General features: G+C 62.4%; 52 protein-coding genes, 1 pseudogene and 1 riboswitch (2 of these 54 only partly in view). Of the genes and pseudogenes, 40 read left to right on the top strand and 13 right to left on the bottom strand.

The window, feature by feature from the left end:
- The 14 genes from HWX44_RS03550 to ffh form a co-directional block, all read left to right on the top strand.
- Positions 1–791: the 3' portion of an alanine/glycine:cation symporter family protein gene (locus tag HWX44_RS03550; protein ID WP_046648018.1), read on the top strand. The gene continues 736 nt to the left of window position 1, outside the view; only the last 791 of its 1,527 coding nucleotides appear in the window; its start codon lies off the left edge, out of view; the stop codon is at positions 789–791.
- A complete protein-coding gene (locus tag HWX44_RS03545) occupies positions 792–1,097 on the top strand; it encodes an acylphosphatase (RefSeq protein WP_046648019.1) in 306 nt (101 codons plus the stop codon). It begins immediately after the preceding gene.
- Between the two features lie 10 nt (positions 1,098–1,107).
- Positions 1,108–4,611 (top strand): chromosome segregation protein SMC, encoded by a 3,504-nt coding sequence (smc, locus tag HWX44_RS03540; protein ID WP_175973202.1) that lies wholly within the window; start codon positions 1,108–1,110, stop codon positions 4,609–4,611.
- A 74-nt stretch (positions 4,612–4,685) separates the two neighbouring features.
- Positions 4,686–6,575, top strand: coding sequence for a signal recognition particle-docking protein FtsY (gene ftsY, locus HWX44_RS03535; protein ID WP_175973199.1), 1,890 nt, complete (start codon positions 4,686–4,688; stop codon positions 6,573–6,575).
- Between the two features lie 188 nt (positions 6,576–6,763).
- A complete protein-coding gene (locus tag HWX44_RS03530) occupies positions 6,764–9,745 on the top strand; it encodes a DUF4040 family protein (protein WP_175973197.1) in 2,982 nt (993 codons plus the stop codon).
- On the top strand, positions 9,742–10,179 hold the full coding sequence (locus HWX44_RS03525) for a cation:proton antiporter subunit C (RefSeq protein ID WP_010190439.1): 438 nt from the start codon (positions 9,742–9,744) through the stop codon (positions 10,177–10,179). The genes HWX44_RS03530 and HWX44_RS03525 overlap by 4 nt, the downstream gene beginning before the upstream one ends.
- The gene (locus HWX44_RS03520; RefSeq protein ID WP_175973196.1) at positions 10,180–11,721 is read left to right on the top strand and encodes a monovalent cation/H+ antiporter subunit D family protein; all 1,542 of its coding nucleotides are present in this window, start codon (positions 10,180–10,182) and stop codon (positions 11,719–11,721) included.
- Positions 11,722–12,276, top strand: a complete 555-nt coding sequence (locus HWX44_RS03515) for a monovalent cation/H+ antiporter subunit E (protein ID WP_046648023.1) — start codon at positions 11,722–11,724, stop codon at positions 12,274–12,276.
- Positions 12,273–12,563 carry a cation:proton antiporter gene (locus HWX44_RS03510; RefSeq protein WP_046648024.1) on the top strand — a complete coding sequence of 97 codons (291 nt, stop codon included), beginning with the start codon at positions 12,273–12,275 and terminating at the stop codon, positions 12,561–12,563. Before HWX44_RS03515 ends, HWX44_RS03510 begins: the two co-directional genes overlap by 4 nt.
- Before the next feature lie 4 nt (positions 12,564–12,567).
- Positions 12,568–12,936: a Na+/H+ antiporter subunit G gene (locus HWX44_RS03505; RefSeq protein ID WP_046648025.1), complete on the top strand. Its 369-nt coding sequence runs from the start codon at positions 12,568–12,570 to the stop codon at positions 12,934–12,936.
- Between the two features lie 157 nt (positions 12,937–13,093).
- On the top strand, positions 13,094–14,479 hold the full coding sequence (locus tag HWX44_RS03500) for an ammonium transporter (RefSeq protein ID WP_175973194.1): 1,386 nt from the start codon (positions 13,094–13,096) through the stop codon (positions 14,477–14,479).
- 3 nt (positions 14,480–14,482) lie between these two features.
- Positions 14,483–14,821: a P-II family nitrogen regulator gene (locus HWX44_RS03495; RefSeq protein ID WP_046648027.1), complete on the top strand. Its 339-nt coding sequence runs from the start codon at positions 14,483–14,485 to the stop codon at positions 14,819–14,821.
- Between the two features lie 3 nt (positions 14,822–14,824).
- The gene (locus HWX44_RS03490) at positions 14,825–16,924 is read left to right on the top strand and encodes a [protein-PII] uridylyltransferase (RefSeq protein ID WP_070545751.1); all 2,100 of its coding nucleotides are present in this window, start codon (positions 14,825–14,827) and stop codon (positions 16,922–16,924) included.
- Between the two features lie 49 nt (positions 16,925–16,973).
- Positions 16,974–18,569 carry a signal recognition particle protein gene (gene ffh, locus HWX44_RS03485; protein WP_175973192.1) on the top strand — a complete coding sequence of 532 codons (1,596 nt, stop codon included), beginning with the start codon at positions 16,974–16,976 and terminating at the stop codon, positions 18,567–18,569.
- Positions 18,570–18,638: 69 nt separating this feature from the next.
- Here the strand turns inward: ffh and HWX44_RS03480 are convergent, their stop codons facing one another.
- Positions 18,639–20,891, bottom strand: a complete 2,253-nt coding sequence (locus HWX44_RS03480) for an acyltransferase family protein (RefSeq protein WP_175973190.1) — start codon at positions 20,889–20,891, stop codon at positions 18,639–18,641.
- 294 nt (positions 20,892–21,185) lie between these two features.
- On the opposite strand from HWX44_RS03480, the gene rpsP reads away from it, so the two are divergent.
- The gene (rpsP, locus tag HWX44_RS03475) at positions 21,186–21,710 is read left to right on the top strand and encodes a 30S ribosomal protein S16 (protein ID WP_046648030.1); all 525 of its coding nucleotides are present in this window, start codon (positions 21,186–21,188) and stop codon (positions 21,708–21,710) included.
- Between the two features lie 53 nt (positions 21,711–21,763).
- Here the strand turns inward: rpsP and HWX44_RS03470 are convergent, their stop codons facing one another.
- Complete coding sequence (locus HWX44_RS03470) at positions 21,764–22,399, bottom strand: TetR/AcrR family transcriptional regulator (protein WP_254868095.1); 636 nt, start codon at positions 22,397–22,399, stop codon at positions 21,764–21,766.
- A gap of 56 nt (positions 22,400–22,455) precedes the next feature.
- Entirely contained in the window at positions 22,456–22,854 is a 399-nt protein-coding gene (locus HWX44_RS03465; protein ID WP_070515676.1) for a cupin domain-containing protein, read from the bottom strand.
- 33 nt (positions 22,855–22,887) lie between these two features.
- Here HWX44_RS03465 and rimM point away from each other — a divergent pair, with 33 nt between their 5' ends.
- The 4 genes from rimM to HWX44_RS03445 are packed head-to-tail and all read left to right on the top strand — an operon-like array spanning position 22,888 to position 26,941.
- Positions 22,888–23,388 (top strand): ribosome maturation factor RimM, encoded by a 501-nt coding sequence (gene rimM / locus HWX44_RS03460; protein WP_070512602.1) that lies wholly within the window; start codon positions 22,888–22,890, stop codon positions 23,386–23,388.
- The gene (gene trmD / locus HWX44_RS03455) at positions 23,385–24,227 is read left to right on the top strand and encodes a tRNA (guanosine(37)-N1)-methyltransferase TrmD (RefSeq protein ID WP_158396133.1); all 843 of its coding nucleotides are present in this window, start codon (positions 23,385–23,387) and stop codon (positions 24,225–24,227) included. The genes rimM and trmD overlap by 4 nt, the downstream gene beginning before the upstream one ends.
- A 31-nt stretch (positions 24,228–24,258) precedes the next feature.
- Entirely contained in the window at positions 24,259–24,597 is a 339-nt protein-coding gene (locus tag HWX44_RS03450; RefSeq protein WP_232751664.1) for a hypothetical protein, read from the top strand.
- 40 nt (positions 24,598–24,637) lie between these two features.
- A complete protein-coding gene (locus HWX44_RS03445; RefSeq protein ID WP_175973186.1) occupies positions 24,638–26,941 on the top strand; it encodes a Tex family protein in 2,304 nt (767 codons plus the stop codon).
- A 217-nt stretch (positions 26,942–27,158) separates the two neighbouring features.
- On the opposite strand, the gene HWX44_RS03440 is transcribed toward HWX44_RS03445, so the two are convergent.
- Positions 27,159–28,268, bottom strand: coding sequence for an HNH endonuclease signature motif containing protein (locus HWX44_RS03440; RefSeq protein WP_175973184.1), 1,110 nt, complete (start codon positions 28,266–28,268; stop codon positions 27,159–27,161).
- Positions 28,269–28,587: 319 nt separating this feature from the next.
- Here HWX44_RS03440 and HWX44_RS03435 point away from each other — a divergent pair, with 319 nt between their 5' ends.
- A complete protein-coding gene (locus HWX44_RS03435) occupies positions 28,588–30,753 on the top strand; it encodes a YhgE/Pip domain-containing protein (RefSeq protein ID WP_175973182.1) in 2,166 nt (721 codons plus the stop codon).
- On the opposite strand, the gene HWX44_RS03430 is transcribed toward HWX44_RS03435, so the two are convergent.
- The 6 genes from HWX44_RS03430 to thiC form a co-directional block, all read right to left on the bottom strand.
- On the bottom strand, positions 30,750–31,808 hold the full coding sequence (locus tag HWX44_RS03430) for a ThiF family adenylyltransferase (protein WP_175973180.1): 1,059 nt from the start codon (positions 31,806–31,808) through the stop codon (positions 30,750–30,752). The two genes, HWX44_RS03435 and HWX44_RS03430, sit on opposite strands and share 4 nt — an antisense overlap.
- 25 nt (positions 31,809–31,833) lie before the next feature.
- Entirely contained in the window at positions 31,834–32,613 is a 780-nt protein-coding gene (locus HWX44_RS03425) for a thiazole synthase (protein ID WP_046648040.1), read from the bottom strand.
- A 7-nt stretch (positions 32,614–32,620) separates the two neighbouring features.
- Positions 32,621–32,818, bottom strand: a complete 198-nt coding sequence (thiS, locus tag HWX44_RS03420; protein WP_046648041.1) for a sulfur carrier protein ThiS — start codon at positions 32,816–32,818, stop codon at positions 32,621–32,623.
- Complete coding sequence (thiO, locus tag HWX44_RS03415; protein ID WP_175973178.1) at positions 32,815–33,960, bottom strand: glycine oxidase ThiO; 1,146 nt, start codon at positions 33,958–33,960, stop codon at positions 32,815–32,817. The genes thiS and thiO overlap by 4 nt, the downstream gene beginning before the upstream one ends.
- Positions 33,957–34,607, bottom strand: a complete 651-nt coding sequence (locus tag HWX44_RS03410; protein ID WP_049155381.1) for a thiamine phosphate synthase — start codon at positions 34,605–34,607, stop codon at positions 33,957–33,959. The genes thiO and HWX44_RS03410 overlap by 4 nt, the downstream gene beginning before the upstream one ends.
- Positions 34,600–36,402, bottom strand: a complete 1,803-nt coding sequence (thiC, locus tag HWX44_RS03405) for a phosphomethylpyrimidine synthase ThiC (protein WP_046648043.1) — start codon at positions 36,400–36,402, stop codon at positions 34,600–34,602. The genes HWX44_RS03410 and thiC overlap by 8 nt, the downstream gene beginning before the upstream one ends.
- Positions 36,398–36,512: riboswitch (TPP riboswitch) on the bottom strand. Its footprint overlaps the gene before it by 5 nt.
- Before the next feature lie 173 nt (positions 36,513–36,685).
- On the opposite strand from thiC, the gene rplS reads away from it, so the two are divergent.
- The 9 genes and pseudogenes from rplS (at position 36,686) to HWX44_RS03360 (ending at position 43,860) form a co-directional block, all read left to right on the top strand.
- Positions 36,686–37,030 carry a 50S ribosomal protein L19 gene (rplS, locus tag HWX44_RS03400; RefSeq protein ID WP_046648044.1) on the top strand — a complete coding sequence of 115 codons (345 nt, stop codon included), beginning with the start codon at positions 36,686–36,688 and terminating at the stop codon, positions 37,028–37,030.
- A gap of 236 nt (positions 37,031–37,266) precedes the next feature.
- On the top strand, positions 37,267–37,962 hold the full coding sequence (gene lepB / locus HWX44_RS03395) for a signal peptidase I (protein WP_158396197.1): 696 nt from the start codon (positions 37,267–37,269) through the stop codon (positions 37,960–37,962).
- Positions 37,940–38,641, top strand: a complete 702-nt coding sequence (gene lepB, locus HWX44_RS03390) for a signal peptidase I (RefSeq protein WP_046648046.1) — start codon at positions 37,940–37,942, stop codon at positions 38,639–38,641. The genes lepB (HWX44_RS03395) and lepB (HWX44_RS03390) overlap by 23 nt, the downstream gene beginning before the upstream one ends.
- Positions 38,642–38,646: 5 nt before the next feature.
- Positions 38,647–39,288, top strand: coding sequence for a ribonuclease HII (locus tag HWX44_RS03385; RefSeq protein WP_175973176.1), 642 nt, complete (start codon positions 38,647–38,649; stop codon positions 39,286–39,288).
- An 87-nt stretch (positions 39,289–39,375) separates the two neighbouring features.
- Positions 39,376–39,681 carry a DUF2469 domain-containing protein gene (locus tag HWX44_RS03380; RefSeq protein WP_005528899.1) on the top strand — a complete coding sequence of 102 codons (306 nt, stop codon included), beginning with the start codon at positions 39,376–39,378 and terminating at the stop codon, positions 39,679–39,681.
- 207 nt (positions 39,682–39,888) lie between these two features.
- Entirely contained in the window at positions 39,889–40,326 is a 438-nt protein-coding gene (locus HWX44_RS03375) for a YraN family protein (RefSeq protein ID WP_049155384.1), read from the top strand.
- The gene (locus HWX44_RS03370; protein WP_049155386.1) at positions 40,313–41,836 is read left to right on the top strand and encodes a YifB family Mg chelatase-like AAA ATPase; all 1,524 of its coding nucleotides are present in this window, start codon (positions 40,313–40,315) and stop codon (positions 41,834–41,836) included. The genes HWX44_RS03375 and HWX44_RS03370 overlap by 14 nt, the downstream gene beginning before the upstream one ends.
- Positions 41,833–42,933: pseudogene (locus tag HWX44_RS03365) on the top strand (DNA-processing protein DprA). The gene HWX44_RS03370 and the pseudogene HWX44_RS03365 overlap by 4 nt, the downstream one beginning before the upstream one ends.
- Before the next feature lie 15 nt (positions 42,934–42,948).
- A complete protein-coding gene (locus HWX44_RS03360; RefSeq protein WP_049155390.1) occupies positions 42,949–43,860 on the top strand; it encodes a tyrosine recombinase XerC in 912 nt (303 codons plus the stop codon).
- Here the strand turns inward: HWX44_RS03360 and HWX44_RS03355 are convergent.
- Positions 43,823–44,329 carry a M23 family metallopeptidase gene (locus HWX44_RS03355; protein WP_049155391.1) on the bottom strand — a complete coding sequence of 169 codons (507 nt, stop codon included), beginning with the start codon at positions 44,327–44,329 and terminating at the stop codon, positions 43,823–43,825. The two genes, HWX44_RS03360 and HWX44_RS03355, sit on opposite strands and share 38 nt — an antisense overlap.
- A 394-nt stretch (positions 44,330–44,723) precedes the next feature.
- Here HWX44_RS03355 and rpsB point away from each other — a divergent pair, with 394 nt between their 5' ends.
- From rpsB to HWX44_RS03330, 5 genes are all read left to right on the top strand, one after another.
- Positions 44,724–45,545 carry a 30S ribosomal protein S2 gene (gene rpsB, locus HWX44_RS03350; protein WP_175973175.1) on the top strand — a complete coding sequence of 274 codons (822 nt, stop codon included), beginning with the start codon at positions 44,724–44,726 and terminating at the stop codon, positions 45,543–45,545.
- Between the two features lie 247 nt (positions 45,546–45,792).
- Entirely contained in the window at positions 45,793–46,605 is an 813-nt protein-coding gene (gene tsf, locus HWX44_RS03345) for a translation elongation factor Ts (protein ID WP_046648053.1), read from the top strand.
- Positions 46,606–46,853: 248 nt separating this feature from the next.
- Complete coding sequence (pyrH, locus tag HWX44_RS03340; RefSeq protein WP_175973264.1) at positions 46,854–47,591, top strand: UMP kinase; 738 nt, start codon at positions 46,854–46,856, stop codon at positions 47,589–47,591.
- A gap of 70 nt (positions 47,592–47,661) precedes the next feature.
- The gene (gene frr, locus HWX44_RS03335) at positions 47,662–48,219 is read left to right on the top strand and encodes a ribosome recycling factor (RefSeq protein WP_046648055.1); all 558 of its coding nucleotides are present in this window, start codon (positions 47,662–47,664) and stop codon (positions 48,217–48,219) included.
- A gap of 132 nt (positions 48,220–48,351) precedes the next feature.
- Positions 48,352–49,206: a phosphatidate cytidylyltransferase gene (locus tag HWX44_RS03330; RefSeq protein WP_175973262.1), complete on the top strand. Its 855-nt coding sequence runs from the start codon at positions 48,352–48,354 to the stop codon at positions 49,204–49,206.
- A gap of 3 nt (positions 49,207–49,209) precedes the next feature.
- Here HWX44_RS03330 and HWX44_RS03325 read toward each other — a convergent pair whose 3' ends face one another.
- The gene (locus HWX44_RS03325) at positions 49,210–49,614 is read right to left on the bottom strand and encodes a LapA family protein (protein ID WP_175973173.1); all 405 of its coding nucleotides are present in this window, start codon (positions 49,612–49,614) and stop codon (positions 49,210–49,212) included.
- Positions 49,615–49,707: 93 nt separating this feature from the next.
- On the opposite strand from HWX44_RS03325, the gene rlmN reads away from it, so the two are divergent.
- From rlmN to HWX44_RS03310, 3 genes are all read left to right on the top strand, one after another.
- Entirely contained in the window at positions 49,708–50,814 is a 1,107-nt protein-coding gene (gene rlmN, locus HWX44_RS03320; RefSeq protein ID WP_254868093.1) for a 23S rRNA (adenine(2503)-C(2))-methyltransferase RlmN, read from the top strand.
- 70 nt (positions 50,815–50,884) lie between these two features.
- On the top strand, positions 50,885–51,706 hold the full coding sequence (locus HWX44_RS03315) for an ABC transporter ATP-binding protein (protein WP_102234605.1): 822 nt from the start codon (positions 50,885–50,887) through the stop codon (positions 51,704–51,706).
- On the top strand, positions 51,703–53,292 hold the full coding sequence (locus tag HWX44_RS03310; RefSeq protein ID WP_175973169.1) for an ABC transporter permease: 1,590 nt from the start codon (positions 51,703–51,705) through the stop codon (positions 53,290–53,292). The genes HWX44_RS03315 and HWX44_RS03310 overlap by 4 nt, the downstream gene beginning before the upstream one ends.
- An 84-nt stretch (positions 53,293–53,376) precedes the next feature.
- Here the strand turns inward: HWX44_RS03310 and HWX44_RS03305 are convergent, their stop codons facing one another.
- On the bottom strand, positions 53,377–53,826 hold the full coding sequence (locus HWX44_RS03305; protein WP_046648059.1) for a DUF2631 domain-containing protein: 450 nt from the start codon (positions 53,824–53,826) through the stop codon (positions 53,377–53,379).
- A gap of 154 nt (positions 53,827–53,980) precedes the next feature.
- Between HWX44_RS03305 and dxr the strand changes: the two genes are divergently transcribed.
- The 3 genes from dxr to ispG all read left to right on the top strand — a co-directional run.
- Positions 53,981–55,171, top strand: coding sequence for a 1-deoxy-D-xylulose-5-phosphate reductoisomerase (gene dxr, locus HWX44_RS03300; RefSeq protein ID WP_175973167.1), 1,191 nt, complete (start codon positions 53,981–53,983; stop codon positions 55,169–55,171).
- A gap of 15 nt (positions 55,172–55,186) precedes the next feature.
- A complete protein-coding gene (locus HWX44_RS03295) occupies positions 55,187–56,395 on the top strand; it encodes a M50 family metallopeptidase (protein ID WP_175973165.1) in 1,209 nt (402 codons plus the stop codon).
- Between the two features lie 64 nt (positions 56,396–56,459).
- Positions 56,460–57,529 carry the 5' portion of a flavodoxin-dependent (E)-4-hydroxy-3-methylbut-2-enyl-diphosphate synthase gene (gene ispG / locus HWX44_RS03290; RefSeq protein ID WP_070445607.1) on the top strand. Its footprint extends 94 nt past the window's final position, so only the first 1,070 of its 1,164 coding nucleotides appear in the window; its start codon is at positions 56,460–56,462; its stop codon lies beyond the right edge, outside the window.

The raw sequence follows: 57,529 nt of genomic DNA, 5'->3' as shown, positions 1-57,529 counted from the left end.
ACATGCTTGCCTCCATCATTGGCTCTGCGTTCGGCTTCCGCGAAGCTGCCGGCGCGACCGTGGGCATGGCGATGCTCAAGGGCATCCAGCGAGGCTTGTTCTCCAACGAAGCGGGTGAAGGTTCTGCACCGAACGCAGCAGCTACCGCGACGGTGTCCCACCCAGTCAAGCAGGGCCTCGTGCAGACCCTCGGCGTGTACTTCGACACCCTGGTGGTGTGTACGATTACCGCCTTCATCATCCTGCTGGGTACTGATTTCGAGCGTTTCGGTTCCGATGCGATTGAGGGCGTAACCCTGACCCAGAATGCGCTCTCCGGTGTGGTGGGCGAGTGGGGCATCCACTTCGTCACCTTCATCCTCTTCTTCCTCGCCTTCTCCTCGATTCTGGGCAACTACTACCTTGCCGAGTCCAACGTGGAGTACCTCTCTGAGAAGAAGTCGGTGCTGTGGATCTTCCGTCTCATCGTTCTGGCCTTCGTCTTCTACGGCGCGGTGGCCCCGCTGGGCACGGTGTTCGACCTGGCCGATACCGGCGCTGCCATCATGGTTCTGCTCAACGTGTGCGCCATCGTGCCGCTGTCGGGCGTGGCCATCAAGCTGTTGAAGAACTACAACGAGCAGCGCCGCAAGGGCCTGGATCCGGTCTTCCACCGTGATATGCTGCCGGAACTGCAGAACGTCGAGTGCTGGGATGGCACGGATCCGGTAACCCGCCGCAGCGCGGAGGACCGCCGCCGTCTCAAGCACGAGCACGACTTGGGTGACCGCACGAACTTGAGGGAGTACTAGATGACGCAGCAGGCAGCGGCCACAGGGAATGAGCGGCTCACGGCTTTCGTCCATGGCCACGTCCAAGGCGTGGGCTTTCGCTGGTGGACGCGTTCCCGGGCACTCGAACTAGGGCTGGCAGGACACGCGACGAACCTGCAGGATGGCCGCGTCCAGGTGGTTGCTGAAGGGCCGCGTGCTGATTGCGAGAAGCTGCTGGCCTTGCTGCGTGAAGAACCGTCGACCACCCACCGCCCAGGCGTAGTGAACGCCGTGGTGGAGCAGTGGGCCGCACCGCGCGGTGAGTCGGGCTTCATCGAGCGCTAAACTAAACCGAATGCACCTCAAATCGCTCACGCTCAAAGGATTCAAGTCCTTCGCGTCCGCGACGAACCTGAAATTCGAGCCCGGCATCTGCGCCGTGGTGGGCCCAAACGGCTCGGGTAAATCGAACGTCGTCGATGCGCTCGCGTGGGTCATGGGTGAAGGCAGCGCCAAGACGCTGCGCGGCGGCAAGATGCAGGACGTCATCTTTGCCGGCGCCGGGGACCGCAAGGCCCTCGGCCGCGCCGAGGTTACGCTGACGATTGACAATTCCGATGGCGCCTTGCCCATCGAGTATTCGGAGGTCTCCGTCACCCGCCGCATGTTCCGGGATGGCGCGAGCGAATATGAGATCAATGGGGCGAAGGCGCGCCTCATGGATATTCAAGAGCTGCTGTCTGATTCCGGCATTGGCCGCGAGATGCACATCATCGTCGGCCAGGGAAAGCTGGCAGAGATTCTGGAATCCCGCCCGGAGGATCGCCGCGCCTATATCGAAGAAGCCGCGGGCGTGCTGAAACACCGCCGCCGCAAGGAAAAAGCGCAGCGCAAGCTGACCGGCATGCAGGCCAACCTGGATCGCCTGCAGGACTTGACCGATGAGCTGGGCAAACAACTCAAGCCCTTGGCGCGCCAAGCGGAGGCCGCCCAGCGCGCAGCAACCGTGCAGGCGGATTTGCGGGATGCCCGCCTGCGTCTTGCCGGCGACCGCGTGGTGCGGTTGCGCGCGACATTCGACGACGCTGAAAAGCGAGCGGCGGTGCTCGCCGAGCAGGTCGAGGAAGTGACAGCCCAGCTGGAAGAAGCGACCGAAATCCAGCTCGAGGTAGAAGCCGAGCTGGGGGATGTCACTCCGCGCGCGGAGGCCGCGCAGAAGCTGTGGTTTGAGCTCTCGACGCTGTCGGAGCGTATCTCCGCTACGCAGCGCATCGCGGCCGAGCGCGCCAGCAACGTTGGCTCACAGGTCGCCTACGCGGGCCAGGATCCGGATGAGTTGGAGGCACGCGCCCAGCGGGCCGACGAGGAGCATGATGAGTTGCTGGCCGCGGCCGAGGAGGCGGCGGAGCGTCTGGAATCGATCCGGGAGGAAGTGGCTGAGCGTCGGGAAGCCTTCGAGGCCGCCGATAAGGAACACATGGCGCAGCTGCGCGCCATTGCGGATCGCCGCGAAGGCGTGGTTCGCCTCATCGCCGCTGAGGAGAACTTAGCCGGTCAAGTAAGTTCCGCGGAGTCCGAGTTGGCGCGGCAGGAAGAGACGCTGGCGAACACGAAAGCCCGTACCAGGGGAGCGCAAGCGGAAGCTGACGAGGTGGCGGACAAGCTGGAGCACCTGGCCGCCGAGCGTGAGCCACTGGAGGAAGCGCATGTGCGCGCGGCCAGCGAATCCGCAGCGGCCGATAAACGCTTGGAACAGCTGCGTGACGCACAGCGGCAACACGAGCGCAGCGTGTACAGTTTGCGCGCTCGGATCGATACCCTGGGCCAGACCGTTCCAGAAGCACTGGATCTCGGTGAGGGCTTTAAACCTCTCGCGGAGTTCATCTCCACGCGTTATGAGACGGCCGTTGCGGCAGCACTCGGCTCCTTCGCCGAAGCCCAAGCCGGCGCGGTGAGCGGGGGCATCGTGCGCGATCTCGCTGCGGCGAGCCGCACGCCGCTGATCGACGTCGCCGCGGAGCCCACCGGTTCAGCCTGGCGCCTTGACGCGGATTTGCCTTCCGGTGCTCGCTGGCTGCTGGACCAGATGGTCTTGGTCCCAGAAGTCTCAGCGGCGGTGACGCGCTTGCTCTCCGACGTGGTCCTCGTCGATGACTATGCCGCAGCCCGCGAGCTCATCGCGGAGGATCCGCGCCTGCGAGCTGTGACCCCTGAGGGCCTGCTCGTCGGCGAAGGTTGGGTAGAGGCCGGAACTGGAGCTGCCTCGACGGTGGAGGTGAGCGGCCAGATTACGGAGGCCGAGCAACAGCTGGAGACCGCCACCCATGAGCTGGAAGAACTATCCGGCACGCTGGAAGGCGCGAAGCTGGCGGCGGACGATGCGCGCGTGGGCGCGGCGAGCGCCAAGGCCGCGCTACGGGAACACGATCACGAGTTAGAGGCGTGGAAGCGCGATCACCAGCGCTTGCTCAAGCAGTACGAAGCAAACAAGGCTGAGCACGAGAAGGCCGCCGCCCGCGCCACGGATATCGAGGTGCAGTTGGCCCGCCTGCGCGAGGAGCTGGCGGAGGCGCGTGACCGCTTGTCGCGCGTGGACGCTGAAGAGCAGGCTGATGAACCCTCCTCGGTGGAACGCGATGCTGCCTCGACGGCCCTCGAACAGGTCAAGGCCATGGAGGTGGAGGCCCAGCTGGCGGCCCGCAGCGCCGAAGAGAAGGTCGGCCAGGCAGCGGGTAGGGGAGAGGCCCTTCGGCGCCAAGCCCAGCACGAGCGCCAGGCCAAAGCTCGCCACGATCAGGCCATGGCCCGCCGGCAAGCGCAGGCGAGGTTGGCGGGGGCCGTCGACAAGCATGCCCAAGATTTGGCCGCCCGGACCGCGCAGGCACTCGAGCGGGCCGCCGAGGAACGCGATGAGCTGGTCACCCAGCGCGGCGTGCTGCAAGGCCGTGCACAATCGGCGAAGCAAGCGGTCTCCTCGACCCGCCAGCAGCTGGATCGCTTGACCGACTCCGCGCATAACTCCGAGATCGCCCGCAGCCAGGCGCAGGTGCGCGTGGATGAGGCCGAGGAAAAAATCGTGGAGCAGCTCGGCATTGCGATTCCCGACCTGCTCAAGGACTACACCCCGGGGGAGGATTTCGATCGTTCCGCCGAAACTAAGCGGTTGAAGCAGGCCGAGAAGGACCTCAATTCCTTGGGTAAGGTCAACCCGCTGGCCTTGGAGGAGTACAAGGCACTGGAGGAGCGCTACAGCTTCTTGTCTACGCAGCTGGACGATGTCATCCAAGCGCGCAAGGATCTGACTGGCGTTATCGAAGATGTGGACGCGCAGATCCTGCAGCTGTTCACGGATGCCTGGCACGACGTGGAAGCGGAGTTTCCCAAGGTCTTCCAGACGCTGTTCCCCGGAGGCGAGGGTCGCCTCATCCTCACGGAGCCGGATGACATGCTGGCCACCGGCATCGAGGTGGAGGCCCGCCCGCCGGGTAAGAAGGTGAAGCGCTTGTCGCTGTTGTCTGGTGGCGAGAAGTCCTTGACAGCCCTGGCTATGCTCGTGGCGATTTTCCGCGCGCGCCCCTCACCGTTCTACGTCATGGACGAGGTGGAAGCCGCGCTTGACGACGTCAACCTGCGCCGTCTCATCGCCCTTTTCGAGGAGCTGCGTAAGGATTCCCAGCTCATCGTCATCACCCACCAGAAGCCGACGATGGACGTGGCCAACGTGCTGTATGGCGTCACGATGCGCGGCGATGGCGTGACGCGCGTGATTTCGCAGCGCATGTCTCGCGCCGGTGAGGCGCCGGGCACAGCACAGGCGGCGGAGGATGCCACGCGTCTCGGCGTGGATGCCCCGCGCTAGGGCGGGGCTTGCGCCCAGCACTTTTCACCCTCCTTGTCGTGCCGTACGTGGACAACCCTGGCACTATGGAAGGCATGAATACTACTTTTATGTGGATTGCGATAGCAGTCATCGTCCTGATTCTGCTCGTGGTCTTGTTCGTTGTCCTAGGCAAGAAGCGCGGCGAATCAAAGAAGGTCTCCTTTGAAAAGCCCGTGGAGGAGCCGAAGGAGCTGACCCAGCAGCAGAAGTCCGGCAACTACCAAGCCAAGTCTGGCTTTAACTTTGCCCCTGCAGGCGGCGGTGCAACTAAGGAGCCTGTCACCGCCTCGAAGCCCGAGCAGCCGGCGCCACAGCCGCCAGTTGCCGAGCAGCCCGCGCAGGCCCCGGCTGAGCCCAAGCCCAAGCCTGAGCCGCAGGCGGAGCAGCGTGATGCCACTGAGCTGGCGAATGCTCAGCTCAAGGGTGAAGAGGAGACCCCGAAGGCAGCGAAACCTGCGGCGGAACCGAAGCCTCAGGCAGAGCCTAAGCCGGAACCCGTCGGAGACGCGAAGCCGGTGAGCGAGCCGGAACCGGCTGCGCAGAACGAACCGGCAAAGGAAGAAGAGGATAAGGATTCTTCCGCTGGTGTAGCCGCTGCAGGAGCTGCGGGCGCTGCCGCCGCTGGTGCTGCCGTATCCGGCGCCGCTGCTGTTGACAAGGATGACGAGGACACGGAAGAGGATGTCCCGGCCACCGAACAAGAGATTGCTGAACCGGAGCCGGTAGTTGAAACTCCGAAGGTAGAGGAGGAACCGGAGGTACCTGAGGCTCCGGGCGAGGAGGAGCCTTCTGCTCAGTTTGAAGCCGAAGAAGAAGCAGCGGTAGAGGTAGAAGCACAGCCTGAGCCAGAAGCACCGGCCGAGTCTGAGGAAGCCGAAGCAGAAGAGGCCGCCGCGGCAGCGGGGGCACAGGCGGCGTCGGCAAGCGCGGCACTCGAGGCTGAGCCCGAGGAGCTAGAAGTATCCGACGACGCTGAGGTGGTTGAGGCCCCGGCAGCCCAGCCGCAGGAGGACATTGCGCCGGCTGCCGGCCGCTTGGGCAAGCTGCGCGGGCGTCTGTCGCGCTCGCAGAACGCCATTGGCCAAGGCCTCATGGGCATTCTTTCTGCTGGTGACCTTGATGATGATGCCTGGGAGGAAATCGAAGATACCCTCATCATGGCGGATCTAGGTACGAAGTCCACCATGCAAGTTACCGACTCCCTGCGCGACAAGATTGCAGAGCGCGGAGTGAGCTCCGAGGCGGAAGCACGTGCCATGCTGCGCGAGGCCCTCATCGAGGTGGGCCACCCGGAGATGGACCGTTCCATCAAGGCCATGCCGAATGAAGGCAAGCCGGCCGTCATCATGGTTGTCGGCGTCAACGGCACTGGCAAGACCACCACGACCGGCAAGCTGGCCCGCGTGCTCGTGTCGATGGGCCACAACGTCTTGCTCGGCGCGGCGGATACTTTCCGTGCAGCGGCTGCGGACCAGCTGGAGACCTGGGGCCGTCGCGTGGGCGCTACGACTGTCCGCGGCAAGGAAGGCGCGGACCCGGCCTCCGTGGCCTTTGATGCCGTGGCCGCTGGCGTTGACCAGGGCGTCGACGTTGTTCTCGTTGACACCGCTGGCCGTCTGCACACCTCCGTGGACCTCATGGACCAGCTGGGCAAGGTCAAGCGCGTGGTGGAGAAGAAGACCGAGGTTGATGAGGTCCTGCTTGTACTGGATGCGACGGTGGGGCAGAACGGCCTGACCCAGGCCCGTATCTTCCGTGATGTTGTTGATATCACCGGCGTTGTCCTCACGAAGCTGGATGGCACCGCCAAGGGCGGCATCGTCTTCCAGGTGCAGGAGGAACTGGGCGTGCCGGTCAAGCTCGTGGGCCTCGGCGAGGGTGCAGATGACCTCGCGCCGTTTGAGGTTGAAGGATTTGTTGATGCCTTGCTGGGGGAGAAGTAAGTCCTTATAGATCCCTGGGCTAGACCTAAGTTCTTTCGAGACGTAGCGCCTCCTTTGTGGGGCGCTTTCGTCGTTTTCGTCCCATTAAAGATGTGCTTTGGGGGAGGTCACAATGATACTCTGGGAAAGTCCTGTCTATGTGAGGCTGATTAAACAGCCCTAACAACGGTTCGTGAGGCTACTCTTCCGTGACACTCCTGTATGTTGTCCTCCTCGCAGCTGTCGCAGTGGCGCTTGCACCAGTAGCCGTCAAGGTTGCTGATCGCGCAGCCGGCTACCCGCTAGCCGGCATTTTTATTGTCGCCGCGGCACTGTTGGCTAAAGGATTTCCGGCGCTTGCCCGTGGCGAAGAACTGACCTATTCCGTGACGTGGGTGCGTGACGTGATCGCGCCCGGTGTTGATGTCAACCTCGCCTTCCGCGGCGATGCACTCGGCATCTTCTTCGCCTTGCTGGCTCTCGTCATCGGTGCTGTGGTGTTTACCTATTCCGCGGCTTACCTGCCTAAAGGAAAAGGAAACGTCAGTTTTTATGTCCTGATGACCGCGTTTACGCTGTCGATTCTCCTGCTCGTGCTCGCTAACGACGTCGTGGTGCTCTTCCTTGCCTGGGAGCTGGTATCGCTGGCGTCGTTCATGCTCATTGCGCGCAGCGGTAAGTCAGGTGAGGCGGGTTCGCAGCGCACGTTGATCCTTACCTTCGTTGGCGGCCTCACCTTGCTATCGGGCGTGGCGATTGCTGCAACCGCAGCGGGGACGACGAACCTTGAGGGCATCTTGGCCTCCGACGTGTGGGCGGAGCGCCCAGGCCTGACCGCCGGGGTTGCCGTGCTCATTGCGGTATCGGCATTTACCAAGTCTGCACAGTTCCCCTTCCACTTCTGGCTGCCGGAAGCCATGGCGGCCGCGACGCCGGTCTCGGCCTTCCTGCACGCGGCCGCAGTGGTCAAGGCCGGTGTCTACCTCTTGATTCGCTTCTCCACCATCTTCCACGACGTTGCCGTGTGGAACTGGCTGCTCATCATCGCCGGTATGGGTACCGCCGTGATGTCGGCGGTCTTCGCGGTGCAGAAGACGGACCTGAAGAAGCTCACGGCTTATTCCACCGTGTCCCACCTGGGATGGATCGTGGCCACGATTGGTGTGGGCACGCCTTTCGCCATCGCGGCGGCGCTCGTGCACACGCTGGCGCACGCGCTGTTTAAGTCCTCTATCTTCATGCTCATTGGTGTCATCGACCATGAGGCCGGTTCCCGTGATATCCGCCGCCTCGGCGTGCTGTGGAACAAGATGCCGTGGACCTTCGGCTCCATGCTGATTGGTGCTGCCTCCATGGCGGCGGTCCCGCCGCTGTTCGGATTCGTGTCGAAGGAAGGAATGCTCACCGCCTTCGAGGAGGCACCAATTGGTTCTACCGGCCAGGCGCTGCTGCTCATCGTCGCCGGCGTGGGTGCGTTCTTCACGTTTACTTACTCCGCCAAGATCATCTTCGGCGCCTTTTTCGATGGCCCGCGCAACATGTCGCATGTCCATGAGGCACCGGTGCGGTTGTGGCTGCCCGCGGCTCTGCCGGGTGTGATGTCGGTGCCGATCATTTTCGTCATGGGAGCGCTCGATAAGCCGCTCGATAACATCGTGGCGGCCATCGGTATGGAGGGCCATTCCCACCTCGCGCTGTGGCACGGGCTGAACGTCCCGCTGCTTATTTCTGTGGTGGTGCTGATCGCTGGCATCATCGCGTTGTTCTTCCGCGGGCCGCTGTGGACCGCGATGGAGGAGCGCCAGCTCCTGCCGCGCACCGGTAACCAAATCCTGAAGTGGATCCAGGATGTGTGCGCAGCCTTCGGCCGTTTCGTTGGCCGCATGTCCGATACCCACAACCCGTCGAAGCTGATCCTGCCGATCATTCTCCTAGTCATCATCCTTGCGGGCTCCACTCTGGTGTCCACGGGCGTCGACGGTGTGGCTCTCAACCCGCGCGTGGACGGCCTTGACAACCCATGGGATCTGCTGCCGCTGGGTATCGTCGCGCTGTCGATGTTTGGCTTGGTGCGCACCCGCAACCGCCTCACCGGTGCGGTCATGATTGGTACCGCGGGAACCGGCGTGACCTTGCAGATGTTCTTGCTCGGCGCACCCGACGTGGCCCTGACGCAGTTCACGGTGGAGGCGCTGTCCGTCATCGTCATGATGATGGTCCTGCGCTATCTGCCGGAGAAATTCCACCCAGTACAAAACAACAACCGCAAGGTGGGTTCCATCGTGGTGGCCGTGCTCGCTGGGCTCACCGCATTCCTGGGCGTGTGGGCGCTGATGGGCCGTCACGAGCGCTCGGATCTGGCCATGTGGTACCTCAACAACGCTCCGGATATTACTGGTGGCGACAATGTGGTGGCCACCATCATCGTGGAGTTCCGTGCACTCGATACCCTGGGCGAGCTTTCGGTGTTGGGCATGGCCGCCGTGGTTATCGCAGCGGTCACCTCGACGCTGCCGCGCTTCCCGTTCACCTCCGGCACACGCCCGGCTCCGTTCGGTCAGTCGCAGCTCAACTCGGTGCCGCTGCGCAAGGGCATTGCCGTGGCCATCCCAATCCTGGTGGTCATGTCCTTCATTGTCTTCTACCGCGGCCACCAGGCTTCCGGCGGCGGCTTCCCAGCGGCGCTCATCATGGGTGCTGCCATCGGCCTGACCTATCTGTCCCGCGGTACCGATGAGATTGTCTTCGGGCGCATGACTCCGATTCACCTCACCGGCGTGGGCATTATCGTGGCGCTGGTGGCAGGCTTCATCGGCTACATCCCGACGTCGCATAGCTCCGGTGGTTTCCTCACCGCCATCCATGGCCACGCCCTGGGGCAGCACTGGACGACGTCGCTCATCTTCGACCTCGGCATTTACCTCGCGGTGTTGGGCATGCTCACCATGGCCATCAACGCCTTGGGTGGCTACCTGCGCCCGGGCACCGAGCGGGACTACTTGCCGTGGGTTCATGACGATGATTCCGCGCTGCCGAATACCCCGCGCGTGGTCATGGAGGATGTCGACGACCCGTATCCCGAGTCCATCAACCCGTCTTCGGACCCAACGGCGTTGCTCAATGACTCCGAGGCACGCCACCGTGCGTCCTCGTCCCACCGAATCTCGGCTCAAGAGGAGAAGAACTCATGATCCTCGCACTGACCATTGCTTTGCTCATCGGTAGCGCCGTCTACCTCATCCAGCAGCGCGGCCTTGTGCACATCGTGCTGGGCATGATGGCCTTCGGCCACGGTGCCAACCTCATGCTCCTGGCCACCGGCGTGTACTCCTACCGCGGGGAGTCCTTTCCATCGCAGGTGGGCATGGACCAGATGGCGGACCCGCTGCCGCAGGCCTTTGTGCTGACCGCCGTGGTGATTTCCATGGCTACCTCGACCATCCTGCTGACCATGGCAGCGATGGGCGCGAACGACGACACGGATGTTGTTGAGCCGGTGGATGACAACACCATTGACCACGCTTTCTCCACGCTGGGACGCGACACCCAGAACCGGGAGATTCTGGAGCGCTCGGCTAACAAGATGGATCGTTTGAAAGAACTCGAACAAGAGGAGGACAACTAGATGTATGACACCGTAAGCGCCCTCCTCCCGCTCTTCCCAGCGGTTCCCCTCGTATCGGCGGCGCTGGCGCTCCTCGCGCCATGGAGCCGCGTGCGCGATGCCATCATGCTCATCGTTCCGGGCGTGGGTATTTTCGCCTCCTTTGCGCTGTTGCTCTACACCATGAGCAACGGAGTGGTGGCGCACAGTGTGGGTAACTACCTGGGCAACGCGGGTATTGCCTTCGCCGCCGATACGTTCTCGGCACTCATGCTCATTACGACGATGATCGTGGCCTTCGGTGCCAACTGGTTTGCCATCGTGGGCGGTGAGACCAAGTCTCGCTACTACCCGTCGCTGACACTAATCCTTATCACTGGTGTGTGTGGCGCCCTGCTCACCGCTGACCTCTTTAACTTCTTCGTGTTCATCGAGGTCATGCTGCTGCCGTCCTATGGCCTCATCACGATGTCCGGTACCTGGTCGCGCTTGGCTGCCGGCCGCGCCTTCGTGCTGGTGAACTTGTTCGCCTCCACGCTTTTGGTGGTCGGCGTGGGCTATATCTACTCGGTGACCGGCGTGGTCAACCTGGCGGCGCTCACGGGCGCTGCCGCCGGCAATGGTCCGGTGACGGTGGCCTCCGGCATCATCGTTATCGCCATCGCCGCGAAGGCCGGTGTGTTCCCCGTGCAGTCGTGGCTGCCGCGCACCTACCCGGGTACGTCGGCTGCCGTCATGGGCTTGTTCTCCGGCCTGCACACCAAGGTGGCGGTGTACATGCTCTACCGCCTGTGGGGGCAGCTCTTTGATATGGACCAGCGGTGGGGGACACTCATCATCGTCATCATGATCATCTCCATGCTGGTTGGTGCTTTCGGCGGCTTGGCTGAAAACTCCATCCGCCGCGTGCTGGGATACCAGATGCTCAACGGTATGCCCTTCATCCTCGTGATGATGGCCTTCACTACCCACGATGCGCAGCGCGCGTTGGCTGCCGGCATTCTCTACACGATTCACCACATGCTCACGGTGGGCTCCCTCATCCTGGCCTCCGGTGCCATCGAGGAGACGTACGGTACGGGCAGGCTCAACAAGCTTTCTGGCTTGGCGCGCCGTGATCCGATTATCGCGTGGATCTTCGCCGCAGGCGCCTTCTCCGTCGTGGGCTTCCCTCCCTTCTCCGGTATGTGGGGCAAGGTCCTCATCGTCGCGGAAATTGCCCGTACCGGCGGGGGATGGGCCTGGACCGTGATCACGGTGATCATCATCGCCTCCTTCGCGGCGTTCCTTGCCATGTTGCGCGTGTGGCGTCGCGTCTTCTGGGGCAAGGACCTTCCCAAGGAGAAGGTGCCCGATGAGCTGGTGATCCGCAAGAAGCTGATGGCACCCTCGGCGGCGCTCATCTTGGGCTCGCTGACCATGTTCATTCTCTCCGGTCCGGTCATCAGCGTCACGATGGAAGCCTCAGCGGACTTGCTGGATACGGAGGCTTATGCAGACGCAGTGCTTGGCGACGACCCCGTAGCCCTACCCGACATCGACTCCCTTCAGGAGGGCCGTTAAATGAAGACTGCAGTGCATGCCGTTGTCTACGCGCTATGGCTGATCAAGGAAATCTTCGTTGCGGGTTTCTCGCTCGCCGCGGAATCCTTCAAGCCGCAGAATAACTACCGCCCGGTAGTGGTGCGGTACCCCCTGCGCGTGACCAGCGCGTGGGAGATCTTCTGGTTCACCTCGTCCATTACGGCAACCCCGGGGACTCTGTCCTTGGGTTTGCGCGAGCCGGTGGCAGAAGGCCTGCCGCGCATCGTGCTGGTTCAGGCGGTCATGGGGGATGACCCAGCCAGCATCATGGAGGATCTCGCGGACATGGAGGAACGCCTCGCCCCGCGAGTGAAGGGCATTGACTATGGCGTTCCTGGTCAGGGCCCCACCAAGGAGCTCGCCTCCACGTTCTACGAGTACCCGCTGGATACGCTGGGCCGCCATATGCGTGCACCCGACATTGCAAAGACCGACGATACCCCGCTGGCCGCGCACGATGTGGAGAAGTACTCCGTGTGGCCCTTGCGCCAGGTTGCACAGAACAAGGATGCCCGAAAGGATGATAAGAAATGATTGATTTTTCCTCGATGAGCGCCTTTCAATGGGTAGTTTTTGTCAGTATTTTCCTCATCGGCGCATCGGTGTGCGCGGCGTTGGTATTGGCGTTGCGCTCCCGTGATGAGCTCACCCGAACCGTGATGAGTGACATGGTCTTTTACGGCATGCTGTGCATGTATATTTCGTGGTCCATGACTAATCACGCGTCCATCGTCTATGACATCGCCATGCTCGCGGCTATTGCGGCCGGCGTGCTGCCGACGTTGTCGATGGCCCGCATCATCTCGAAGGGTAGGAGGTAAGACCATGACTATCGCGGAGATTATCGCCTCGATTCTGTTGGTCGTAGCCACGGTCTTGGTCATTGGGACCGCCATCGCCTTGTGGCGTGCGCCCGATGCCCTGACCCGCGTCAACCTGCTGGGGCCGACGGTCGGTTTGGCCGTTCCGCTGCTGCTTGTGGCGAAGTTGGTCGTGGATTTTGCTGAGAACGGGTTTTCCCTGTGGTCGCTGATCAAGGTCATGATCGCGTGTTTCGGCGTGTGGATCATCGCGTCGGTGGGCTCCTTCTACATGGGCCGTTCCATCTACGGCGTGACCGTCACCGACGTGAAGTATGCCAAGCGTATGCGCGAGCGTGAGCAAACGGTAAAGGCTTCCGAGGACGAGCTCTAGGGCGCGTGCTGGGACAAGCGGCGAGGAGAGTGCTTCCCTCGCCGCTTTTTCGATCTTAAGTGTGATCTGCAGCTCACTTTCCTTCCTAATTCTATAGTGCGATAGGTATATTAAGTCCCGTTACCTATCAAGCTATAGAAACGAGGTTAGTTGACGTATGACTCCTGAAGCATTTTCTTCCGGCGACGCAGCATGGATGCTCATCAGCGCATCCTTGGTGCTGCTCATGACCCCCGGATTGGCGTTGTTCTACGGCGGAATGGCGGGCAACCGTCACGTCCTCAACATGATGATGATGTCCTTCGGCGCACTAGCGCTCGTCCCCGTGCTCTACGTTCTGTGGGGGTGGTCCATGTCCTATGCGGAAAGCTCGCTGGCCGGTATCGTGGGCAACCCGTTTGAAGCCTGGGGGCTACGCGGCCAAATCACCGGGCCCTCCGCCGAGTACCTTGCCGGCAGTGCTGGTTACCCCAACATCATCGACATCGGTTTTCAAACAACCTTCGCCATTATTTCGACAGCCATCATCTCCGGAGCCCTCGCCGGCCGCGTGAAGTTCTCCGCGTGGCTCACCTTTGCGGGCGTGTGGATCACCTTCGCCTACTTTCCGCTCGCTCACATGGTGTGGGGCGGGGGAGTGCTCTCCCATGCCCCGCGTTCCCTCGCAGCGTGGCTCTTCGGTGTATCAAACGGTGAGGCTCTCATTGCTCCCATCGACTTCGCGGGCGGCACCGTCGTGCACATTTCCGCCGGCGCGGCTGCCCTGGTTCTGGCTATCGTCGTGGGCCCGCGCGCGGGCTTCCCGAAGCACATCGATAGGCCCCACAACCTTCCGATGGTGATGCTGGGCGCTGCGCTTCTGTGGTTCGGCTGGTTCGGCTTTAACGGCGGTTCCGCTTTCGCTGCGGACGGTCTTGCTGGCCTGGCATGGCTCAACACCACTGTTGCAGCGGCCGCAGCGATGCTCGGCTGGATGCTCGTGGAAAGAATCCGGGACCACGCCGCGACTTCTCTCGGCGCTGCATCCGGCGCGATTGCAGGTCTTGTCGCCATCACCCCGGCCGCAGGAGCACTCAGCCCGCTCGGTTCCATCGCCCTCGGGTTCCTCGGCGGCATTATCGCCTGCCTGTGTATCAGTCTGAAGTACCGCTGGGGCTTCGATGACTCCCTGGACGTCGTCGGCGTGCACCTGTGCGCTGGCCTGTGGGGAACCATCGGGTTGGCCTTCTTCGCCACGGATAACGGCATCCTCACCGGTCACCTCTCGGAAGGCTTCAAGCTGCTCGTCGTCCAGGCGGTCATCGCGCTCGTCGCCATGCTGTTCTCCGCTGCCGTTACGCTGGTTGTGGCGCTCCTCATCCGCGCCACCCTGGGGTGGAGGGCCGATGATGAAGACCAAGGCATCGACCTGAGCGAGCACCGCGAGTCCGCCTATGACTTCCGTGAGTCCGTGGCGTCTCACCGTCGCCACACCCACGACGCTAGGATTAACCCTGCACCTACCGTCCAGCCGCGGGTCGACACCGCCGGAGCTAAGGAGTAACAGATGAAGCTCATCACTGCCATCGTCAAACCGTTCACGCTGCCGGACATCCGTGAAGCCCTCGAACAGCACGACGTGCACGGCCTGACCGTGACCGAGACCCAGGGTTTTGGTCAGCAGCGCGGCCACAGCGAGGTCTACCGCGGCGCCGAGTACGCCACCGATTTCGTACCCAAGGTCAAGCTTGAGGTGGTGACGGCCGACGAGCAGGTGGAGGACATCCTCTCCGCTATCGTCGACGCCGCCTACACCGGCAAGATCGGTGACGGCAAGATTTGGATCACGCACGTCGAGGACGTCATCCGCGTACGCACCGGTGAACGCGGCGAGGCCGCTCTCTAAAAGGTGTCTACGGCCGCCCAACTGCGTGAGGACGCCTACGCTTCGGCGCTGCGCCTCACACAGTCCCTGCAGCTTCCGCCCGGCTGTGCGCTTGCCGCCACGGGTTCTTTTGCCCGGCGGGCGATGACCCCTTTTTCGGATCTCGACCTGATTCTCCTCCACCCGGATGACACCGAGCTTCCCGAGGACGTCGTCTCCGAAATCTGGTACCCCATCTGGGACGCCAAATACCGGCTTGACTACGCCGTGCGCACCCCGCGCGAGTTCGGTGCCATCGCCGGATCTGATCCCGCCGCCGGCTTCGCGCAGCTGGATCTGGCTTTCGTCGCCGGCGACAAGCAGCTCGTGGACTCCACCCGCGCCCAGGTCTATGCCTCGTGGCGCCGCCTGTTGCAGAGCAACTTCGATGCTTTCGTCGACCTAGCAATCACCCGCTGGCGCCGGTCCGGGACCCTGGCCACGATGACCCACCCGGATATCAAGAATGGGCGGGGCGGCCTGCGCGACATCCAATTCTTGCGGGCCCTCGCCCTGGGCAACCTCGCCGACGCCCCAGCGCTCGAGGAAGAGCAGGCCCTGCTTCTCGACGTCCGCACGCTCCTCCACGTCACCGCCCGCCGACACCGCGACGTCCTCGATCCCGAATTCGCTGAGGAGATAGCTCACGAGTTGGGTTTTGCCGACCGCTATGACTTGTCTGCGGCCGTCGTGACTGCCGCCGCAGCGGTGGACAAGGCCGTGGAGCGGGCATTGGCAACGGCGCGGGGCGTGGTGGCCAGGCGCAGCCACAACCGCACACGTAAGCCCCTCGATATCGGGGTGGTTGATGTCGGGGGCGAGATCCGCCTCGCTCGCACCGCCGATCTCGACGAGCCGTGGCTGCTCCTGCGCGTGGCCGCCGCTGCGGCGCGCTCGGGCAGAACAGTGCCCTCCCACGTCTGGGAGCAATTGCGCGAGTTGCCGGAACTGCCCGAACGCTGGCCCGCCGCCGCGACGGATGCCTTCTTCAGCCTGTTGTCCTCGCCGCTCAACACTCCGCGCCTCATCCAGGAGATGGACGCTCACGGATTGTGGGAGCGGCTCGTCCCAGAGTGGGAGCACATCCGGGGGCTGTTGCCGCGCGAGCGCACGCACGCTCACACCGTGGACTACCACTCCATCCTTACCGCCGCGCGCTGTGCGGAAGCGCGCACCTCCGTGGCCCGGCCGGACCTGCTGCTCCTGGTGGGGCTCTATCACGACATCGGCAAAGGCTATGGGCGCCCGCACGAGATGGTGGGGGCGGAGATGGTGGCGCGAGCCGCAGCCAAGCTTGGTCTCGACCTGGCGGATCGCTCCCGCGTCCAAACCGTGGTCGCTGAGCACACCACGCTGGCGCGCATCGTCTCCCGCACGGACCCTTCATCCGATGAAGCCCGTGACGAGCTCCTCGAAGCCGTGCGCTATGACTACCTCACCTTGGCTCTCCTCGTCGTGCTCGCCCGCGCCGATGCCGAATCCACCGGGCCCGGTGTGTGGAACCGCAGGCTAAATCAGGGCATTGAAGCGGTCAGCGGGCGTGCTTTTGCGCAGTTGGAGGCACTGCGCCCAGTTCGTCCTCTGGTTGCCGCCGACCGCGACATCGGTCTGCGCCACAACCCGGAGGATGACAGCTTTACCGTCCTGTGGCGTGGCAACTACCAAAGGGAGGCCGTGCGCCCCCTGGCCCTGATTGCCGCGTTGGGCTGGAACATTCTTTCCTCGCGCCTCGTGCGCACCGAGGAGGGCTATGCCGGCGAGTTCGACATCCGCGCTCTCCACGGTGCTATCGATCTCGCCACGGTGGAGGAGCGCCTCGTTCAGTCCTATAAATCCGGCACCTATACCGTGCTGCCCGATTTTGTGCCGGGGCCCGCGACCGCGATGTGGAGCAGTGGAGTCTTCGAGGTTCGGATCGATGACTACCCGGGTACCCTCGGCCACGTGCTGGCGCTGCTTCCCGAGTGCGAGTGGGTATCCACCGCCGCGCCGGGCGCCACGATGGTGCTCCACGCCGTGCCGCTTGGCGACGTCCCCCGCGCCGCCCTCGTCCGGAATGTGACCCAAGCACTGGTCAACGGCTAAGCTGGGGAAGTTATAAATTTATCCACGATAGTTGAGGGAGCACTGCACCGTGTTTGAGTCTTTGTCTGACCGCTTGCAATCAGCCCTGTCCGGTCTGCGCGGCAAGGGCAAGCTGACCGAGGCGGACATCAACGCCACAGCGCGCGAAATCCGCCTTGCGTTGTTGGAGGCGGACGTCTCGCTCAACGTCGTGCGCGGCTTTATCAAGCGCATCAAGGAGCGTGCGGCCGGTGCCGAGGTCTCCGAGGCTCTCAACCCGGCGCAGCAGGTAGTCAAAATCGTCAACGAGGAGCTCATCGAGATTCTCGGCGGCGAAACCCGCCGCCTCAACCTGGCCAAGAATCCACCGACGGTCATCATGCTCGCCGGCCTCCAGGGCGCTGGTAAGACCACCTTGGCGGGCAAGCTTTCCAAGCACCTTGCCTCCAAGGGACATACCCCGATGCTGGTGGCCTGTGACCTCCAGCGCCCGGGCGCGGTTCAGCAGCTCCAAATCGTCGGCGAGCGCGCCGGGGTCGACGTCTACGCGCCGGATCCTGGCACCTCCCTGGACTCCCACGAACATGAGATGGGTACCTCGCACGGGGATCCGGTGGACGTCGCCAAGCGCGGCATCGAAGAGGCCAAGCGTACGCAGCACGACATCGTCATCATCGATACCGCTGGTCGCCTCGGCATCGATGAAACCCTGATGACGCAGGCACGCAACATCCGCGACGCCGTCAACCCGGACGAGGTCCTCTTCGTCATCGACTCGATGATCGGCCAGGATGCCGTGCAAACCGCCGAAGCCTTCCGCGACGGCGTCGACTTCACCGGCGTCGTCCTGACCAAGCTGGACGGCGACGCCCGCGGTGGTGCAGCCCTGTCCATCCGTGAGGTCACGGGTAAGCCCATCATGTTCGCCTCCACAGGTGAGAAGCTCGAGGACTTCGACGTCTTCCACCCGGAGCGCATGTCCTCGCGTATCCTGGGCATGGGTGACCTGCTGACGCTCATTGAGCAGGCGGAGTCCAAGCTGGATCAGTCCAAGGCGGAGGAAGCCGCCTTGAAGATGGGCTCGGGCGAGATGACGCTCAATGACTTCTTGGACATGATGCTCATGGTGCGCAACCTGGGGCCGATGGGCAACTTGCTCAAGATGATGCCGGGCGGCAACAAGATGAACCAGATCGCCGACATGGTCGACGAGAAGCAGCTCGACCGCATCCAGGCCATCATCCGCGGTATGACCCCGGAGGAGCGCGAGAACCCGAAGATTCTCAACGCTTCGCGCCGCAAGCGTATTGCCCTTGGTTCTGGTGTGAGCGTTTCTGACGTCAACCAGCTCATCGAGCGCTTCACCGAAGCCAAGAAGATGATGTCGCAGATGGCCGGCCGTTTTGGCATGCCGGGCATGGGCGGTGGGCGCTCCGCGACGAAGAAGAAGCCGAAGGGCCGCAAGGGCAAGAACGGCAAGCGCAAGCCGCCGAAGCGTCGTGGTGGCGGCGGTATGCCGGGTGGCATGCCGTCGATGCAGGAGCTGCAAAAGATGCAGGAGCAAATGGGCGGCGGCATGCCAGGACTAGGCGATATCAAGATGCCGAAGGGCATGGAAAATATCGACCTCAGCAACCTGGACTTTGGGCAGGGCAAGAAGAAATAACCGAAGAAGAACATAGCCTTCTTCGGTGAGAAAAGGGCCGGCGCTTTGTAGCGCCGGCCCTTCTGCGTACTAGATGGCTTCTCCTGCGGGGTAGGCCGGATAGGGGATGGGCTCCGCGGGTGTGGCCGGAGGCGTCTCAGCGGACTGGGGGATCACGGGGCTATCGGCGGGAATCTGCGGGGGCTGCTGTTTGACCTGCTCGCCGTTGAGGATAGGCGCGATTGCTTCACGGATGAGCGGGATGGCGGAGTCGGCGAAGGCCTTGGTGAAGTGGTGCATATCGCGATAGACCATGATATTGCCGATGATGAGCGGGCAATCGCCGTCGGCGTTGCAGAACCACTTCGAGGTGTCCACGGCGAGCATGTTGTCGTACTGCGAGAGGACTTCAGCGCCGGGGTCATAGGGTGCGTAGACCTCCTCGAAACGCATGCCACACCCGAGGGAATCCTTGGTGGCCACGTAGCACTCGTCAAACTGGCGGCCATTGCCGTGTTCATCGAAGCCCCACGGGTTGTCGCGGAAGCCTACAAAGGGGATATCGTGCTTGGCCAGCTCGTCCCAAAAGGCTATGTAGCCTGGTGGGACAGCATCGGGGCCGTGGCCAAACGGCTGTCCTGGCCGCGTGGAATTGGACACAACCAACGCTGGGTCCGCGTCGATGATGCGCTTGACCACTTCCTTGCTCCATTCGGCGCAAGAGGGCTTCACACTCAGTTCACCGCCCAACTCGATGGGGCAACCCACGCGGGTGAGCGGGACGAGCTTAAAGCCCATCTCGCGGCCCAGGTAATCCAGCGCCGAGGAGAACTGCTCCGCATGCGAGCCACCCACCAAGTAGACCTCGACGTCGGAATCAACGTCACCAAAGATGCACGGCGTCACGCCGTCCTTCTGTGTCTCGATGAAGTAGTCCGTTGGCTCCTGCTCCGGGATGAAGCACCAATTATCGGCGACCGGCGGCTGGATGCCGCGCGCGAGAATCGGGTCAGGCTTGATCTCTACGTTCTCAGGCGGCGTGATGTTCTCAACGAAGGTCGTGGCTCCCGGGTAGAGCCTCGGATCTAGGATTTCGCGGTTGGCCTCCTGCAGGCTACGCAGCCACAGCGGCTGAACGGCCACGAGAGCAATGGTGCAGGCAGCAACGACGACGCCACCGACCCCGCGGAGAGCGCCGGTGCGGGTGCGGAGGTCGGCGAGGCCGCGGTGGACGGGGAGGTCGTCGGCAAGCGGGCGTTTGCGGTGTTGGCGCAGGGGCTTCTCGACGAAACGATGCGTCACGTCCGCCAAGCCCAGCGACACCACGATAATGATGGCACCGAGCCACCACGGAGGGGTTTCCAGGCCGAGGGCGGCGATGGAAATGATGAGCAGAGGCCAGTGCCACAGATAGAGCGGGTAGGCGATATCACCGAGCCAACGAGAAACCCGGGTGGTGAGCACCCGCGAGAAAGACCCGCCGGAACCGATAATGATGAGCACCGCGCCGCCGATCGGCAACAGGGACAGCGGCCCAGGGAATGCCAAGGTATCGGAGATAACCAGACCGGTGCAGGCGAGCGCGGCCAGACCGACGGCGGTGGCGAGGTTGGACAAGTGTTGCGGCATGCGCAGGTGCGAGCCATAGATAACGAGCACCGCGCCCAAAGTCAGCTCCCACGCGCGCGACCATGTGGAGTAGTAGTTCTCCGGGGTGCCAAAGAGCCCGTCGCGGGATGCATAGGCAAAAGAAGCGACGGTAACTACGAGGAGAATCGGGCCAGCGATGGAATTAATGGAAGAGAAGCGCTGTTCTCGCAGGCCCGTGTTCTTGGGGCGCAGGCGCATGAAAGCGGCCAGGCCGAGAGCGAAGAAGATGCCCAGCAGGTAGAACTGGCCCTGGACCGCCATGGACCACATGTGTTGCAGTGGTGATGTGCTTGCGGAGGCAGCGGCGTAGTCAGCGTTCTGCCGCGCTAATTCCCAGTTCTGGTAGTAGAAGACCGTCGCAGTGATCTGCTTGGTGAGCTCCGTGTTCATGAGCTTCGGAGCGAAAAGCCGGACGAGTAGATAGCTCACGCCGATGACGAGCACGAGGGAAGGAACAAGCCGGCGGAGCGTGCGCCAGATGGGCCACCACGGGTTCAGGGAGGCGTTGGGCCGCGCGGCATAGCGCAGCTGCGAGCCCAAGAAGAAGTACCCGGAAAGCAGGAGGAAGACATCGACGCCACCTGAGACACGACCAACGAAGACGTGGTACAGAACAACCAAGGCGATCGCGATGCCGCGGAGGCCGTCAAGGTCGTAACGGTAGCGGAATGTGGAGGGTGCTTGTTTATTCATAAAAGGAGGATTGTGTGGCGGCGAAATAACCGCATTACAGACTACCCCTTTCACGGGGTAAGGCCTAACTATGCAAGAGCTAAAGGGAATTTCCTATCTCGTGTGGGTTCCGCTAGAGTTGTTGAGGTTGTTCACGCACCGCGTGGAGGACACGTAAAACTTCATCTCTGCGTAACGCCGGTACCGCCTACGGACGGCCGGCACGTCACGCGCAGGATAAATCCAAGGGTTGAACCGGCGCGCCAGAAAGCGGCGCGTGTCTGAACTGCCCGGTGACTAGAAAAGGAGCCAATCATGGCCGTTAAGATCAAGCTGCAGCGTATGGGTAAGATCCGCAACGCTGAGTACCGCGTCATCGTCGCTGATGCACGCACCCGCCGCTCCGGCAAGGCTATCGAGAACATCGGTATCTACCAGCCGAAGCAGGAGCCGTCCCTGATCCAGATCGATTCCGAGCGCGCTCAGTACTGGCTGGGTGTCGGTGCGCAGCCGACCGAGCCGGTTCTCGCACTGCTCAAGGTGACCGGTGACTGGCAGAAGTTCAAGGGTCTGCCGGGCGCAGAGGGCACCTTGAAGGTTGCTGAGCCGAAGCCGTCCAAGCTGGATCTCTTCAACGCTGCTCTGGCTGAGGCCAACAACGGCCCGACCATCGAGGCCATCACCGAGAAGAAGCGCAAGGCCAAGGAAGAGGCTGAGGCTAAGGCTGCCGCCGAGAAGGCTGCTGAGGAAGCCGCTGCCGCTGAGGCTGCTAAGGCCGAGGAAGAGGCCGCTAAGGCTGAAGAGGCCGACTCCGCTGAGGCTGAGGAGTCCGCAGAGTAATTTCTGCACTCCAAACGTAATATCCCCGCTGACCAGTAGGTCGCGGGGATTATCTAGTTTTCCGGCCGTGGGAGGCGGACTTCCAAAGGATTTTCGAAGTCCAAGCCGCGGACAGCGGAGGCGATGACCGACTGCGCCATAGCTTCCACCTTTTCCTCCGGTAGCGACCCCAAATGACCGCTGAGGCACAAGACTGTGAAACCGTGCACCGTGGACCATCCGGCTAGGCAATTCTGCATCATGTGCTGCCTCTTGGGTTGCTGGCCGATGGATCGCGCGTACTGCTCCATGTAGCCGTAGAAATTGAACATGGCTTGCACACGTGGATCTTCGCCGGGCCCCTCAGCCGCGGCTACGAGCCCGGCCGGAATATCAAAGCTGCTCGCGGCCATCATGCACATAAAGAAGTGCGGCTCTTCCAAGGCGTGGTGGAAGTAGGTGAAACCGGCCGCCATCATCTTGTCAATGATGGTGCCCTCAGTCGTTTCGAAGGTATCGCTGAGCTTGTTGATGAGTTCGTAGGTGGCGACGGCCCCGACGGCGTCGAGAAGCGCGGCTTGGTCCTTGAAGTGACGGTAGGCGGCGGTGGGGGAGACGCCGACTGCGCGCGTTGCGGCGCGAATCGTCACAGCCTCCGGTCCGCCCTCCCGGCCGAGCTTAATGGCCTCCCGGAGGATCTCTTCATGCAAATTTCCATGGTGATACGGCTTCGAACTACTCACGATCTTAGAATCGTACTAAAAGTCTAGACATTCGCGCCAGTGTTCGGTGTCAACATGGTGAGCAGCATGAGTGCAGGTTCCTCGCTACATGTCACCGCATGCGGCACGTACGCCGGAAGGTGCACTATGCGTCCGGGAGCGAGCACCTCATCTTGTTCCCCGCAACTAAAAATCACCGATCCCTGGAGCACCTGGACGGTGATGGGGTGCGCGGCCTTGTGATCAGGTAGGTCTTGTCCAGGCAGGAAGGAGAAGAGGATGAGGTTTGCGCCGTCGGCACTGAGGACCCTCTTAACGGCTGGTCTGGGGCGTGTGGGGTTCGGCTCGGGGGCCTCATCGAGCAGATTCAGCGTTGTGAGGGCGGCACTGTTGTGGGAGGCGTCGCCAAAGGTGGTTGCATCATTGATGGGAAGCTCAGTCATGCCGCCCCAGCGTAGCCCGTTAAGCTAGCAGGCATGGAACTACTCATTGGTCGCGTGGTGAAATCCCACGGCATTAAAGGCGAGGTCTCCGTCGAGGTGACCACCGATTCCCCGGAGACCCGATTCGCCGTCGGCGAGGTTCTCCACGGCACACAAGGCAAGAAGGAACACGAACTCACCATCGCGGCGGTGCGCGCCCACAAGGGGCGCCTGCTCATCACCTTTAAGGAAATCCCGGATCGCACGGCCGCGGACTCGCTGCGTGGCACCCAGTTCTTCGCCGAGCCTCTCGAAGACCCAGAGGATGACGGCTTCTATGACCACGAGTTGGAAGGCTTGCGCGTCCTCCTCGATGGCATAGAGGTGGGCGAGGTGACCGGCGTGACCCACGGCCCCACGCAGTCCCTCCTGGAGGTCACGCTCACCGATGGCAAAGAAGCGCTCGTCCCCTTCGTGGAGGAGATCGTGCCGGAGGTCGATCTGGAGGAAGGAACCTGCACGATTACCCCACCGGAGGGGCTGCTCGACCTATGAGAATCGACGTTGTCACCATCTTTCCGGAGTACCTCGACCCGCTGCGCCACGCATTGCTGGGCAAGGCCATCGAGCAGGGGAAGCTCGCGGTGGGCGTGCATGACCTGCGCCAGTGGGCCACCGACGTGCATAAATCCGTCGATGATTCCCCCTATGGCGGTGGTCCCGGCATGGTGATGAAGCCTGAGGTGTGGGGGCCCGCGCTTGACGACGTCTCCTCCGGCACCGCCTCCACCCGGGACCTGCAGAGCGCTCTGCCGCACCTGAGCAAGCCGCGCCACGACGATATCCATGGCGTTGAGGCGCGCGCCTATGGCGAGAGCGAGAATTCGGATAAGCCGTTGCTTATCGTGCCGACTCCCGCGGGAGAGCCTTTTACTCAGGCTGATGCGCAAGCGTGGTCTGCGGAGGAGCACATTGTCTTTGCGTGCGGGCGCTACGAGGGCATCGACCAGCGCGTCGTCGACGATGCGCAGCACCGCTACCGTGTACGTGAGGTCTCCATCGGCGACTACGTGCTCATCGGCGGCGAGGTAGCTGTGCTCGTCATCGCCGAAGCCGTGGTGCGCCTCATACCTGGCGTGTTGGGGAACCGGCGCTCGCACGAAGAAGATTCCTTCTCCGATGGCCTGCTGGAGGGGCCCAGCTACACCAAGCCGCGCGAGTGGCGCGGCCTCAAGGTTCCGGACGTGCTGACCTCCGGTGACCACGCCCGTGTGGACCGGTGGCGCCGCGAGCAGTCGCTGGCGCGAACGTGGCAACGCCGCCCAGAGCTGCTCGATGCAGCGGAGTTAAGTGAGGCCGATCGCGCCTACCTGGAAACCTTAAAGGAGGATTGAGATGGACGTCAGCACTGACTTGTCAATACTTATGACTGAGGCTGAATGGAACAAGGTCCTCAAGGCCATGCCGCAGCGCCTGCGCGAAGGAGGCGTCGAACCGCTCGACATCAACGCAGAGATCATCTCCTTTACCTGCGAGCCCGACAATATCTTGGTCAATGAGTACATGGATAAACACGGCCAGCCGCCGGTGAGTGAGCACGTGTGGAGGGTCATCGTCAACGGCACCTCTGACCTGCCGCTGACCAAGGTCACCGCCGCCGTCGCGGAGTGCTTGCCGCCCCACACACTCTGGTACGGAACCTCAGAGATTGGTCACACCGAGTTTGGCCTGGGCACTTCCTGCGCGTGGCAGGGCGGGGTATAGGGTGAGAAGGTCTTAAGTCCCCGACCCATAAAGAGGTTTTGTGAATATCGCAGCCACCATCGCTGGAGAGCTGGGCGTCAAAGAGCAGTTTGTTGAAGCCGCCCTCAAGCTCATGGCGGAGGGTAACACCGTTCCGTTCATTGCCCGTTACCGCAAGGAAGCCACCGGCGGGTTGGATGACTCCCAGCTGCGTATCATCGAGGAACGCTCGACCTACCTTCGGGAACTGGAGGAGCGCAAGGAAACGGTGCTCGCCGCGATTGAGGAGCAGGGCAAGCTGACCGACGAGCTGCGTGCCCTCATCCAGGGCTGCGAGACCAAGGCTCGCCTGGAGGACCTGTACCTGCCGTATAAGAAGCGCCGCAAGACCAAGGCGGATATCGCGCGTGAGGCAGGCTTGGAGCCGCTGACCGATAAGCTCATCGAGAACCCTTCGGCGGACCCGGCCGAGCTGGCAGGGGAGTACCTCACCGAAGGTTTCGAGGAAACGAAGAAGGCCCTCGATGGCGCCCGCGCCATTCTGGTGGACCGCTTCGCACTGGATGCGGATCTGGTGGGCGATGTGCGCGAGCGCATGTACACCAGCGGTTCCATGAACGCCGGCGTGGTCGAGGGCAAGGAAGCCGAAGGTGCGAAGTTCAAGGACTACTTCGAGTTCTCTGAGCCTTTCGACAAGCTTCCCTCGCACCGCATCCTGGCGCTGCTGCGCGGTGAGAACGAAGGCGTGCTGCAGCTGAACCTCGATGCCGGCGATGACGCCATCTACGAGGGCATGATCGCAGATCGCTTCGACCTAGACGTTGACACCTCCCGCTGGCTTGCCGACGCCGTCCACTGGGGCTGGCGCACCAAACTCTCCATCTCCTCGGGCCTCGACGTGCGCATGCGTCTCAAAGAGAAGGCGGAGGAAGGCGCGCTCAAGGTTTTCGCGACCAACCTGCGCGATGTTCTGCTGGCGGCCCCGGCGGGCCAGCGCGCGACGCTGGGCTTGGACCCGGGATACCGCAACGGCGTCAAGTGTGCGGTCGTCGACCCGACGGGCAAGGTCCTAGCCACCACCATCGTCTACCCGCACCAGCCGCAGCAGAAGTGGGCTGAGGCGGTGAGGGAGTTGGCGTCGTTAAGCGCGGCTCATTCGGTGGACCTCATGGCGATTGGTAATGGCACCGCTTCGCGGGAGACGGAGAAGCTTGCCGGTGAAGTCGCGGACCTCATCGCGCAGGCGGGTGGGAAGCGGCCGAGCCCGGTTGTGGTCTCGGAGGCGGGCGCGTCGGTGTATTCGGCTTCGCAGCTGGCGGCCGATGAATTCCCCGACATGGATGTCTCACTGCGCGGCGCGGTCTCGATCGCGCGCCGCCTGCAGGACCCGCTGGCGGAGCTGGTGAAGATTGACCCGAAGGCCATTGGCGTGGGGCAGTACCAGCACGACGTCAACCAGGTCGCGCTCGCGCGCACGCTCGATGGCGTGGTGGAAGACGCGGTGAATGGCGTCGGCGTGGACCTGAATACGGCGTCGGCTCCGCTGCTGGAGCGCGTGGCTGGCGTGAACTCCACGATTGCGGCCAACATCGTGGCCTACCGCGATGAGAATGGCACGTTTGCCTCGCGCAAGGAGCTGAAGAAGGTGCCGCGCTTGGGGCCGAAAGCTTTCGAACAGGCGGCGGGCTTCCTGCGCATCAATGGCGGTAAGGATCCGCTCGATGCCTCGGCCGTGCACCCGGAGGCTTACCCGGTGGTGGCGCGCATCGCGGAGAAGACTGGTTTGGGGGTCTCGGAGCTCATCGGCAATTCGCGGGTGTTGACGAAGCTGTCGCCGGCGGACTTCGCCGACGACACCTTCGGTGTGCCGACGGTGACGGACATCATTGCGGAGCTGGATAAGCCGGGCCGCGACCCGCGCCCAGAATTCAAGACGGCTACCTTCAAGGAAGGCGTGGACAAGGTCTCGGACTTGAAACCGGGCATGATTCTGGAGGGAACCGTCACCAATGTCGCGGCTTTCGGTGCGTTCGTCGACGTCGGAGTACATCAGGATGGCCTTGTGCATGTGTCCGCGATGAGCCACAAGTTCGTCTCCGACCCGCACGATGTGGTCCGTTCGGGCCAGGTAGTGAAGGTGAAGGTCATGGAGGTAGACGTGGAGCGCCAGCGCATTGGTTTGTCGCTGCGGCTTGACGACGAACCCGGCCAGCCCGCGCCTAAGCGCCGCAACGACGGTGGGCGTTCCGAGGGGCGCGGCGGCCGTTCCGACCGGCGCAACTCCCGCCGCGACGGTGGGCGTGGCCGCTCGGGCCGCGGCGGCGGTGGCTCGATGGCCGACGCTCTCAAGAAGGCCGGCTTCTAACCGTTCAAACGGTCGGAGCTTTGTGTGTTCTCGCCCCAGCGGCGGCTTTAGAGTCCGTCTCCTGAGAATCCGAGATCGTTCAGTGCAGACCGCGGGATGAGACTTAGCTGAGGGATCGCCGAAGGCGCGGAAAGCCTCGCGGTTTTGCGGGGCCTCCGCGTGGATTAGGCGCCATGCTGGGGTGAGCTGCTCTGGCGGCACGGTGCTGGGGTGTGAGCTACCCAGGCGGTGGGCTACCGTTTGGTGGATCTGGCGGTTGGGCGTGGGTTTTGTCGGCGGCGAGTTGTTTGACCGCTTTTTGGTAGGCCGGCTGCGCGGTAATCGGCGTTCCCCAGGGCGGGATGTAGTCAACGGGTCCCCTCAGTCGAAAGACATAGCCTCTGCCGGTCGGGCTGGTGGGGTCATCGTCGTTGATGCCGTTGTGGTAGGCGCACAGCATGGTCAGGTTGGGCGGGTTGGTCTCCCCGCCTGCCTGCCAGGGAATGATGTGGTGGACTTGGCAGTAGTCCGCCGGTTTATTGCAGTCCTCGATAGCGCAGGTGGGGTGTTCGGCGCTGGCCATGATGCGCTGCTCGAGGCTGGCAAAGCGCGAAAGTCGGTGCAACCACACCGGCCCGATGGTGGGGTGGACCAGTGTGGCGTAGCCAGTCTCGGCGAATTTGTAGGTCAGAAACTCTGCGCCACTCATGCGCCCGCCGTTGGTGAGCTCGAGTTCGATGTCATCGCCGTCGTGGCGGATGATCTTGTCGAGTTCGTCGAGTGTCACCACCACGTTTGTTCCCACCGCCGGCCGGGAGCCTACGCCCTCTTTGAAGAAGACCTGCCGGGTGGCGTCTAGTAGGTCGGTGGGGTTAATGGATTCCAGGGCGCTGCGCATGGTGGAGATGTTGAGCGCGGAATCAGTAACCGTGAGCGAGTGCGGGCCATTCTTGCGGTAGGTCAGTCGCACCCCTGGCGACGGCACACGTTTCGGTTTGAGTTCCTTCAAACGCTGCGCCGCCACTGAAGGCATTCGCTCTGAAGGCGTGGATGCGAGCGCGACGCGCAAATTCCAGACGTCAACCTGCTTCTTCAGCTTCGCGGTATAAGACTCAATCAGGCTCAGCGTGGCCAGGTCGTGGCCTTGGCGTTGGGCCGCCTGGCGGGCGGTGCGCTGCTTGCCGGTGAAGCGGGTATCGCCGAAATAAATGGCATGAAGAGAGGCCAGCTCCGCGGCATCACCGGCCGAGGCACCGAGCGCACGTAAGCCTTCGGGTGTGCTGGTTGCTGCTTCCACCAACGCAATCCCCGAATTGCGAAGGCGGATGTAGGTTTCGATATCCCCCATGGGCACAGAGACTAAAACAGGCCTTAATGCCTCGCAACCGGAGGAGAAAACGCCCTGTTCATGTGCCTCATAACTTGGTTATCACCCGGGAATGGCCAACACCCACACGGCCAAACGCAGCCCCGAGGTCGTAACTCACGCGAGAATAACTGGACTGGGCGCAATGACACGAATGGCTATAAGTTCACAGGGCCAACATATCAAGTGGTATGTTTGGTGAAACAAATGAACTAGCGTCCCGCTCATCTTTGTTCTGCCGCAGAAAGTCCTGGGCAGAAGGTTAAGGGCGGACCTGAGCTATCACTATAAGGAGGCGGGAATGAGCCGTGAGGCTGAAGAAGACCGGAAGAATGGTTCTTCGCCTGGTCGGGCGAATGAGGGGAGTGCTGCGACCCGTGACAGCGAAGCCATGGGTTGGCACCGCGTCCTCGATTGGCGCCCCACGAGTACCGTGTCGCGCGTGCTCATCGTTTTTCTTCTCGTTGCACCGCTGATCGTCGCCGGCACCATGATGTGGGCCATGTGGGACCCGTCAAAGTACATGCGCAACATTGACCTGGCGGTGGTGAATGAGGACGCGGGCGTCGAGAAGCAAGGCAAATACACCAACTACGGTGATCAGGTCGTCGAAGGCCTGTTGGAGACGGGGTACCTGAACTTTGCCGAGGTCAGCAAGGGTGACGGGGACGAGGGCCTGCTCAAGGGCAAGTACCTCATGGTGGTGACCATCCCGAAGAACTTTTCCGAGCAGGCCGTCACCATCATCAGCGATAAGCCGGTGAAACCGGAGATTCATTTCGCCACCAATGATTATTACGGCACGAATGGCTCGGTGATTTCCTCCAGCCTCATCCCGCAGGTCCAGACCAGCGTGGAAAATGCGATTTCCAAGAAATATGCCGACCAGGTCATCGAAGGTCTCAACAAACTCAGCGACGGCCTAGGCACCGCGGCGGAGGGCGCCGGCCGTCTCGATGAGGGGGCGGGCAAATTGCAGGAAGGCGGCGGGCGTGCGGTCGAGGGAATCGCCAAGCTGGACGCCGGCGCGGGCGATCTCAACAACGGTACGGGCCAGCTGCTGGACGGCACGAATCGCCTGAATGACGGAGTGGGACGCCTCAGCGATGGCGCCGCGCAGCTTGATGATGGCGCCGCGCAGCTTGCCAACGGCTCCGACAAACTGCTTGCCGGCACCGGCCGCTTGGCGGATGGCGCGGGTCAGATTGACGGCGGTGTTAACCAGCTCACGGGCATGCTCATCCCGGTGCTCAAGCAGGCGCAGGCTGTGGCCCCGGCACTCCTGCAGCTTGTCGACGTCCTCCGCGGCCTCGGCATGCACCAACAAGCTGAGCAGCTTTATTCACTGGTCTCCAAGCTGGACCCGGCCGCCAGCGGCAACATGGTGGCGCAGTTGGAGAAGCTTTCTGCCGGCACCGGCCAGCTCTACTACAACCTGGCTGATCCCAATTCGGAGTACCTGGGCGGCATGATGGCTCTTAATGACGGTGCGCACCGCTTGTCCGATGGTTCCCAGCAGCTGCGCGCGGGTGTTGGCGAACTGAGCGACGGTGCCGCCCAGCTGCAGGACGGTGCTTCCCGCTTGCACGAGGGCACCGGCACGTTGAAGGATGGCACGAGCCAGCTCGCCGCCGGTGGCACGGAGTTGAAGGATGGCATGGACCAGCTCAAGGCGGGCTCGAACGAATTGGCCACCAAGCTTGCCGACGGCGCCGCCAAGGCCCCCTCCATTACCCAGCCGGATACGTCTGCGCAGAACATGGCCGTGCCCATCAACTTCACCTCCTCCAACCTTCACCCAGTGCAGACGGTGGTCGACCCGGTCGATCCAACCCAGAAGAACATCACCGGTGGCGTATCGATGCTCTTCGTGCTCGTCTTCGGATTCCTCGTCATGCTGCTGGTAGCAATGACGCTGCCTTATTACCTGGGGCGCCGGGGCGAGTCGGCCACGAGCCCGGTGCGCGGTATCCTCGCAGCCTTTGGAGTCGTGGCGGGATTGAATTTCCTCGTCCTAGCCTTCATGGCCTTCATGTCCTCCATGATGGGATGGTCACCGGCGAGCTGGCCGATGATGCTGCTGGTCATCGCCGCCATCGCCGCCGTGGGAGCGGCGACCTACCAGTTCTTCCTGGTCACCTTTGGGCGCAAGATCGGCGCCATCTTCGCCGTAGGTGCGTTCGCTCTGGGCATCATGGTCTTCGGTGGTGTGTGGCCGGTGGCGGCGATTCCGCGCCCGTTGAGCATGCTGCATCCTTTCCACCCGATGTCCTATGCGAAGAATGCCTTTACCCGCGCCACCGACGGCATTCACGACGGAACCTTCTGGGCCGGTATTGCAGTGTTGTTTATTGTGACTGCCCTCGCACTGGTAGCTTCTTGCGTGGTCTTCCGGGCTCGCCACCATGGCACCGCCCGCATTGTGGACGAGCACCTCTTCCGCGCTCCGGCGGTGGTCGACGCCTAGAAATCACGAGACGCGAGCCCACCCGGAAGGTTACGCAGCTCGATGCCCATATCCGCTGCCAGATCGGCGTAGCGTAGGACGAAGCCAGCGCTGCGCCCACCGGAGGGGCAGGCAACGTAGACCAGTTCGGAAGAGCACGAAGCGAGCGCACGGCGCACGGCATCATCATCGGTGACGGTATGCCAGGGCAGTGACACCGTGGCATCAGGAAAGCCGGTGTTCTCGGAGATATCGAGGAGGGCGGCGTGGCCGTCGCGAAGCTCAGGCGGAAAGCTGCGCTCTCCGGGCAAGGTGCTGACCAGCGGGCGCGCAGGATCCGGGCCGACTGTGAGCGTGCGGAAACTACCGGGCAGCGCCTCATAGGACGTAACACGGCCACGCAGCTCCTCATGGTGCGGAAGCTTCCCCAACCAGCCCAGCGTCGCGGTGGCCATGAGCCCCGCGATGACGGACGTCGTAGCACCCAGGACCCCAGCCGTGGAGCACTCGAGCGCCTCGCCCTCCGGCGGAGCGGGGAAGAGATCACGCAAGCCCACCCCGCGCCCGTCAGCGCAGTCCTTACCGGAATGCCACAGCGCGGCCTGCCCGCCGTAGCGCAGCACGGTTCCCCAAGCCAGCGGGGTAGAGGTGAGCTCGCAGGCGTCTGCGACGAGGTACTTCGTGTCGAAGGTATCTGAGCCATCGAGGACGAGGTCGGCCTCGGCGCAGAGGTCAAGAACAGTAGAGGAAGTCAGCCGCGCGTTGAGCGCGGTGATTTGCAGCTCGGGGGCAAGCTCGCGGGCGCGCGCGGCGGCTACCTCGGCCTTGGGCTTGCCGACGCCCCCCGCACCAAACAGCACCTGCCTGTGCAGGTTGCTGATATCGACGGTATCGGAATCGATGAGCGTGATGCGCCCGATGCCTGCCGCCGCGAGCTGCTGGAGAGCCGGGCAGCCCAGCCCGCCGGCGCCCACGACGAGCAGGTGCGCCGCGTGGAGCCGCTCCTGCGCCGCGTCACCGAAGCCTGGTAGAAGGCGCTGGCGCGAGGTGCGGGCGAGTTCATCTTTGCTGAGCATGGATCCAGTCAACTGCGTCACGGGCCTAGAGAACTTGGTCGGCCCAGGAGGCTAGGCCCTCGAAGGTGGAGGATGCCTGGGCATGTTCGCGCTGCGGGATACGACCGGCGCTGCGCGCGAGTCGTCCCGCTTCGACGGCGTGGCGCATGGCGGTGGCCATGGCTTCCGGATCTTGGCAGCGGTTGACTGCGCTGGCGAGCAGCACGCCGGAGCAGCCGAGCTCCATGGCGAGGGTGGCATCGGAGGCGGTGCCGATGCCGGCGTCGACAAGCACGGGCACCGAGGCACGTGAGCAGATGAGCTCGAGGTTGTGCGGGTTGAGGATGCCCAGCCCGGTGCCGATGGGGGCGCCCAGCGGCATGACGGCCGCAGCGCCCGCATCCTCGAGGCGCTGGGCGGCCACGGGATCGTCGCTGGTGTAGGCCAGCACGGTGAAACCTTCGGCGCTGAGCAGTTCGGTGGCGTCGAGGGTCTCCACGACATCGGGCAGGAGCGTGTGCTCGTCGGCGATGACTTCTACCTTGACCCAGGATGTCCCCAGCGCCTCGCGGGCCATGCGGGCGGTGAGCACGGCCTCGCGCGCGGTGCGGCAGCCGGCGGTGTTGGGCAACGGAGCGATGCCCAGCCGGCGCAACAGGTCGAAGATGCTCTCACCGTCACGGGTACCAGCGTGGCGGCGCATGGCCACGGTGGTCAGCTCGGTTCCGGAGGCGACGAGCGCGCGCTCCAAGGCCTCATGGCTCGTGGCCCCACCGGTGCCCATGATGAGGTGGGAAGAAAAGGTGGTATCGGCGATGGTGAGCATGTAGTTTCTAGCCTCCCTGAACAGCGGTGAGGACTTCCACGGTCGCGCCTTCGGTGAGTGGGGTGGACTCCCACTGCGAGCGTGGAACGACCTGCTCGGACAGTGCCACGGCGGTGCCGTCGGCGTCGATGCCTTTTTCTTCCAGCAGTTGGGCGACGGTGTCTGCTGCCGTGTCATAGGGCTGACCGTTAAAGATCAGAATCATTGTTGCTCCTTGAGGTGTCGTAGGGGATCACATGCGGTGAGATCGATGCTGGGTTCGGTGTCTTCGATGAGCTCGCGGGTACAGCGCGCGGCCAGAGCCGTCAGCAGAATGCCGTGGCGGAAATAGCCGGTGGAGATGACGAGCTTGTCGCTGACGCGGCCGAGATACGGCAAGTCATCCGGAGTGCCAGGGCGGGCACCCGCGCTGGCCTCGAGGAATTCGCATTCTTCGATGGCGGGGAGGATGCGGATGGCGTCGCGAAGCAGCGCGTAGACACCGCCGGCCTGGGCCGTGGCAAGCGTGTCCTCGCGGGTTGTAGCGCCGACCGCGAGGGTGCCATCGCCGCGGGGGATGAGGTAGATGGGGCGGTCCTCCACGAAACCGCGGACCACGCGGGTGAGCAGCGGCTGGAGCTCGTCCGGTACGCGCAGTCGCAGGATATCTCCGTATACTGGGCGCAGGTGGAGCGGGGAGCGATGGAGCCCAGCCGAGGCTGCCCAGTCGATGTCGCGTGCTCCCAGGCCTGCTGCGAGCACCACATCGTCGGCGTGGAATTGGCCTGCGGGAGTGCTCACGACGCCAGTGGCGGCGTCAATAGACTGCGCTGCCGTACGGAAGAAACGCACACCGAGTGCTTGGGCAGCGCTGATGAGGGCAGCTGTCCACTGGCGGGGGAAGACCTGCGTGTCACCCGGGATGCTGACGGCCCCGGCCAAGCGTGGTGACAGCAACGGTTCGGCGCGCCGGGCTTCGCGCACGGTGATGCGCTCGACCTCCATGCCGTGGAGGGACTGATAATCCGCCAGCTCGGTGAGGTGCTGAGCATCCGCGCGGTCGGCGGCGATGACAAGGGTGCCCTCGGCGCGGTAGCCAGTGGGGACCTCCGTGTGGGCGGCAACCAGATCGATAAGCTCTGGGTACCACGCGCCGGAGGCACGCATCAGCGGGAAGAGAGGATCCTGCTGGTAGACCACCTCGGCGGCAGGGGCGAGCATGCCGCCGGCGAAGTGGGTAGCTCCGGAGGCTGGCGCCGGATCCAGCACCGTGACCTTAAAGCCCCGCGCGGCCAGTTCCACGGCGGTGGCCAGACCGATGACGCCCGCGCCGACCACGATGACTGAGGGTTCCGAGCTAGTAGTCATCGCGCACCTTCATCAAAACCGGCAAGCAGCTCGCGGCAGTAGGCTTCCGGGTCCTCGGCGTGCATGATGCCGCGCACGACGGCTAGGCCGGCCACGCCGGTTGCCGCCAGATCGGCGGCATCGTCAGCAGTGACATCACCGATAGCCACGAGCGGTACGCGGGAGAGCTTCACCAACTCCGGGTAGGCGTGAAGTCCCAGCGGCGAGCGGCCGGAGTCCTTCGTTGGGGTCGCGCGGAACGGGCCGCAGCCGATGTAGTCAATGACATCTGCGACGTCATTGGCAGCCTCGACCAACTCGCGGGTGCCGGTGGTCAGACCGATAATCGCATCCGGCCCCAACAACGCGCGGGCGGCGGCCACGGGCAGATCGTCCTGGCCAACATGCACGCCGTGCACCGGCTCGCCGGCGTGGCGTAGGGCGGCGGCGACGTCCACGCGGTCGTCGATAAGCACGCGCGTTTCTGGGTTGGCCTGTGCCACCGCGCGGGCTACCTCTCGACCCAGATGGTAGAGGTCGCGGGCGGAAATCGGCTTGGAGCGCACCTGTACCACCCCGGCACCGCCCCGGGCCGCTGCGGCAGCGATGCGCACGATCTCCGCAGACGTGCCTGCACCTGTGACGAAGTAGCAGCGAAGATCAGGCATGCGTGGTTTCTTCCTCCTGATAGAGCTGAGATCCCTGAGCCTTAAACTCTTCCGACATCTGCTTCTCACCGGCACGGGCAGCGGCCACAACCTCGGGATCGATGGCGTCCTTACCCGGGAAACTTGGCATACCAAGGGAATCGGAGAAGGTATCTCGGATGTCCTGGCTGATGCGCATAGAGCAGAACTTCGGGCCGCACATGGAACAGAAGTGTGCGGTCTTGGCCGGTTCGGCGGGCAGAGTCTCATCGTGATAAGCCTGCGCGGTGTCTGGGTCGAGGGAGAGCGCGAACTGGTCGTGCCAGCGGAACTCAAAGCGAGCCTTGCTCATCGCGTCATCCCAGGCGCGCGCACCTGGGTGGCCCTTGGCCACGTCGGCGGCATGGGCGGCAAGCTTATAGGTGATGACGCCGGTCTTGACGTCATCGCGGTTGGGCAGCCCCAAGTGCTCCTTCGGGGTGACGTAGCACAGCATGGCCGTACCACCCATGGCGATGTGCGCCGCGCCAATGGCGGAGGTGATGTGGTCATAGCCCGGGGCGATATCCGTAACCAGCGGGCCCAGCGTGTAGAAGGGAGCGTCCGAAGCCCAGTCCTGCTCGAGCTCGTTATTTTCCTGAATCATGTTGAGCGGGACGTGGCCCGGGCCTTCCACCATGACCTGGACGTCATACTCCCAGGCGCGCCGGGTGAGCTCACCGATGGTCTTGAGCTCGGCGAACTGGGCGGTGTCGTTGGCATCCGCTAGGGAGCCGGGGCGCAGGCCATCGCCGAGCGAGAATGCGACGTCGTAGCGCGCAAAAATCTCACAGAGTTCGTCGAAGTTTTCATAGAGGAAGGACTCCTTATGGTGCGCCAGGCACCAGCCCGCCATGATGGAGCCGCCGCGGGACACAATGCCGGTAACACGGTTCGTGGTCAACGGCACATAGGGCAGCAGCACGCCGGCGTGCACGGTCATGTAATCCACGCCCTGCTCGCACTGTTCGATGACGGTATCGCGGAAAATCTCCCACGTCAGGTCCTCTGCGACGCCATTAACCTTCTCCAGCGCCTGGTAGATGGGCACGGTGCCGATGGGGACCGGTGAGTTGCGCAGGATCCACTCGCGCGTGGTGTGGATGTCATCACCGGTGGAGAGGTCCATCACGGTATCCGCGCCCCAGCGGGTGGCCCAGCGCAGCTTCGACACCTCTTCCTCAATAGAGGAGGTCACCGCGGAGTTGCCGATATTGGCATTGATCTTGGTTAGGAACTTGCGGCCGATAATCATCGGCTCCGACTCGGGGTGGTTGACGTTGTTAGGCAGGATGGCGCGGCCACGAGCGATCTCGGAACGCACGAACTCTGGGTCGCAGTGCTCGCGCAGGGCCACGAACTCCATCTCCTTGGTGATGATCCCCTGGCGTGCGTAGTGCATCTGGGTAACGCGCTTGCCTTCCTTCGCACGCAGCGGCTGGCGACGCTCCCCCTTCCACTCCAAGGAGGCAGCACCGCGGCGCTCGGCCGAGCGGCCATCGTCAGCAAGGTTGCGTGCGCGGCCCTCATACTCTTCAACGTCTCCGCGCTCCGCAATCCATTCGGCGCGCAGGGCCGGCAGGCCTACTTCGGGCTCACACTCCGGGCCGCGCGTGCGGTAGATGCGGAAGGGTTCGTTGGGCCCTGTGGGGGAATCATCCAGCTGGATTTCCGTCTCAGGCACCTCGAGGCCCTTCTCCCGGATGGGGGAGTAGGAGTGCTTGGGGTGGATCTCGCCGGAGTCGGTGGACTGGATGGGGTTATGGGTAGCCGTCATGGCTGCTCCTCTCTTCCTTCGCTGGTGCTAACCAGACAGGTTCAAACGGTGCAGGCGCGGTATCAGCGCCACTCTCAGCCCACTTCCCGTGGGCACCCGTGGGGTATCAGTGCGCCACCCACCTTAGAGCCCACAGCAATGAGATGTCAGGCGTTTGGCACAATTTGTTCTGCGGGGGTGGGGTGTGGAAAGATAGCGATGTTCTGTGTAATAGGCACGAACCGGTCAGCCACCGTGAGGTGGCGCTAGGGTCCTCTGTCTTAAACTGAAAAGGAAAACACCAATGGCAAACCTCATTGACAAGGTTGATGCAGCTTCGCTGCGCGACGATATCCCGTCCTTCCGCCCGGGCGATACCCTTGACGTCAACGTCAAGGTCATCGAGGGCAGCACCGAGCGTACCCAGCTCTTCAAGGGTGTCTGCATCCGCCGTCAGGGCGACGGCATCCGCGAGACCTTCACCGTGCGTAAGGTTTCCTTCGGCATCGGCGTTGAGCGTACCTTCCCGGTTCACTCCCCGAACATTGCCTCCATCGAGGTAGTTCGTCGCGGCCGTGTCCGCCGCGCCAAGCTGTACTACCTGCGCGACCTGCGTGGCAAGAAGGCCCGCATCAAGGAGCGCCGCTAATTTACAGCGCGTCACAGCCCTTCGCCTTATCCTCATCGCGAGGAAAGGTGAAGGGCTTTCTTTTTTGGCTTCATCCTTCTAGCGCGCGCCGCGCGGGGCCCACAAGGCCCGTGAGGATAAGACACATTGCTAGGATTTAGTCCGTGGAAAAAGAAAACGACTTTACTGAAGGTTCCCAGGGCGCTGGGGGAGAGGCGTCGGAAAGCGCGGCATCCCCAACTGAGGACAAGAAGCAGATGCCTTGGTTGCTGGAGACTGTCATCGTGGTGGTCTGTGTGCTCGCGGTCGTTGGAGTTTTCCAGAACTTCGTGGGCCGGCAGTATGTCATCCCGTCCGGCTCCATGGAGCCGACACTGCACGGCTGCGAAGGGTGTAACAACGACCGTATCTTCACCGAGAAGGTTTCTTATTACGGCGACAAGAGCCCGGAGCCTGGTGATGTCGTGGTCTTTAAGGGGACCCCGGACTGGGACAGCAATTGGGTGTCGCCACGCTCCGATAACCCGGTGATCCACCGTATCCAGGATGCCCTGAGCTACGTGTCGCTCACCCCGCCCGACGAGAACACCTTGGTAAAGCGCGTCATTGCCACCGGTGGCCAGACGGTGTCCTGCCAGGAGGGGGATCCGGCAGTCATGGTGGATGGCAAGCCTATTGAGCAGGATTATGTGCAGGATCCGCCAACCTATCGCGTTGATGAGACCACCGGTTCCTACGCCTGCGGCGGCGCGTATTTTGGCCCCGTGACCGTGCCTGAGGGCAATATCTGGGTAATGGGAGATAACCGCACGGCCTCCGCGGACTCGCGTTATCACATGCAGGATGAGTACCAAGGAACTATCCCGCTGGAAAACGTTCGCGGCAAGGTGATGTTCATCTTCTTCCCCTTCAACCGCATCGGTGGAGTCGATGACCCGGACATCCAGTCCTAGAGTTCGCGATGTCCTGTGGGCGCTGGCAGTTACCTTCGTGGTGCTGGCGCTGATTCAGGCCTTCGTGGGCAGGATGTACCTCATCCCGTCCTCCTCCATGGAACCCACACTGCATGGCTGCCCGGGATGTACGAATGACCGCATCGCCGTGCAGAAGGTGAGCTATTACTTCAACGACCCGCGTCCTGGGGAGGTCGTGGTCTTTTCCGGGCCAGACTCGTGGAACACGTCTTTTGAGGTGAAGCGTTCCCGCAACGTGCTCCTGCGCGGCATACAAAACCTTGGTGCCGCCGTGGGGCTCGTTCCCAACGGCGACAACATCTTGGTCAAGCGAGTCATCGCCACCGGCGGGCAGACCGTGTCATGCCAGGAGGGGGATCCAGCCGTGATGGTGGATGGCAAGCCCACCAACCAGGACTTCGTTCTGAATCCGCCGGAGATACCTGTTGATGAACGCGTGGGCTCGCAGGCCTGCGGTGGCGCCTACTTTGGTCCCGTCACGGTCCCGGAGGGTCACCTGTGGGTCATGGGAGACAATCGTACAAACTCGCTGGATTCGCGCGCTCACCTCGGAGACAAACTGCAGGGCACCGTACCCGTGGAGAACGTGCGCGGGAAGGTTTCCGCCGTGGTGATGCCGTTCAGCCGCGCCCAGACTATCGATGCTCAACCGGTGTAAACGCTATGCGCCGTCTCAAACAGAAGAGAACCTATGAGGTTGCGCTCTCCAAGGCGGGGCTGGGGCCTGTCGCGGGGGTGGATGAAGCCGGGCGTGGGGCCTGCTGCGGGCCGGTGACGATTGCCGCGTGCATTTTGCCCGATCGCATCATTCCCGGTTTGGAGCGGCTCGATGACTCGAAGAAGCTCACGCCGGCGGCCAGGGGGAAGCTGGAGCCGCTGATCAAACGTCGCGCGCTGGCGTGGTCGGTGGTGCACGTGGGAGCAAAGGACATCGATGCCTTTGGCATCCAGCACGCCAACCTGTCGGGGATGCGCCGCGCGGTGGCACAGCTTAAGGTCCGACCGGGCTATGTGCTGAGCGACGCCCTCTTTGTCCCCGGCCTGCCTACCCCGCAACTGCCGATCATCGGCGGCGATACTGCCGCACGCTGCATCGCTGCGGCAAGCGTTGTGGCCAAGGTGTCTCGTGATCGCTTGATGGATGAGCTCGCGCAGCGCTACCCGGGCTATGCCTTGGAATCGCATAAGGGGTATGGCACCGCCGCACACCAAGAGGCCATCGTGCAGTTGGGAGCGACGCCGGAGCACCGCATGAGTTATCGCAACGTTGCTGGGGCTCATGCGCAATTCCTCGCGCGCGCCTGAAGCCTGAGGCGGGGTGCGGGAACTAAGCTGGTGCTCAATCTGTGACACCGTGATCCCGGTTGATTGTGAGCGAAGGAGAAGCACACCGTGAGCGCTGAGGAACTCGATAACTACGAGGCTGAAGTCGAGCTGTCGCTGTACCGCGAATACCGCGATGTAGTCAGCCAATTCTCCTATGTGGTGGAAACCGAACGCAGGTTTTACCTGGCCAATGCGGTCGAGCTCATTCCGCATACGTCTGGCCCGGACGTCTATTACGAGGTCCGCATGTCCGATGCATGGGTATGGGATATGTACCGCTCGGCGCGCTTTGTGCGCTACGTCCGTGTGATCACTTACAAGGACGTCAACATTGAAGAGCTGGACAAGCCGGACTTTGTCCTCCCAGAGTAAAGCTCGTGTGCGGGGTGCGGGTGCCAATAAAGTGGTGAGTCCGGACTAGTTATCCACAGATTTCGTGTGGGGAGACTCGAAGCTCTCGCCAGGGGGATACCGAGTGAGGTGTTCTGGAAGTGCCGTAAGGGGGTGTGCGGCACAGGAATTGTCTTGTGTCGTGCTTGCGGCGTGTTGTGTACACGTTCAATTCCAAGGAGCACCATAATGACAAAAAATCTAGCGACTTCCGTGCATTCACCGAGCGTGGGGCAGACCATCCGCCCTGCGGATGCACTGGGGAAAGCGGGGGAGAAGTTCGCCGCTGACTTTTACCGAGCGCGCGGGGCTCAGGTGATAGCCGCGAACGTCCACTACCGTGTGGGCGAGCTCGACCTCGTTGTGCGCGAGCCTGATGGAACCATCGTCTTCTGTGAAGTTAAAACCCGGGCAACCCGCAACTTTGGCGTCGCTGAAGCGGTAACACCGCGCAAGCTGAAGCGCCTTCGCAAGGCTGCCGCGCAGTGGCTGAGCGCAAGGCGGAGTACTACCCAGCCCTTAAGCAAGGTTCGCTTTGATGTACTCGGGCTCGTGTCCACAGGGGCTGAGAAGGGGGAAACCTTCGACGTGGAGTATTTCCAGGGAGTTGACCATGGCTCTCGGTAGGTGCGACACGATTGCGCTAGATGGCGTGCTGGCCAGGGTGGTCACCGTGGAAGCCAACGTGGGTCCCGGGCTGCCCGGTGTCCATGTGGTGGGACTGGGTGATGCCGCGATTTCGGAGTCGCGGGATCGCATCCGGACCGCGGTGAGCAACTCGCACCTACCGTGGCCGAAAACAAAGGTCGTGGTGTCCATGTCACCAGCATCGTTGCCCAAGGCCGGCGCACATTTCGATCTCCCCATGGCGCTGGCTATCTTAGCGGCAGGCCAGAGCGAGAAAAGTCGGCTCAGCGGGGCGCTCGTGCTCGGCGAGTTGGGACTGGACGGGCAGGTTCGCCCGGTCTCCGGCATCATCCCGGCGATTCTGGCGGCGCGCTCGCAAGGCTATGACACGCTGATCATTCCGGTTGGTAATGCGGCGGAAGCAGCATTGGTTCCCGGCATGCGAGTGCTGGTTGCCGAAACCCTCTGGGATGCTTTCGCTTGGGTATGCGGGAGTGATTGCCTGCCGGACGCGCAGCTGATCACGCACGCTGCGGCGCCCGCGCGCGAACAAGTTGCAGACTTCAGCGAAGTAGCCGGACAGCGGGAAGCCAAGTGGGCAGCAGAGGTTGCCGCGGCTGGCGGCCATCACGTGATGATGGTGGGGCCACCTGGTTCCGGCAAATCAATGATTGCTTCGCGTTTGCCGGGCATCCTTCCGCGCTTGACCACGGAAGAAGCGGTGGAGGCTACCGCGATCCACTCGGTGGCGGGAGCCGTTGGCACCGCGATTTCCCGGGCCCCTTTCATCGCGCCGCACGCTTCGGTCACGAGGGCCGCGCTGATTGGCGGTGGATCGGGGCGCCCGCGGCCAGGTGCGGTGAGTCTGGCGCACCATGGAGTGCTTTTTCTCGACGAGGTCAGCGAGGTTCCGGCGCAAGTACTGGATAGCTTGCGCGCACCGCTGGAAGAAGGACAGGTGCGCCTGACTCGGGCTAGCCGCGAGGTAATTTTTCCCGCCCGCTTTCAACTGGTGTTGGCTGCGAACCCGTGCCGCTGTGGCGCTGAGGAACCGTCACGCTGCGAATGCCGGGCAGCAGACAGGATGAACTACCTATCCAACCTTTCGGGCCCATTGCGCGACCGCCTCGACATCATTGTGTCTTTGTCTGGGCAATCCGCGGTACTGCACCCAGAAGGGGAGGAAACCTCCGCAGACATTGCTCAACGTGTGTCCGCTGCCAGGGAACGGATGAAGGCGCGCTGGGAGGCCGATGGGCTGGGAAGCGTAGTCAATGGCGCCGTGTCCGCCTCCTACTTGCGACGTCATCGCCCAGCAGCGGAGTCGGCCATGATTATGCTTGCTGCCTACTTGGCTGAAGGGGAGCTCAGCCAGCGTGGGGTGGATCGTGTGCTGCGCTTGGCGTGGACGTTGGCGGACCTCGATGGAACCGCCCGTCCTGAGCTTGACCACGTCAGCCGCGCACTCGATCTCCGTGGCGCTGACACGATCGAAAGGCTGGCCGCATGAGCGAACTCAACGTGTCGACCAGCCGTCACACCTGGGCCTACCTCAACCGCGTGGTGGAAGGACCCTCACCAACCCTCCACGGTCTGCTGACCCAATACCCGGCTGAGGAGATAGCGCGAGGAATCTATAAGGGAGAGGACTGGATCGGACCCCTGCGGCAGGCTACGGCATCGCGGCGGGACTGGCTACGACAAGACGAAGACCTCGCCGCCGCAGAGGCGGTCGGAGCCCGGCTCATCACACTCGATGACGCGGAGTGGCCCGGGGAGGAATTTGCCCGTGCCTTTGGGTTCTACCACCAGGGGCTCGTCGATGCCCCGGCGACGTTTGATGACCAAGCAGTCCCGCCCCACAGCCTCTGGGTTCGCGGCGGGAACCTGCGCGAAGCGGTAGCCCAATCCGTTGCCCTGGTGGGCACGCGCGCCGTGAGCCGGTACGGCTGGGAGGTGGGCTCACTTCTGGCTGGTGGCCTCGCAGCGCACCAATGGACCGTGGTGTCCGGTGGGGCAGTGGGGGTTGATACAGCGGTGCACGAGGCAGCTCTCGACGCAGGTGGGCAGACCGTCGCGGTAGCAGCCTGCGGTATCGACATTTCCTACCCGGCGCGCAATGCGCGTCTCTTTGACAGGATCGCCGGGAATGGGTGCATCGTGTCCGAGTTCGCGCCGGGCACACGGCCACAGCGCTTCCGCTTCTTGTCCCGCAACCGCCTCGTGGCGGCGATGACCAGCGGCACCGTGGTGGTGGAAGCCGGGTTTCGTTCTGGTGCGTTAAACACGCTGAACGGCGAGGCCCGGGCGTTGCCAGGCGTCGGGCCAGTCACGACGTCGGTCTGCGGTGCCACCAACGCATCAGGCGAGCGCATGGCGGCTCGTCGATGAAATACGCGACTCGGGCAAGTCGGAGTAGTCGCTGCGGGTATATGAGTTCGATTCAGCCAACCCGGTACTAACGTGTCCAGAAGAGTCGATGACTCCGAGCGGAGGAGCGAGGCGATATCGCGGCTGCGGATGCGGTGGCATGACCATCACCTGCTCGTGGCGATGCAAAAGATGGGGGTGATAACGCGCTCAGGCGCGATGTGGCAGCGCACCTGAGTACACTCATGTGACATGAGTGGAGCATGTGGTAACAGTGAGCGGCGCGTGGGTGGCCAGCTGGAGGAAGCGATCGAGGACTTTGCGGATTATCAGCGCATTGTCCGCGGTCGCTCCGAGGCGACCGTCCGTGGCTACTGTTCAGACCTGCGCCTGCTGGCTGCCGACGTCCCGAGTTTCTCGTCATTTACTCTGAACGCCCTTCGCGCATGGCTGGCGGGTGCCGTCGATGAGGGAAAATCTCGCTCCACGCTGGCGCGGCGTACCGCAGCGGTGCGCGCCTTTTCCACGTGGGCCGCGCGTGAGGGGCACCTCGAGACTGATGTCGCCCAGCGCCTGGCTACGCCCAAGGTGGGCAAGCATCTGCCCACTGTGATGTCGCCCGCCGCCGCCGGGGAGCTGATGGGCAATGCCGTTTCCGCCGATGAGATCCATTTCCTGCGTGATAGCGCCATGCTCGAGTTTCTCTATGCCACCGGTGCGCGTGTAGCCGAATTGGTGAGCCTGGACATCGGGGATGTGGATCTTTCCCGCCGCACCGCGCGCGTGACCGGTAAGGGCAATAAGCAGCGCGTCGTTCCCTTCGGGGACGCGGCCCACGACGCGCTGCGCGCCTGGCTGAAGACGGGGCGCCCCGAGCTCGCCGGTGAAACAGAAGCGGTCTTCGTGGGCACGCGCGGACGCCGAATCGATGCGCGCCAGGTCCGCCGCGTCGTCGAACGCGCCGCACAAGTCACGGGCGCGCCGGGGCTCACCCCGCACGGCCTACGCCACTCCGCGGCTACGCATCTGCTCGAGGGCGGGGCCGATTTACGCATCGTGCAAGAGTTGCTCGGCCATTCTTCTCTGCAGACCACGCAGGTCTATACGCACGTTTCTGCCCAGCGCCTTAAGGACGTCTACGCTCGCTCCCACCCGCGGGCTTGAGTCGAATGACGGGCTCGCCGAGGAGATCCAGCGGGTTGATGTAGTCCTCGCGACCTTTAATTGCACCCCAATGGAGTCCCGGATAGCCATCCACGGACGGCGCGAGCGTGCCGATCACGTCTCCTTCCTGCACTCGGTCACCTTTCTTAACCCGCGCGAACACTGGTTGATAAGTGGTGCGTAGGCCGTTGCCATGAGCAATCGAAAGGGCTGGCTTACCCGCTATGGAGCCTGCGAAGTACACAACGCCGTCGCCAGCGGCACGCACCTTACCGCCGACAGGTAGATCCAGATCGACACCGCGGTGCCCGGCCATCCACCGCTTCTCAGGAGGTTCGAAGCCGCGCAAGACACGCGAAACAACCGGCTCCCCAGTGGTGGGGTCGACGAAGGCGGCGGCGAGGGGGACGTCGGCAAGCGCGGCCCAAACGCATAGCAGGGCAGATAAACAAAGTAGACGGTGACGCATGACCTCAAGCCTGCGCGTGAGCGCGGCTCGAGGGAAGAGCGTGCGGTCGACCTGTGGATAACTCGTTACAGAAGTAACCCATGGTGCGCTAGGGAAAAGTTCGTTAAGCCTGTCAACAATCCAGCGGAGGTGATTCGGTCGCGTCGTTTGGAATCACCGTGTGTGCAGTACTAAGCTAGCCCACAGCAGTCTGTGCTCGGCACCGAGTGGTTACCACATGGACTGACTACGCGCGGCGAAGTAGTCGCTTCCTGGGTTAAGGAAGAGACAGTCCGTGGTTGACGTGGTCCCCAGGATAATGGGGTGTTAACCAGGGCCTTCGTTGCTAGGGTGCGGAATAAAACACCGCACAATCTTTGCAAAACCGAAACAACATATAGAAAGCGAGCGAAACATGGCAGTCGTAACCATGCGCGAGCTCCTCGACGCTGGTGTCCACTTCGGTCACCAGACCCGTCGCTGGAACCCGAAGATGAAGCGCTTCATCTTCACCGACCGTAACGGCATCTACATCATCGACCTGCAGCAGACGCTGACCTACATCGATGAGGCCTTCGAGTTCGTGAAGGAGACCGTCGCACACGGCGGCACCATCCTCTTCGTTGGTACCAAGAAGCAGGCTCAGGAAGCCGTTGCTGAAGAAGCTTCCCGCGTTGGTATGCCGTACGTGAACCACCGCTGGCTCGGTGGCATGCTCACCAACTTCCAGACCGTCTCCAAGCGCCTGAAGCGCATGAAGGAGCTGCAGGCTATGGATGCGGCTGAGGACGGCTACAAGGGCCGCACCAAGAAGGAAGTTCTGATGCTGACCCGCGAGCGCACCAAGCTGGAGCGCGTCCTGGGCGGTATCTCCGATATGACCAAGGCTCCGTCCGCACTGTGGATCGTTGACACCAACAAGGAGCACATCGCGGTCAAGGAAGCTCAGAAGCTTAACATCCCGGTTGTTGCCATCCTGGACACCAACTGCGACCCGGATGAGGTCGACTTCCCGATTCCGGGTAACGACGACGCTATCCGCGCCACCAAGCTGCTCTCCGGCATCATCGCCACCGCTGTGGATGAGGGCAAGAAGGCTCGCGAGGAGCGCCAGCTTGCACAGGCCAAGGAGGCCGCCGGCGACACCGCTGAGAAGGACGCCCGCGACGCCGCTGAGGCTGCGTCTGACCCGGCTTCCGCTGAGAAGTCCGAGGACGCCGAGAAGTCCGCAGAGTAATCTGCATACCTGAAGCCCCCGTACCGCGCGGCGCCTACTGTCCGCGGAGATGGGGGCTTTTTCTCACGTGTTTTCCGAAGCTTGTAAAGGCGCGTGACACACCACAGGGGTGAAACACCACGCAGAGGGTTTCCTCCGTTGGGGGAGTGGGAGAAAGCTAACACCCCCTCAACGCGACGTGGTGGTAGCGATTCAGCTACGCTGTTTCAACGAATACCGTTTAAATCCAAGGAGGATCGCTCCAACTATGGCGAACTACACTGCTGCAGACGTAAAGGCATTGCGTGAGGCCACCGGCGCCGGCATGCTCGATTGCAAGAAGGCTCTCGACGAGTCCCAGGGTGACTACGACAAGGCCGTTGAGTACCTGCGCATCAAGGGCGCAAAGAACGTGTCCAAGCGCGCTGAGCGTGAGGCAACTGAGGGTCTGATTGCTGTCTCCGGCAACACGATGGTGGAGATCAACTGCGAGACCGACTTCGTGGCCAAGAACGAGGCTTTCAAGTCCTTCGCTGCCAAGATCGCTGAGGCTGCTGGTGAGGCCAAGGTCAACTCCGGTGAGGAACTCAACAACCTGGAGATTGACGGCAAGAAGGTTTCCGAGGTCGTCGACGAAGAGTCCGCAAAGACCGGCGAGAAGCTGCAGGCCCGCCGTGCCGTCACCATTGAGGGTGACAACGTAGCTGTGTACCTGCACCAGCGTTCCGCTGACCTGCCGCCGGCAGTGGGTGTCCTGGTGTCCTACGAGGGCAACGCAGAAGGCGCTCACGCAGTCGCTCTCCAGATCGCAGCTATGAACGCTGAGTACCTCACCCGCGAGGACGTTCCGGCTGAGATCGTTGAGAAGGAGCGCGAGATCGCTGAGGCCACCACCCGCGAGGAGGGCAAGCCGGAGGCTGCCCTGCCGAAGATTGTGGAAGGCCGCCTGAACGGCTTCTACAAGTCTGTGGTCCTGCTGGAGCAGGCAGCACTGTCTGACTCCAAGAAGACCGTTAAGCAGGTCGCAGACGAGGCTGGCACCACCATTACCGGTTTCGTCCGTTACGAGGTCGGCGTCTAAGCGCTTCTGAAGCTTTCGCAGTCATGGCCGCATGTCGTGCGGCGGCTGCCTTCCGTTCCCTCCTCCACTCCTTTTCCCTACGCCGTGTGGCCAAAGGAAAGAAGTGGGGGAGGGAGTTCACTGTTTTAGCCTGCCCCTGAGGGTGGGGCTCGCACGCAGCTGAGTATTAGCAAGCGGCTTCCTATGGTTAAGATGGAACAGAATTATTCAAGCGCTTAACTGAAGCGTCGCCATGCGTGAAGGAGACGATGAAGACCGTGACCAACCCTGAACCGAAGCAAACCGGATACAAGCGAGTCATGCTCAAGCTGGGCGGTGAGATGTTCGGCGGTGGCAAGGTCGGCATCGACCCTGATGTGGTAGAAAACGTCGCCCGCCAAATTGCCGAGGTGGCGCAGCAGGGTACCGAAATCGCCGTCGTTATCGGCGGCGGTAACTTCTTCCGCGGCGCCGAACTTTCCCAGCGCGGCATGGACCGCGCGCGCTCCGACTACATGGGCATGCTCGGCACCGTCATGAACTCCCTGGCGCTGCAGGACTTTCTCAAACAGCAGGGCATCGACTGCCGCGTGCAGACCTCCATCAACATGGCCCAGATCGCTGAGCCCTACCTCCCGCTGCGTGCCGACCGCCACTTGGAAAAGGGCCGCGTCGTCATCTTCGGCGCCGGAATGGGCATGCCGTACTTCTCCACCGATACCACTGCGGCGCAGCGAGCCCTAGAGATCGGCGCGGAAGTCCTCTTCTTGGCCAAGGCAGTCGACGGCGTCTATTCGGCCGACCCCCGGACCAACCCGGATGCCGAACTGTATTCCGAAATCACCCCGCGTGAGGTTATTGAGAAGGGTCTGAAGGTGGCCGATGCTACCGCGTTCAGCCTCTGCATGGACAACAATATGCCGATTTTGGTCTTCAACCTCCTCACCGAGGGCAACATCAAGCGTGCCGTCAACGGCGAGAAGATCGGCACGCTGGTTCAGTCCTAGTACAAATGGGCTGCGACCTGCTAAATTCTTTCCCAGAACTTTTGACTATTTCAAGGGAGTTGTAACCCTCATGATCGACGAGATCCAGCTCGAAGCTGAAGAGCACATGACCGCTTCGGTAGAGCACACCCGTGAGCAGCTGCTCACCATCCGCACCGGCCGCGCCAACCCGTCCATGTTTAACGGCTTGGTCGCTGAGTACTACGGGGTTCCGACCCCTATTACCCAGATGGCCACCATCTCGGTCCCTGAGCCGCGCATGCTGCTCATCAAGCCTTATGAACAGTCCGTGATGAATGAGATTGAGAACGCGATTCGCAACTCGGATCTGGGCGTGAACCCGACGAACGACGGTCAGGTACTGCGCGTGACCATCCCGCAGCTGACCGAGGAGCGCCGCCGTGACATGGTCAAGATGGCCAAGAGCAAGGGCGAGGACGGCAAAATTGCTATCCGCAACATCCGCCGCCGTGCCATGGAGCAGCTGAAGAAGCTGCAGAAGGATGGCGACGCGGGTGAGGACGAGGTTATCGCCGCCGAGAAGGAGATGGAAAAGATTACGTCCGGCTACATCGAGCAGGTGGACCAGCTCGTAGCCAACAAGGAAGAAGAGCTCATGGAGGTCTAGCCTCCGCGCTCACAGAGTTTTGACTTGCCGCCGCGCCAGGCACCGACCAGCACGGCGGTCTTTTCTGTGTAGACCTTGACTTACCCCACGATTGAATGAGGAGCACGCGTGAGCACTGAGCACTCGAGTCGAATGCCCAAACCCAAAAACTCCGCGGGTCGAGACATGCCCGCGGCGATTGCCGTTGGCGTTGGTTTGGGCGCGCTCGTTGTCTTTGCGGTGTGGGCCGGGCCCCTTGTGTGGTACCTCGTCGTAGCCACAGCGCTGGGCCTAGCCATGTGGGAGGTCCTTACCAGGCTGCGGGAGCACTCCTACTACGTCCCGCGGACATTGCTCATCGTCTTGGGACAAGCCATGGTGTGGGTCTCGTGGTTCCTCAATGCTTCTGGCCTCGTCGCGGTTTATGTGGTTGCGGTTTTGGCGCTGATGTTCGGCCGCCTCTTCCACAACGGTAGACACCGACCCCCGATTAACTACCTGCGCGATATGTCCGTGGGTATCTTCGTGCTGACCTGGATCCCACTATTTGGCACCTTTGCCGCGATGCTCTCGCGGGTGGAGACCCCCTTCGCCTCGGGGGCGGCGTCGATTGTCGTGTTTATGCTCTGCGTCGTCGCCTCAGACACCGGTGGTTTCATCGCCGGCGTAATGTTTGGCTCGCACCCCATGGCCCCCGCGGTGAGCCCCAAGAAGTCGTGGGAGGGCTTTGCCGGCTCGGTAGTTTTCGGCACCCTGACCGGTGCATTGAGTTTCGCGTTCCTGCTGCACCACACTCCATGGGTGGGCGCGCTCATGGGCCTCGGGCTCGTTTTCTGCGCCACCCTCGGTGACTTGGTGGAGTCTCAGTTTAAGCGGGAATTGGGCATCAAGGATATGTCTGCCTTGCTGCCCGGTCACGGCGGCATCATGGACCGCCTGGATGGCATGCTGCCATCCGCGATGGTCACGTGGGTGGCAATGAGCTTCCTGACCACCCTGGCGCCGTAGGTCTTAGCGGCGCGCTTGCTTGCGTACCTGGCGGCGCAACTCGAACATGCGCCAGCCGCCCACCAGGGCCATAATGAGCGCGCCGGCAATGGCGCAGATGAGGTAAGTGACACCGGCGGGGAACTGCACTGACCAGTTAAGGAAGTTCAGCGGTACTTGGTGCTGGTTCTGCAGGATGAAGATGATAAGGACGATGAGCAGCAGGAAGCCCACGATGAGGGCAATCCACGTGCTGGCAGCGAAGGAGCCCTTGACCTTTCCATCATTTTTATTGTCATAGTCGGTTGCGCGCGGAGCCGGCTCCACCGCACCGCCACCGGAAGTGGTTTCCGCAGACAGGTCGGTCAGCGGCTCGTCGGCCGGAACGGTGGTGCGGAATTCCTCAGGGGAGTTTTCTGGATTCGTCATGCATCTATTAAATAGGTTGAGATGTCACTTTCGCCACTCCAGCAGAGCCTAGATTGGATAATGTGGCTGAAAACGTGGAAAATGGGCTCTACCATGGCTGAACCACTGAAACTGAATTTCTCCGCTCCGCGCCGCGGGCTACCCCCGAAGCACTTCGCGGACCTGACCGAGGCCGAGCGCATTGAGGCGCTCGCGGAACTTGGCCTGCCTAAGTTCCGGGCAAAGCAGCTGGCCAAGCACTACTACGTCCACCACACTGCCGATGTTTCGGAGATGACGGATATCCCGGCTTCCTCCCGTGAGGCAGTCCAGGAGCGTTTGTTCCCCACGCTCATGCAACCCATCCGGCAGACTTCCACCGACGACGGCGAGACCACCAAGTCCCTGTGGCGTTTGCACGACGGCACACTGCTGGAGTCCGTGCTCATGCGCTACCCAGGGCGCGCCACCCTGTGTATCTCCTCCCAGGCCGGGTGCGGCATGGCCTGTCCGTTCTGCGCCACCGGCCAGGGCGGGTTGGACCGCAACCTGTCCACCGCGGAAATCGTGGAGCAGTTTAGGCACGCCGCCCGCCTTATGGAAGAGGAAGGCGGGCGCTTGAGCAACGTTGTTTTCATGGGCATGGGTGAGCCGCTGGCTAACTACAAGCGCGTGGTCCATGCGGTGCGCCAGATTACCGGCTCTGACCTCACAGGTTTCGGCCTTTCCCAGCGCAATGTCACGGTATCGACGGTCGGCTTGGCCCCGGCCATCCGCAAACTCGCAGATGAAGATTTGTCCTGCACCCTCGCCGTCTCCTTGCACACCCCGGACGATGAACTGCGCGATACCCTCGTGCCGGTTAATAACCGCTGGCCGGTTGAGGAGGTTCTCGATGCCGCCAAGTATTACGCCGATAAGTCGGGCCGCCGCGTTTCCATCGAGTACGCGCTGATCCGCGATAAGAATGATCAGGATTTCCGCGCCGACATGCTGGGCCGGAAGCTGCATGCGGCACTGGGCTCTAAGGTTCACGTCAACGTCATTCCGCTCAACCCCACACCGGGTTCGGAGTGGGACGCTGCCCCGAAGGCGCGCCAGGACGAGTTCGTTCGCCGCGTCATCGCGCAGGGCGTGCCGTGTACCGTGCGTGATACCAAGGGCGATGAAATCGCTGCGGCTTGTGGCCAGCTCGCCGCTGATGAGCGCGAGACCGCTTAAGGGCTCTGCTTACAGTTTCCTAACGATAGTTTTTCGGAGAACAAAGCATTAATGGTTCTTGATACCGTTAATGCTTATGACTCATCCTTATCGTGCGGACTTAGCCGCTGATCCGCGCACCCAAGCTCTGGCGGTGCGCGATCTGCGCAAGTCCTTTGGTTCTCAGATCGCTGTCAATAGCCTCAACCTGGATGTTCCACGCGGATCCATCTACGGGATAGTGGGGCCCAACGGTGCGGGCAAGACCACGATGCTGACCATGGCCTGTGGCCTCCAGCGTCCCGATTCAGGCTCCAGCTTCATCGCTGGTCACAATGTGTGGGAGGAGCCCATTCCCGCCAAGCGGGCCATGGGTCTGCTCATGGATGGTGCGCCGGTCTTTGACCGCCTCACGGGCGCTGAGTATCTCCACTACCTCGGTGCTTTGCACAAGCTGGAACGCGCCGAGTCGCTGCGCCGTGCCCAGGAACTTCTCGACGCCCTCTCCCTCTCCGATGCCGCCGACAAACGCATCTCGGATTATTCCGCCGGCATGACCAAAAAGATCCTCTTGGCCGGCGCCGTCCTGCACAACCCAGAGGTGCTCATCCTCGATGAGCCGCTGGAAGCCGTGGATCCGGTCTCCGGGCGCCTCATCCAGCAGATGCTGCGCGCCTATGCTGCGCGTGGCGGCACGGTTATTTTGTCTTCGCACGTCATGGAGCTTGTTGAGGGGCTATGTGACCACGTTGCCATCATCAACGGCGGCCAAGTCATCACCGCAGGCCACGTTGAGGATGTCCGGCAGGGCCAAAGCCTGAGCGATCTGTTCATCGCGGCCGTTGGGGGACGGGATCTGGACGTCTCGAAGTTTGGGTGGCTGCGCTCGCCAGCGGCAGGTGAGCGCGAATGACATCCACTCTGTTCAGGCTTCACCGCACCCTGTGGTGGCGCAGTGTCGCCTCCAACCCGGCGACGCTCATCATGGGGCTGATGATGCTTCTCTACGGGGCTATCGGTCTCGTTTCGCTCGCCTTCATGGTGTATACCGATATCACCACCCCGGGCCACGGTTACCAAGCGCTGACCGTCGGGGTGGCAGGCGGCATGCTCATCTACGTTCTCCTGGCTCTCTTTATGCCGGCGGGGGAGAACCAACTGAGCCCAACAACCCTGGGAGCGCTTCCGCTCACTCCCCGCGAAGTCCTTCCGGGCCTCTTCCTTTCCAGCTTGCTGACCACCCGCGCCATCATGTCGGTTGTCTTTTCCCTGGTATATGCGATCATCGGCAGCATTTTCCTCATCCTGACAGGAACAGGATGGGCCGCAGTGCCCTTCGTCGTCGGCATGGTTCTCTCGTGTGCGACGACCATCATCTTCGGCGAATGCCTTGGCCAAGTGGCTTCCGCCATCGCGGATTCCCAGAAATCCCGCACCCAAATCGCGGCGATGGTGGTCATGGGCTTGCTGGTCTTTGGCATGCTGCAGGCGCAGAGCGTCCTGGAGTCTTTGCCGCCGTTAAACACGGTGGGCACTGCCAGCGCTTGGACCCCGTTTGGTGCAGGGGTGGGGTGGGCGCTCGCGCTTGCCGACGGCCACTTCCTCACCGCCCTAGCCCAACTGCTCATCGCGGTGGCCAGCCTTGGCCTGTTGGTATGGGGGTGGTCCCGTCAGATAACCGGCCTTATGCGCAATCCGGGAGCGGGTGGTGACGCAGCCAGCGAGGTGACGGGCAAGGGAGTATCCAAGTTGGAGTTGGGCGCGTGGTCTTATTCCAGCCCGGCGGCGATGGAATACTCTCGCGCGTTGCGTTATCTCACCCGTGACAAGCGGCAAACAGGCATGCTGTACATGATGCCTCTGTTCGGCGTGGTGACGCTCTATCAGCTGTGGAAGGGCGAGGACTTCGCTGCCTATTTCATGCTGTGCTTCAGCGCAATCGTGCTCTCTTCGCTCTTGGCTAATGATTATGGCTTCGATGGGCCATCGAACTGGGTCCACATGGTGGCGCCGGTTGCCCCGCGCACCATACTTCATGCGCGCCACCTCGCACACGTGACTATTCCTTTGATTGGGTTTGTTCTGCTTGCCGTAGTGGTTCTTGTCTTTGGTGATGACGGCACCTTGGGCATGGTGAGCACAGCTGTGGCCCTAGGAGTGTTTATCTCCACGGCGGCGGTGGGCTTGGGGTTGACGGTGCTCAATCCTTATCCTTTGTCCGCCCCTGGGCAGCACCGGTGGAATGATAAATCTGGCTATTCCGCTGGTGCTTTTCTCACTGCGTTCGTCGGCATGCTGTTGGTGTGGGTGCCCGCGCTGCCCGGCATCGTGGTTTCTGCCTTCGTTTACGAGCGAGGAGGCTGGCTGCTTTACGTTGCGGTGATGGTTTCGCTGCTGGTCCCGGCGCTGGTTTACGCCGTTGTCTGGCGCTTTGCCGGAAACAGAGCGCAGGAGCGAACCCCGGAAATCTACGCGGTGGTCAACCGTTACGTGACCTAGGAGTGAAAGAGATAAAACAAAGCTCCCTTTTAGCAGGCCATTCGTGAACTGCAGAAAGGGAGCTTTATTTAAAGCGAAGAAGCGTTAGTTAGCCACCGGCTTGGCAGCGTGGCGGCCTTCGGTCACACCACGAAGGTGGGCAACGCGAGAAGGCTCGATGTTGAGGGCACGCAGCTCATCATCAGTCAGAGAAGCGTAGACGTTGTGAACGGTCTTCTGCTCGTATGCCCAGTCCGGCTCCTCGTGGCCTACCGGCTTGTTACGGGCGGTCAGGGTGCGCACCTGGGAGAGCTTCGGCTGCAGAGCGTAAATCACCAAACCGAGGGCGATAAGGACTGCCAGGGTGATGAGCCAAATCGTCTCCACGTGGCCCTTGTGGTTACCAAAGTTATAAGCAAGCAGGAACACGACGGACGTCCAACCGGCGATCTGTACGCCCGAGCGGCTGATGCGGGACCAACCGAAACCTGCGGACGGGACGTCATCGGTGGATACGCCGTCGAAAACCTGCGATGCCGGCTTGTGGGAAGACACTTGCTCTCCTTTGCGTGTACATGCAGCTCACCCTGGTTAGAACTTGTTGACTCGAGCGAGCGCACGAAAAATGCCAGTTATTCTGTGTAGTAGTTTAAATGATCCTGCCGACAACCGCGATTAAACACCCCCGCCTTTCGCTATCGGAGCGCCTATGACTCCGGCTAGGGTGAACAGGGTGAGTACCCAACGCATTCTGATTCTCGGCTCTACTGGTTCGATTGGCACCCAGGCTCTGGACGTTATCGCGGATAATCCGGATAAATTCACAGTCGTGGGTATCGCTGCCGGTGGGTCCAACCCACAGCTCGTCATAGAGCAGGCCCGCGCTCTCAACCTTTCGTTTGACCACGTGGCCGTCGCTAAGCCCGAAGCAGCCCGCACCGTTTCCGAGGCTCTCGGCGGCGCTGTGCTGTCGGGCCCAGACTCCGCAGAACAACTTGTCAAGGCCATCGATGCGGATAAGGTTCTCAACGCGCTTGTTGGATCCATGGGCTTGGCATCCACCATCGCCACCTTGGAGAAGGGCGAGCTGTTGGCGTTGGCGAACAAAGAATCTCTCGTCGCCGGCGGCTCCATCGTCACCCGCTTGGCGGGGGAGGGGCAGATTATTCCGGTGGATTCCGAGCATTCCGCCATGGCGCAGTGTCTGCGTGCGGGCAGCGGTGTGGAGCTCGGGCGCCTCGTTCTTACCGCCTCTGGTGGTCCCTTCCGCGGGTGGACCCGCGAGGAGATGTGGGATGTCACCCCGCAGCAAGCAGCGCAGCACCCGACGTGGTCGATGGGGCAGATGAACACCCTGAATTCGGCGACTTTGGTGAATAAGGGCCTTGAGCTCATCGAGGCGACCTTGCTGTTCGACATCCACCCGGACCTTATTGATGTCACCGTTCACCCCCAATCCATCGTGCACTCCATGGCCACCTTCACCGATGGCTGCACGATTGCGCAGTGTTCCCCGCCGTCGATGAAGCTGCCGATCTCCTTGGCGCTGGACTGGCCACGCCGCGTGCCGGGTGCCCAGCCGGCGTTGGATTTTTCCACCGCTCATGACTGGCGCTTCGAGCCGCTCGATGACGAAGCCTTCCCGGCCGTTCGCCTTGCCCGGGAGGTAGCCGCTGCCGGCGGCACGCATGCCGCTGTATATAACGCTGCGAACGAGGAGGCAGCAGCTGCTTTCCTGGCGGGCCGCATCCACTTCCCGGAAATTGTTGACGTTGTTAGCCACGTCGTGGGTGAGGCCTCGGAGTTCGCTGGTGTACCCTCTAGCGTCGATGATGTCCTCGCCGTGGAAGGCGAGGCCCGCCACCGCGCAAATGCGTTGGTGGATTCACTCGCTCGTTAGAAAGCCTCAGAGTTTATGGCAAATGTCCTCGGTATTATCCTCTTCGCTTTGGGGATCGGCATCACCGTTGCCCTACACGAGGCAGGCCACATGTTCACCGCCCGTGCCTTCGGTATGCGTGTGCGGCGTTACTTCATTGGCTTTGGTCCGCGCGTCGCATCCTTTACGCGCGGCCACACCGAATACGGCCTCGCAGCTCTTCCAGTGGGTGGCTTTTGCGATATCGCGGGCATGACGGCGCAGGATGAGTTCCTCACCGAGGAGGAAGAGCCCTACGCCATGTACAAGAAGCCGGCATGGCAGCGCATCATCGTGCTGGCTGGTGGAATCACGGTCAACCTGCTGTTGGGTTTCATTATCCTGCTGATCATTGCCATGACCACGGGCCTGCCCAACCCAGACGCGGATGTGCGCCCGCGCGTTGGTGAAGTGTCCTGCACGGCGAATCAGAATTCCGCTGGTGACCTCGAGCCCTGTCAAGGGAAGGGCCCGGCGGGTGAAGCGGGAGTGGAGCCAGGGGACATTGTTCTAGCGCTCAACGGTGAAACGATGGATTCCTTCGCCCAGCTTCGAGACACCGTCATGACCCACCCGGGCGAAACCGTTACCCTCACAGTGGAGCGCGATGGCGCACCACGTGATTTCGACATTCCCCTGGCCACCGTGACTCGCCTCAACGCTGAGGGGCAGCTGGTGGAGGTCGGTGCCATCGGCATGACCAACCAGATCATCGACATCGTCGAAACCTATTCCTTTATCGAAGCTTTCCCAGCGACCGCTCGGTACACGGGCTTCGTGCTGGACGCTACGGTCCAGGGAATCGCCCAGTTCCCCGCAAAGATTCCAGGTGTGGTGGCTTCCATCTTCGGGCAGGAGCGCGATGTCAACGGGCCGATGTCCGTGGTGGGTGCTTCCCGCGTAGGCGGCGAACTAGTGGAGCGCAGCTTGTGGTCTTCCTTCTTTATGATGCTGGCTACCCTCAACTTCTTCCTCGCGTTGTTCAACCTCATCCCGCTGCCACCTTTCGATGGCGGCCATATCGCCGTCATCATCTATGAGAAGATCCGCGATGCTCTGCGCCGCCTCATGGGCAAGGAGCCGAAGGGGCCGGCAGACTATACCAAGCTCATGCCAATTACCTATGTGCTGGCTTTCCTCCTCATGGCGGTGGGCGCGCTCATCATGATCGCGGATGTGGTCAACCCGATTCGGCTATTTGGCTAGTGATCCCGCTGCCCCGTCCGGTGCTAGAGTGGGGGCGTTAAACCCCAATTAGCAAGGAGCGCACATGTCGACCCCTATTGGTCTTGGAATCCCCGACGGCCCACCTCCTACCTTGGCGCCGCGCCGCAAGACGCGCCAGCTCATGGTTGGCCAGGTTGGTGTGGGCTCTGATCACCCCATTTCAGTGCAGTCGATGACCACGACGAAGACGCACGACGTCAACGCCACCCTTCAGCAGATTGCCCAGCTGACCGCCAGCGGCTGCGATATTGTTCGCGTGGCCTGCCCGAAGACGGTGGACGCGGAGGCTTTGCCGGCAATTGCGCAGAAGTCCCCGATCCCGGTGATTGCGGATATTCACTTCCAGCCCAAGTACATCTTCGCCGCCATCGATGCCGGCTGTGCCGCTGTCCGCGTCAACCCGGGCAACATCAAGGAATTCGATGGCCGCGTCAAGGAAGTTGCGAAGGCGGCGGGCGATGCTGGCATTCCGATTCGCATTGGTGTCAACGCCGGTTCTTTGGACAAGCGCATCATGGAAAAGTACGGCAAGGCCACCCCGGAGGCTCTCGTCGAGTCTGCATTGTGGGAGGCTGGCCTCTTCGAGGAGCACGGCTACGGCGATATCGCCATTTCCGTCAAGCACAATGACCCAGTCGTCATGGTGGAGGCCTACCGCCAGCTCGCCGCTCAGTGTGACTACCCGCTGCACCTCGGTGTTACCGAGGCCGGCCCCGCATTCCAGGGCACCATTAAGTCTTCCGTCGCTTTCGGCGCCCTGCTTGCCGAAGGCATCGGTGACACCATCCGCGTGTCCTTGTCCGCGGACCCGGTCGAGGAGATCAAGGTCGGCGACCAGATTCTGCAGTCCCTCAATTTGCGCCCGCGCAAGCTGGAGATTGTCTCCTGCCCGTCCTGTGGTCGCGCACAGGTGGACGTGTACAAATTGGCCAACGAGGTCACCGAGGGCCTTGACGGTATGGAATTTCCGCTGCGCGTGGCCGTCATGGGCTGCGTCGTGAACGGCCCGGGCGAGGCCCGCGATGCAGACCTCGGTGTGGCCTCCGGTAACGGCAAAGGCCAGATCTTCGTCAAGGGTGAGGTCATCAAGACCGTTCCCGAATCCAAGATCGT

The sequence above is a fragment of the Corynebacterium sp. Marseille-Q2823 genome, from assembly GCF_903645345.1.
Classification (GTDB): domain Bacteria; phylum Actinomycetota; class Actinomycetes; order Mycobacteriales; family Mycobacteriaceae; genus Corynebacterium; species Corynebacterium hiratae.
Note: the sequence above shows the minus strand (reverse complement) of the source record. Positions and strands in the feature narration are given on the sequence as shown.

Coding starts and splice junctions, on each gene's coding strand:
- HWX44_RS03545 (WP_046648019.1), top strand. CDS start 792: ATGACGCAGCAGGCAGCGGCCACAGGGAATGAGCGGCTCACGGCTTTC.
- smc (WP_175973202.1), top strand. CDS start 1,108: ATGCACCTCAAATCGCTCACGCTCAAAGGATTCAAGTCCTTCGCGTCC.
- ftsY (WP_175973199.1), top strand. CDS start 4,686: ATGAATACTACTTTTATGTGGATTGCGATAGCAGTCATCGTCCTGATT.
- HWX44_RS03525 (WP_010190439.1), top strand. CDS start 9,742: ATGATCCTCGCACTGACCATTGCTTTGCTCATCGGTAGCGCCGTCTAC.
- HWX44_RS03520 (WP_175973196.1), top strand. CDS start 10,180: ATGTATGACACCGTAAGCGCCCTCCTCCCGCTCTTCCCAGCGGTTCCC.
- HWX44_RS03515 (WP_046648023.1), top strand. CDS start 11,722: ATGAAGACTGCAGTGCATGCCGTTGTCTACGCGCTATGGCTGATCAAG.
- HWX44_RS03510 (WP_046648024.1), top strand. CDS start 12,273: ATGATTGATTTTTCCTCGATGAGCGCCTTTCAATGGGTAGTTTTTGTC.
- HWX44_RS03505 (WP_046648025.1), top strand. CDS start 12,568: ATGACTATCGCGGAGATTATCGCCTCGATTCTGTTGGTCGTAGCCACG.
- HWX44_RS03500 (WP_175973194.1), top strand. CDS start 13,094: ATGACTCCTGAAGCATTTTCTTCCGGCGACGCAGCATGGATGCTCATC.
- HWX44_RS03495 (WP_046648027.1), top strand. CDS start 14,483: ATGAAGCTCATCACTGCCATCGTCAAACCGTTCACGCTGCCGGACATC.
- HWX44_RS03480 (WP_175973190.1), bottom strand. CDS start 20,891: ATGAATAAACAAGCACCCTCCACATTCCGCTACCGTTACGACCTTGAC.
- rpsP (WP_046648030.1), top strand. CDS start 21,186: ATGGCCGTTAAGATCAAGCTGCAGCGTATGGGTAAGATCCGCAACGCT.
- HWX44_RS03465 (WP_070515676.1), bottom strand. CDS start 22,854: ATGACTGAGCTTCCCATCAATGATGCAACCACCTTTGGCGACGCCTCC.
- rimM (WP_070512602.1), top strand. CDS start 22,888: ATGGAACTACTCATTGGTCGCGTGGTGAAATCCCACGGCATTAAAGGC.
- trmD (WP_158396133.1), top strand. CDS start 23,385: ATGAGAATCGACGTTGTCACCATCTTTCCGGAGTACCTCGACCCGCTG.
- HWX44_RS03450 (WP_232751664.1), top strand. CDS start 24,259: ATGACTGAGGCTGAATGGAACAAGGTCCTCAAGGCCATGCCGCAGCGC.
- HWX44_RS03440 (WP_175973184.1), bottom strand. CDS start 28,268: ATGGGGGATATCGAAACCTACATCCGCCTTCGCAATTCGGGGATTGCG.
- HWX44_RS03435 (WP_175973182.1), top strand. CDS start 28,588: ATGAGCCGTGAGGCTGAAGAAGACCGGAAGAATGGTTCTTCGCCTGGT.
- HWX44_RS03430 (WP_175973180.1), bottom strand. CDS start 31,808: ATGCTCAGCAAAGATGAACTCGCCCGCACCTCGCGCCAGCGCCTTCTA.
- HWX44_RS03425 (WP_046648040.1), bottom strand. CDS start 32,613: ATGCTCACCATCGCCGATACCACCTTTTCTTCCCACCTCATCATGGGC.
- thiS (WP_046648041.1), bottom strand. CDS start 32,818: ATGATTCTGATCTTTAACGGTCAGCCCTATGACACGGCAGCAGACACC.
- thiO (WP_175973178.1), bottom strand. CDS start 33,960: ATGACTACTAGCTCGGAACCCTCAGTCATCGTGGTCGGCGCGGGCGTC.
- HWX44_RS03410 (WP_049155381.1), bottom strand. CDS start 34,607: ATGCCTGATCTTCGCTGCTACTTCGTCACAGGTGCAGGCACGTCTGCG.
- thiC (WP_046648043.1), bottom strand. CDS start 36,402: ATGACGGCTACCCATAACCCCATCCAGTCCACCGACTCCGGCGAGATC.
- rplS (WP_046648044.1), top strand. CDS start 36,686: ATGGCAAACCTCATTGACAAGGTTGATGCAGCTTCGCTGCGCGACGAT.
- lepB (WP_158396197.1), top strand. CDS start 37,267: ATGCCTTGGTTGCTGGAGACTGTCATCGTGGTGGTCTGTGTGCTCGCG.
- lepB (WP_046648046.1), top strand. CDS start 37,940: ATGACCCGGACATCCAGTCCTAGAGTTCGCGATGTCCTGTGGGCGCTG.
- HWX44_RS03385 (WP_175973176.1), top strand. CDS start 38,647: ATGCGCCGTCTCAAACAGAAGAGAACCTATGAGGTTGCGCTCTCCAAG.
- HWX44_RS03375 (WP_049155384.1), top strand. CDS start 39,889: ATGACAAAAAATCTAGCGACTTCCGTGCATTCACCGAGCGTGGGGCAG.
- HWX44_RS03370 (WP_049155386.1), top strand. CDS start 40,313: ATGGCTCTCGGTAGGTGCGACACGATTGCGCTAGATGGCGTGCTGGCC.
- HWX44_RS03360 (WP_049155390.1), top strand. CDS start 42,949: ATGAGTGGAGCATGTGGTAACAGTGAGCGGCGCGTGGGTGGCCAGCTG.
- HWX44_RS03355 (WP_049155391.1), bottom strand. CDS start 44,329: ATGCGTCACCGTCTACTTTGTTTATCTGCCCTGCTATGCGTTTGGGCC.
- rpsB (WP_175973175.1), top strand. CDS start 44,724: ATGGCAGTCGTAACCATGCGCGAGCTCCTCGACGCTGGTGTCCACTTC.
- tsf (WP_046648053.1), top strand. CDS start 45,793: ATGGCGAACTACACTGCTGCAGACGTAAAGGCATTGCGTGAGGCCACC.
- pyrH (WP_175973264.1), top strand. CDS start 46,854: ATGAAGACCGTGACCAACCCTGAACCGAAGCAAACCGGATACAAGCGA.
- frr (WP_046648055.1), top strand. CDS start 47,662: ATGATCGACGAGATCCAGCTCGAAGCTGAAGAGCACATGACCGCTTCG.
- HWX44_RS03330 (WP_175973262.1), top strand. CDS start 48,352: ATGCCCAAACCCAAAAACTCCGCGGGTCGAGACATGCCCGCGGCGATT.
- HWX44_RS03325 (WP_175973173.1), bottom strand. CDS start 49,614: ATGACGAATCCAGAAAACTCCCCTGAGGAATTCCGCACCACCGTTCCG.
- rlmN (WP_254868093.1), top strand. CDS start 49,708: ATGGCTGAACCACTGAAACTGAATTTCTCCGCTCCGCGCCGCGGGCTA.
- HWX44_RS03315 (WP_102234605.1), top strand. CDS start 50,885: ATGCTTATGACTCATCCTTATCGTGCGGACTTAGCCGCTGATCCGCGC.
- HWX44_RS03310 (WP_175973169.1), top strand. CDS start 51,703: ATGACATCCACTCTGTTCAGGCTTCACCGCACCCTGTGGTGGCGCAGT.
- dxr (WP_175973167.1), top strand. CDS start 53,981: ATGACTCCGGCTAGGGTGAACAGGGTGAGTACCCAACGCATTCTGATT.
- HWX44_RS03295 (WP_175973165.1), top strand. CDS start 55,187: ATGGCAAATGTCCTCGGTATTATCCTCTTCGCTTTGGGGATCGGCATC.